Source organism: Wolbachia endosymbiont (group A) of Pipizella viduata, assembly GCF_964028555.1.
GTDB lineage: Bacteria > Pseudomonadota > Alphaproteobacteria > Rickettsiales > Anaplasmataceae > Wolbachia.
Window position 1 is genome coordinate 692,057 of sequence record NZ_OZ034787.1, and the last position, 57,671, is coordinate 749,727.

General features: G+C 34.9%; 50 protein-coding genes (2 of these 50 running past the window's edge). 33 read left to right on the forward strand and 17 right to left on the reverse strand.

The features are described from left to right. The 4 genes from atpA to ABWU50_RS03270 all read left to right on the forward strand — a co-directional run. A protein-coding gene (gene atpA / locus ABWU50_RS03255; RefSeq protein ID WP_353276295.1) for a F0F1 ATP synthase subunit alpha crosses the window boundary here: on the forward strand, positions 1-1,316 show its 3' portion. It extends 226 nt beyond the left edge of the window; only the last 1,316 of its 1,542 coding nucleotides appear in the window; its start codon lies beyond the left edge, outside the window; the stop codon is at positions 1,314-1,316. Between the two features lie 9 nt (positions 1,317-1,325). Continuing rightward, entirely contained in the window at positions 1,326-1,820 is a 495-nt protein-coding gene (greA, locus tag ABWU50_RS03260) for a transcription elongation factor GreA (protein WP_007549342.1), read from the forward strand. Between the two features lie 6 nt (positions 1,821-1,826). Further along, positions 1,827-2,471 carry a 3,4-dihydroxy-2-butanone-4-phosphate synthase gene (gene ribB / locus ABWU50_RS03265; protein WP_182182755.1) on the forward strand — a complete coding sequence of 215 codons (645 nt, stop codon included), beginning with the start codon at positions 1,827-1,829 and terminating at the stop codon, positions 2,469-2,471. A gap of 71 nt (positions 2,472-2,542) precedes the next feature. Continuing rightward, positions 2,543-3,823, forward strand: coding sequence for a M48 family metalloprotease (locus ABWU50_RS03270; protein ID WP_353275197.1), 1,281 nt, complete (start codon positions 2,543-2,545; stop codon positions 3,821-3,823). 28 nt (positions 3,824-3,851) lie between these two features. Here the strand turns inward: ABWU50_RS03270 and ABWU50_RS03275 are convergent, their stop codons facing one another. Beyond that, the gene (locus ABWU50_RS03275) at positions 3,852-4,187 is read right to left on the reverse strand and encodes a TrbC/VirB2 family protein (RefSeq protein WP_353275199.1); all 336 of its coding nucleotides are present in this window, start codon (positions 4,185-4,187) and stop codon (positions 3,852-3,854) included. An 89-nt stretch (positions 4,188-4,276) separates the two neighbouring features. Then, entirely contained in the window at positions 4,277-5,011 is a 735-nt protein-coding gene (gene fabG, locus ABWU50_RS03280; RefSeq protein WP_253309071.1) for a 3-oxoacyl-[acyl-carrier-protein] reductase, read from the reverse strand. A gap of 266 nt (positions 5,012-5,277) precedes the next feature. Between fabG and ABWU50_RS03285 the strand changes: the two genes are divergently transcribed. The 6 genes from ABWU50_RS03285 (at position 5,278) to ABWU50_RS03310 (ending at position 14,282) form a co-directional block, all read left to right on the forward strand. Next, positions 5,278-6,798 (forward strand): HlyD family type I secretion periplasmic adaptor subunit, encoded by a 1,521-nt coding sequence (locus ABWU50_RS03285; RefSeq protein ID WP_353275201.1) that lies wholly within the window; start codon positions 5,278-5,280, stop codon positions 6,796-6,798. A gap of 542 nt (positions 6,799-7,340) precedes the next feature. After that, a complete protein-coding gene (gene coxB, locus ABWU50_RS03290; protein WP_182182743.1) occupies positions 7,341-8,105 on the forward strand; it encodes a cytochrome c oxidase subunit II in 765 nt (254 codons plus the stop codon). A 15-nt stretch (positions 8,106-8,120) separates the two neighbouring features. After that, positions 8,121-9,671: a cytochrome c oxidase subunit I gene (gene ctaD, locus ABWU50_RS03295; protein ID WP_353275202.1), complete on the forward strand. Its 1,551-nt coding sequence runs from the start codon at positions 8,121-8,123 to the stop codon at positions 9,669-9,671. 1 nt (position 9,672) lies between these two features. Beyond that, entirely contained in the window at positions 9,673-10,560 is an 888-nt protein-coding gene (locus ABWU50_RS03300) for a heme o synthase (RefSeq protein ID WP_353275204.1), read from the forward strand. Positions 10,561-10,735: 175 nt separating this feature from the next. Beyond that, entirely contained in the window at positions 10,736-11,173 is a 438-nt protein-coding gene (gene rnhA, locus ABWU50_RS03305) for a ribonuclease HI (protein WP_253309066.1), read from the forward strand. Beyond that, complete coding sequence (locus ABWU50_RS03310; RefSeq protein ID WP_353275206.1) at positions 11,166-14,282, forward strand: AsmA-like C-terminal domain-containing protein; 3,117 nt, start codon at positions 11,166-11,168, stop codon at positions 14,280-14,282. The genes rnhA and ABWU50_RS03310 overlap by 8 nt, the downstream gene beginning before the upstream one ends. A 172-nt stretch (positions 14,283-14,454) precedes the next feature. On the opposite strand, the gene ABWU50_RS03315 is transcribed toward ABWU50_RS03310, so the two are convergent. From ABWU50_RS03315 to ABWU50_RS03340, 6 genes are all read right to left on the reverse strand, one after another. Then, entirely contained in the window at positions 14,455-16,266 is a 1,812-nt protein-coding gene (locus tag ABWU50_RS03315; RefSeq protein WP_353275208.1) for a hypothetical protein, read from the reverse strand. Between the two features lie 587 nt (positions 16,267-16,853). After that, positions 16,854-17,657 carry a hypothetical protein gene (locus tag ABWU50_RS03320; RefSeq protein ID WP_353275209.1) on the reverse strand — a complete coding sequence of 268 codons (804 nt, stop codon included), beginning with the start codon at positions 17,655-17,657 and terminating at the stop codon, positions 16,854-16,856. A gap of 215 nt (positions 17,658-17,872) precedes the next feature. Continuing rightward, the gene (locus tag ABWU50_RS03325; protein WP_353275210.1) at positions 17,873-18,004 is read right to left on the reverse strand and encodes an ankyrin repeat domain-containing protein; all 132 of its coding nucleotides are present in this window, start codon (positions 18,002-18,004) and stop codon (positions 17,873-17,875) included. 3 nt (positions 18,005-18,007) lie between these two features. Beyond that, a complete protein-coding gene (locus tag ABWU50_RS03330) occupies positions 18,008-18,277 on the reverse strand; it encodes a hypothetical protein (RefSeq protein WP_353275212.1) in 270 nt (89 codons plus the stop codon). Positions 18,278-18,422: 145 nt separating this feature from the next. After that, positions 18,423-19,181, reverse strand: coding sequence for a twin-arginine translocase subunit TatC (tatC, locus tag ABWU50_RS03335; RefSeq protein WP_353275213.1), 759 nt, complete (start codon positions 19,179-19,181; stop codon positions 18,423-18,425). After that, positions 19,178-20,275, reverse strand: coding sequence for a type I glyceraldehyde-3-phosphate dehydrogenase (locus ABWU50_RS03340; protein ID WP_353275215.1), 1,098 nt, complete (start codon positions 20,273-20,275; stop codon positions 19,178-19,180). Before ABWU50_RS03340 ends, tatC begins: the two co-directional genes overlap by 4 nt. Positions 20,276-20,934: 659 nt before the next feature. On the opposite strand from ABWU50_RS03340, the gene ABWU50_RS03345 reads away from it, so the two are divergent. Beyond that, complete coding sequence (locus ABWU50_RS03345) at positions 20,935-21,885, forward strand: hypothetical protein (RefSeq protein WP_353275217.1); 951 nt, start codon at positions 20,935-20,937, stop codon at positions 21,883-21,885. On the opposite strand, the gene ABWU50_RS03350 is transcribed toward ABWU50_RS03345, so the two are convergent. Beyond that, on the reverse strand, positions 21,869-23,041 hold the full coding sequence (locus ABWU50_RS03350; RefSeq protein WP_353275219.1) for a CCA tRNA nucleotidyltransferase: 1,173 nt from the start codon (positions 23,039-23,041) through the stop codon (positions 21,869-21,871). The two genes, ABWU50_RS03345 and ABWU50_RS03350, sit on opposite strands and share 17 nt — an antisense overlap. A gap of 85 nt (positions 23,042-23,126) precedes the next feature. After that, positions 23,127-24,224, reverse strand: coding sequence for a hypothetical protein (locus ABWU50_RS03355; RefSeq protein WP_353275220.1), 1,098 nt, complete (start codon positions 24,222-24,224; stop codon positions 23,127-23,129). A gap of 118 nt (positions 24,225-24,342) precedes the next feature. On the opposite strand from ABWU50_RS03355, the gene ychF reads away from it, so the two are divergent. The 7 genes from ychF to ABWU50_RS03385 all read left to right on the forward strand — a co-directional run bounded on the left by ychF (position 24,343) and on the right by ABWU50_RS03385 (position 35,049). Continuing rightward, positions 24,343-25,437 carry a redox-regulated ATPase YchF gene (ychF, locus tag ABWU50_RS03360; RefSeq protein ID WP_353275221.1) on the forward strand — a complete coding sequence of 365 codons (1,095 nt, stop codon included), beginning with the start codon at positions 24,343-24,345 and terminating at the stop codon, positions 25,435-25,437. After that, positions 25,430-25,624: a hypothetical protein gene (locus tag ABWU50_RS06850; RefSeq protein WP_410529686.1), complete on the forward strand. Its 195-nt coding sequence runs from the start codon at positions 25,430-25,432 to the stop codon at positions 25,622-25,624. Before ychF ends, ABWU50_RS06850 begins: the two co-directional genes overlap by 8 nt. A gap of 488 nt (positions 25,625-26,112) precedes the next feature. Continuing rightward, entirely contained in the window at positions 26,113-27,297 is a 1,185-nt protein-coding gene (locus ABWU50_RS03365) for an ankyrin repeat domain-containing protein (RefSeq protein WP_353275222.1), read from the forward strand. Beyond that, positions 27,290-29,095: a pentapeptide repeat-containing protein gene (locus tag ABWU50_RS03370; RefSeq protein ID WP_353276348.1), complete on the forward strand. Its 1,806-nt coding sequence runs from the start codon at positions 27,290-27,292 to the stop codon at positions 29,093-29,095. Before ABWU50_RS03365 ends, ABWU50_RS03370 begins: the two co-directional genes overlap by 8 nt. Continuing rightward, a complete protein-coding gene (gmk, locus tag ABWU50_RS03375) occupies positions 29,079-29,687 on the forward strand; it encodes a guanylate kinase (RefSeq protein ID WP_253308926.1) in 609 nt (202 codons plus the stop codon). Before ABWU50_RS03370 ends, gmk begins: the two co-directional genes overlap by 17 nt. A gap of 444 nt (positions 29,688-30,131) precedes the next feature. Beyond that, on the forward strand, positions 30,132-32,495 hold the full coding sequence (locus tag ABWU50_RS03380; protein WP_353275224.1) for an ankyrin repeat domain-containing protein: 2,364 nt from the start codon (positions 30,132-30,134) through the stop codon (positions 32,493-32,495). 313 nt (positions 32,496-32,808) lie between these two features. Then, positions 32,809-35,049, forward strand: coding sequence for an ankyrin repeat domain-containing protein (locus ABWU50_RS03385; protein ID WP_353275225.1), 2,241 nt, complete (start codon positions 32,809-32,811; stop codon positions 35,047-35,049). Here ABWU50_RS03385 and sdhA read toward each other — a convergent pair whose 3' ends face one another. Beyond that, entirely contained in the window at positions 35,050-36,855 is a 1,806-nt protein-coding gene (gene sdhA, locus ABWU50_RS03390) for a succinate dehydrogenase flavoprotein subunit (protein WP_353275226.1), read from the reverse strand. A gap of 180 nt (positions 36,856-37,035) precedes the next feature. Between sdhA and ABWU50_RS03395 the strand changes: the two genes are divergently transcribed. The 6 genes from ABWU50_RS03395 (at position 37,036) to ABWU50_RS03420 (ending at position 42,644) form a co-directional block, all read left to right on the forward strand. Continuing rightward, positions 37,036-37,164 carry a hypothetical protein gene (locus ABWU50_RS03395; RefSeq protein ID WP_353275228.1) on the forward strand — a complete coding sequence of 43 codons (129 nt, stop codon included), beginning with the start codon at positions 37,036-37,038 and terminating at the stop codon, positions 37,162-37,164. 351 nt (positions 37,165-37,515) lie between these two features. After that, a complete protein-coding gene (locus tag ABWU50_RS03400; RefSeq protein ID WP_353275230.1) occupies positions 37,516-38,442 on the forward strand; it encodes a ribose-phosphate diphosphokinase in 927 nt (308 codons plus the stop codon). Next, positions 38,432-38,785 (forward strand): Asp-tRNA(Asn)/Glu-tRNA(Gln) amidotransferase subunit GatC, encoded by a 354-nt coding sequence (gatC, locus tag ABWU50_RS03405; RefSeq protein WP_353275232.1) that lies wholly within the window; start codon positions 38,432-38,434, stop codon positions 38,783-38,785. Before ABWU50_RS03400 ends, gatC begins: the two co-directional genes overlap by 11 nt. Positions 38,786-39,162: 377 nt before the next feature. Continuing rightward, positions 39,163-39,693: a DUF2924 domain-containing protein gene (locus ABWU50_RS03410; RefSeq protein ID WP_353275234.1), complete on the forward strand. Its 531-nt coding sequence runs from the start codon at positions 39,163-39,165 to the stop codon at positions 39,691-39,693. 105 nt (positions 39,694-39,798) lie between these two features. Further along, positions 39,799-41,361: a glutamine-hydrolyzing GMP synthase gene (gene guaA, locus ABWU50_RS03415; protein WP_253309400.1), complete on the forward strand. Its 1,563-nt coding sequence runs from the start codon at positions 39,799-39,801 to the stop codon at positions 41,359-41,361. Positions 41,362-41,669: 308 nt separating this feature from the next. Then, positions 41,670-42,644 carry an ankyrin repeat domain-containing protein gene (locus tag ABWU50_RS03420; RefSeq protein ID WP_353275237.1) on the forward strand — a complete coding sequence of 325 codons (975 nt, stop codon included), beginning with the start codon at positions 41,670-41,672 and terminating at the stop codon, positions 42,642-42,644. Here ABWU50_RS03420 and secA read toward each other — a convergent pair. After that, the gene (gene secA, locus ABWU50_RS03425) at positions 42,628-45,288 is read right to left on the reverse strand and encodes a preprotein translocase subunit SecA (RefSeq protein ID WP_353275238.1); all 2,661 of its coding nucleotides are present in this window, start codon (positions 45,286-45,288) and stop codon (positions 42,628-42,630) included. The two genes, ABWU50_RS03420 and secA, sit on opposite strands and share 17 nt — an antisense overlap. Positions 45,289-45,507: 219 nt before the next feature. Between secA and ABWU50_RS03430 the strand changes: the two genes are divergently transcribed. The 3 genes from ABWU50_RS03430 to ABWU50_RS03440 are packed head-to-tail and all read left to right on the forward strand — an operon-like array spanning position 45,508 to position 48,828. Next, complete coding sequence (locus ABWU50_RS03430) at positions 45,508-45,921, forward strand: hypothetical protein (RefSeq protein WP_353275239.1); 414 nt, start codon at positions 45,508-45,510, stop codon at positions 45,919-45,921. Next, positions 45,870-48,218 (forward strand): tetratricopeptide repeat protein, encoded by a 2,349-nt coding sequence (locus ABWU50_RS03435; protein WP_353275240.1) that lies wholly within the window; start codon positions 45,870-45,872, stop codon positions 48,216-48,218. Before ABWU50_RS03430 ends, ABWU50_RS03435 begins: the two co-directional genes overlap by 52 nt. Beyond that, positions 48,175-48,828, forward strand: a complete 654-nt coding sequence (locus ABWU50_RS03440; protein ID WP_353275242.1) for a tetratricopeptide repeat protein — start codon at positions 48,175-48,177, stop codon at positions 48,826-48,828. Before ABWU50_RS03435 ends, ABWU50_RS03440 begins: the two co-directional genes overlap by 44 nt. Before the next feature lie 40 nt (positions 48,829-48,868). Here ABWU50_RS03440 and odhB read toward each other — a convergent pair whose 3' ends face one another. Beyond that, positions 48,869-50,041, reverse strand: a complete 1,173-nt coding sequence (gene odhB, locus ABWU50_RS03445; RefSeq protein ID WP_264329147.1) for a 2-oxoglutarate dehydrogenase complex dihydrolipoyllysine-residue succinyltransferase — start codon at positions 50,039-50,041, stop codon at positions 48,869-48,871. Between the two features lie 262 nt (positions 50,042-50,303). Here odhB and ABWU50_RS03450 point away from each other — a divergent pair, with 262 nt between their 5' ends. Beyond that, positions 50,304-51,011 (forward strand): pyridoxine 5'-phosphate synthase, encoded by a 708-nt coding sequence (locus ABWU50_RS03450; RefSeq protein WP_353275244.1) that lies wholly within the window; start codon positions 50,304-50,306, stop codon positions 51,009-51,011. Here the strand turns inward: ABWU50_RS03450 and ABWU50_RS03455 are convergent. The 3 genes from ABWU50_RS03455 to rplM all read right to left on the reverse strand — a co-directional run bounded on the left by ABWU50_RS03455 (position 51,004) and on the right by rplM (position 52,385). Further along, positions 51,004-51,315: an HU family DNA-binding protein gene (locus ABWU50_RS03455; protein WP_264688310.1), complete on the reverse strand. Its 312-nt coding sequence runs from the start codon at positions 51,313-51,315 to the stop codon at positions 51,004-51,006. The two genes, ABWU50_RS03450 and ABWU50_RS03455, sit on opposite strands and share 8 nt — an antisense overlap. 145 nt (positions 51,316-51,460) lie before the next feature. Next, on the reverse strand, positions 51,461-51,916 hold the full coding sequence (rpsI, locus tag ABWU50_RS03460) for a 30S ribosomal protein S9 (protein ID WP_353275245.1): 456 nt from the start codon (positions 51,914-51,916) through the stop codon (positions 51,461-51,463). 10 nt (positions 51,917-51,926) lie between these two features. Continuing rightward, positions 51,927-52,385 carry a 50S ribosomal protein L13 gene (gene rplM / locus ABWU50_RS03465; protein ID WP_253309391.1) on the reverse strand — a complete coding sequence of 153 codons (459 nt, stop codon included), beginning with the start codon at positions 52,383-52,385 and terminating at the stop codon, positions 51,927-51,929. Between the two features lie 132 nt (positions 52,386-52,517). Here rplM and ABWU50_RS03470 point away from each other — a divergent pair, with 132 nt between their 5' ends. From ABWU50_RS03470 to ABWU50_RS03485, 4 genes are all read left to right on the forward strand, one after another. Beyond that, positions 52,518-53,753: a TolC family protein gene (locus ABWU50_RS03470; protein ID WP_353275247.1), complete on the forward strand. Its 1,236-nt coding sequence runs from the start codon at positions 52,518-52,520 to the stop codon at positions 53,751-53,753. Positions 53,754-53,772: 19 nt separating this feature from the next. Beyond that, on the forward strand, positions 53,773-54,348 hold the full coding sequence (locus tag ABWU50_RS03475) for a PopZ family protein (protein ID WP_353275248.1): 576 nt from the start codon (positions 53,773-53,775) through the stop codon (positions 54,346-54,348). A gap of 76 nt (positions 54,349-54,424) precedes the next feature. Further along, complete coding sequence (locus ABWU50_RS03480) at positions 54,425-55,003, forward strand: RlmE family RNA methyltransferase (protein WP_264736312.1); 579 nt, start codon at positions 54,425-54,427, stop codon at positions 55,001-55,003. A gap of 856 nt (positions 55,004-55,859) precedes the next feature. Further along, positions 55,860-57,170 carry an ankyrin repeat domain-containing protein gene (locus tag ABWU50_RS03485; RefSeq protein WP_353275251.1) on the forward strand — a complete coding sequence of 437 codons (1,311 nt, stop codon included), beginning with the start codon at positions 55,860-55,862 and terminating at the stop codon, positions 57,168-57,170. A 74-nt stretch (positions 57,171-57,244) separates the two neighbouring features. On the opposite strand, the gene ABWU50_RS03490 is transcribed toward ABWU50_RS03485, so the two are convergent. Continuing rightward, positions 57,245-57,403, reverse strand: a complete 159-nt coding sequence (locus ABWU50_RS03490) for a hypothetical protein (protein ID WP_353275252.1) — start codon at positions 57,401-57,403, stop codon at positions 57,245-57,247. Positions 57,404-57,609: 206 nt separating this feature from the next. Here ABWU50_RS03490 and ABWU50_RS03495 point away from each other — a divergent pair, with 206 nt between their 5' ends. After that, on the forward strand, positions 57,610-57,671 hold the 5' portion of the coding sequence (locus ABWU50_RS03495; RefSeq protein WP_341814954.1) for a hypothetical protein. The gene runs 250 nt beyond the window's last position; only the first 62 of its 312 coding nucleotides appear in the window; the start codon lies at positions 57,610-57,612; its stop codon lies off the right edge, out of view.

The window sequence follows — 57,671 nt, forward strand, 5'->3', positions numbered from 1 at the left end:
TTGTGCTTGGTAATGACCGTGATGTGAAAGAAGGGGACGTTGTAAAATGTAGTGGTGATGTTGTGCAGGTGCCTATAGGGCATGAATTGTTAGGGAGAGTTGTAAATGCGTTGGGCCATCCTATAGACGACGGTGGGGAAATTAGAGCCAAAAACAGAATGGATATAGAATCTAAAGCGCCAGGCATTATTGATCGTAAGTCTGTGCATGAGCCACTCCAAACAGGAATTAAAATTATAGATTTGCTAATTCCAATAGGTAGAGGGCAGCGTGAATTAATTATTGGCGATAGACAAATTGGTAAAACTACTATTGCGCTTGATACTATTATCAATCAGAAGAAGATTAACGATGAGGTAAACGAAAATCAAAAAATTTACTGTGTTTATGTTGCTATTGGACAAAAAATTTCAACAGTAGCAAAAGTGGTAAATAAGCTGAAAGAAAGCGGAGCATTAGAGTATACAACTGTAGTTGTGGCTAGTGCATCTGACTGCGCGCCTATGCAATTTTTAGCACCTTATGCTGGTTGCACTATAGGGGAATTTTTCCGTGACAATGGAATGCATTGTTTGATTATATATGATGATTTATCTAAGCATGCTGTGGCATATAGGCAGATGTCTTTATTGCTCAGACGTCCTCCTGGTCGTGAAGCTTACCCTGGAGATATATTCTATGTACATTCTCGCTTGCTTGAAAGAGCTGCTAAAATGTCTGATAAAAAAGGGCAGGGGTCTTTAACTGCTTTGCCGATTGTCGAAACTCAAGCTGGTGATGTATCTGCATATGTGCCAACAAATGTTATTTCAATTACCGATGGGCAGATCTTTCTTGAGTCTGAATTATTTTATAAAGGATTTCGACCTGCAGTAAATATAGGTTTGTCAGTTTCACGGGTTGGTTCTGCTGCACAACTAAAGTCTATGAAGAAAGTTGCTAGTTCTATAAAGCTAAGCTTAGCTCAGTATAGAGAATTAGAAGATTTTGCAAAATTTGGTTCTGATCTTGATGCTAGTGTTCAATTATCCTTGAATAAGGGTAAATATCTTGTCGAGTTATTAAAGCAAAAACAACATTTACCTATGTCAATAGAAGAGCAAGTAGTGCTGATGTATATTTTTTCTAACCTATATAATCAGTTAAGTAAAATACAAATAAGTTACATTAATAAATTTGAACATGATCTTATTAATTATTTTCATACTGTACACACTGGGGTTTTAAAAAAGTTGTCAAATGACATGAGTGATGATATAAAAGGTGATATTTTTAACATTGTGAGTAATTTCGTTACTCAATTTAATTGCGTTTAGGTGGTGATCATGGCTTCATCCATTATTAATAAATTTCCTATGACGAGGGAAGGTTTTGAGAATATGCAAGCCGAACTTGAAAAATTAAAGGAAGAAAAACCTTCTGTGATACAGGCTATTTCTGATGCTCGTGATCAAGGTGATTTGTCTGAAAATGCAGAGTATCATGCAGCACGGGAAAGGTTAGGTTTTATTGAAGGCCGTATAATGGAGATAGAAAGTAAGCTCTCACATGCGGAAGTAATAGAAGTAAAAAATTTGTCTGGTGATTCAGTAATGTTTGGTGCAACTGTGACATTAAGCATGTTAAGTGATAATAACGGTGAAGTGGAATATGTTTATAAGGTTGTAGGCGAATATGAAGCTGATGTTTCAAAGCAGTTAATATCTACTAGTTCACCACTCGGGAGTGCCTTAATCGGCAAAAAAGTCGGTGAGTATGTGGAAGTGACAGTGCCAAATGGAGAGAAATTGTATAAAATAGTTAAGATTGAATTTAAGTAAATTATTATGGTACAGGCCACTTATGCTTCAATGAGTCTACCCGGTATTTCTTCTGTGGAAGATGTATTAGAGGATGCTCGTTCCGGTAAATTATTCATTTTAGTTGATGATGAAAGTAGAGAGAATGAAGGTGATTTGGTTGTCTTAGCTGAAAAAGTAAAACCAGAACATATGGCTTTTATGGTTAGGTACGGTACAGGGGTTGTGTGCTTAGCAATGACTAAATTTCACATGAAGAGGTTGGGCCTTAATTTCATGGAAAAGAAAAATATTGGTGAAAATCATACCGCATTTACTACATCAATTGATGCACGTTATGGCATTACAACCGGTGTTTCAGCAGAGGATAGAACGAAAACTATACATGCTGCTATCAACAAGGATGGCACTCAGGATGACATCATAACTCCAGGTCATGTTTTTCCTGTAATTGCACATAAAGGTGGGGTGGCACAACGTGCTGGTCATACTGAAGCGAGTGTTGAAATGGCGAAGTTAGTAGGGTTTGATCATTCAGCAGTTATTTGTGAATTAGTGAATGATGATGGCTCTATGATGCGCTTACCTCAGTTACTTAAATTTGCTGAACAACATAAAATTAAGTTAACTACCATCGACAAACTTATCAGTTACGTTAAAAAATTAAACTAGCGTTTATAAATTTGTATAATTTAAGTGTTAAAATATAGAATTCCTATAAATTATACAAGCACAGAATTTCCATGTTTAGAATTGCTAAGTTTTTGACCTTACTGTTCTTTTTTGCATATTATAATAATGCTTACTCTATTAACATTATTAGAGATAGTGAAGTGGAAGCAATAGTGAAAGAGCTAGCGCAACCTTTATTTTTCGCTGCAAACATTGATAGTGACCGAATGAAAGTTTTTATAATTAATGATAATTCGATTAATGCTTTTGTAATTAACAACAACAGTATCTTCATTCATTTAGGACTTTTACAATACTCGGCTAAACCTTATGTCCTGCTTGGTATATTAGCACATGAGATTGCTCACATATCTGCTGGTCATATATTGCAAATGAGTAGTGCTATGGGTTATTTTCAATCGATAGCAATGATTAGTTATATGGTAGGATTAGTTTCTAGTATTATCATTAACCCTCAGGTTGCTGGTGCAATTTTGCTTAGTGGTGTAGCACTCAGTTCAGGGCTATTTTTTAACTATTCTCAAGAGCAAGAAAGTGTAGCAGATAGCTATGCTTTAAGGTACCTTGATGAATCTGGCTATGATAATTCAGGTATGAAAGAGATTTTTGATTATTTTAAAAGTATTGAGCATGAGAACACCGAGGAATATTTCCGCACTCACCCACTTAGTGAGAAACGCATATTTGCTGTACAAAATTATAAGGTCAAAAACAACGTAAAACCAATTTTTGCGGATAAGTTACTAAAGTTTGAGCGTGTGGTTGCAAAGCTAGACTCTTTCTTTGCTCCTATTCATGTGTTATCTAATAAATATGAAAATAATTCTGAGTATGTAAATGCTATAGTTTGCTATAGGCAAGGAAAGATAGAAGAGGCTATTGCTAAAGTTAATTCATTGATTCAAGAGTCACGCAATGACCCATACCTATATGAATTAAAAGCAGAAATGTTATACAAGGCCGGAAATTTAAGTGAAGCAATAAAAATGTATGAGGAATCGCTTAGGTATTTATCTGAGAAAAACAGTTATTTAGTGAAACTTGCATTATCTCATACTTTATTATTACACGGTGATGCAAAAAAGGCGATTTTTTACCTGGAGCAGATTTTGAATGTAGAACCAAATAACGCTTTTGTCTGGAAATATTTAAGCATTGCATATAAATGTGAAGCTGATACGGCAATGCATTATTTTGCCTTGACAAAAAAGGCTTGTATTGAAGGTGATTTAAAGCAATTTACAAAATATGCTGAGCTAGCTGTTAAAACTCTACCAAAAGATAGTCCTTATTTGTTGCAAGTTGAAGATATGAAGCGATTTAATGGATAACAAAAAAGCATTTCTGCACTTTTATGGGTTATTTCCCACACTTTTCCAACATAGCTTTTGCTTCATTACTTACGTTGGGCATAATTTTCGTTATGATAGTTTTAGCGCCAAAAAATACACCACAGAACATGCCTAGAGCAAAGAGGGCTGGCCACGGCATCCTGCCAAATATTGCAAGCAAAGCTGCACCAATTATTACTACCGTCATAAGTGGACCGCCTATTTCCCAAACGTAACCAATAATATTGCATATTACTTTAGTTGTGTCATCCATATCAGGATCAGTGGTAGCTGCATAACTTGAGAAAGAGAAAAGTAATACTACACAAAAAACACTAAAAAATCTTTTTATTATAGAGCTCATTTTCTTGCCTTTAAATAACAAATTAACGCAAACCTACATATATTTTTATTCTAAAGTAAAAATTATAATTTGTCTATATATAAGTGTTGCTACATAAATAACCCACCATTAATGTTAAGCACATGCCCTGTTATATATTTTGCTTCATCACTTGCTAAAAATAATACCCCTGCTGCTATTTCTTCCCCTGTTCCCATTCTTTTCATTGGAATATTATCTAATATTTTTCCCTTTTGTCCTTCATTTAAAACTTCAGTCATTTTAGTATCTATAAACCCAGGAGCAATACAATTTACTGTTATATTACGACTTGCAACTTCTTTTGCTATAGATTTGCTCATAGCTATTATTCCAGCTTTAGACGCTGCATAATTTGCTTGCCCGGCGTTTCCTGTCAGCCCTATTATTGAGGAAATATTTATAATTCTTCCCCAATTATTCTTAATTAGTCTCTTACATGCTTCTCTACTCAGCTTAAATGTAGAGCTCAAGTTAATATCAATTACTTTTTGCCATGCTTCATCTGTCATTCTCAATAATAAACTGTCTCGCGTAATGCCCGCATTGCATATAAGCCCGTCAAAGCCTTCCATCAACTCACTTGCTCTATTTACTAGTTGATTTACTTCCTCAGCATTTGATAAGTCACAAGGGAGTATGTGCATATTTTTTTCATATTGTTTAGCAACTTCTTCGAGCACTTCTTTTTTTGTGCCAGAAATACATAAAGTTGCTCCGGCTTTGTGCATAATTTTTACAATTGCTTGCCCTATTCCGCCTGATGCGCCAGTGATCAGGAACTTTCTACTTTCCAATCTAAACATAATAACTTTATATTATCTTAATTCCTAACAGAATATCGACTGGTTGGCAATAGATTTCTTACATAATATAAGTAACTCAGATATTCACAAAATAAAGGAAAAGTTATAATAAAGTTAAACGTCAAAAAATTTTAAAAACATAGTTGATGCAGGAATTGTTACTAAATAGTTTATTCTGGTGCTCTGCAGTCTAAATGGAATGCCTAAATTATAGATTCTTTGTTTTTGTGTGTTATCTTGAGTTAACACAAATTCACAGTAGTATTATGATAAGTAAGTTAAAAAAGCTTAGCGCTGGATTTTCTTTGACAGGCCTGATTGGCCATAGTGATAATATAAATATGCAAGGAGCAAAAAATAAAAAGAAGAAGTACCCAAAATTTTTGGATAAGACGTTTGCATTGATTGATGCAGTGATAAATTTTATTTTAAAACGCGAAAGTAATAACGTAAATGAAGTTCTGAGAGTAACATGGGGACCACTATTTTTTGGTCTGGTAGTAATACTCATCTTTTTTGGGATAGGTGGTATTTGGTCGGCTATAGCTCCAATTGACGGTGCGGTGCATGCAAGTGGAGAAGTTATTGTGTCTTCAAATAGGAAAATAGTTCAACACTTGGGCGGAGGAATAATAAGCAAAATTTTAGTCAAAGAGAGCCAAGCAGTTAAAAAAGATGAGCCTCTAGTTTTGTTGAGTGATGTTAACGAGAAGGCGAATTTAAGTATTATCAAAGAGAAGCTCTTATCATTTTTAGCAACAGAAGCAAGGCTTATTGCAATCAGAGGAGATTTAGACACGCTCGAGTTTCCTGATGAGGTTAAAAAATTATCTCACGATGAACTTGTAAATAAAGCGATAAAGAATCAAGTAAAGTTGTTCAACTCTCAGAGAAAGAGCATATTGGGAAAAACAGACATACTGCAACAACGTATAAAGCAGTTAAATGATGAATTAGCTGGGCTAAACTTTCAACTAAATGCAGCTCATAAGCAATATGACTTGATAACTGAGGAGTTGGAAACAAAAAGACAATTACTTGATAGTGGCCATATAAGCAAACCACACATTTTAGCTTTAGAAAAACAGTTTGCTGAAATTGAAGGCAGAGTTGGACATTACCGTTCTGCAATATCTCAAGTGCAGCAAAAAATTGGAGAGAATGAATTAGAAATTATAAACGTGAGAAATGATTCTCAAGAAAGAGCAAACGCTGAACTTAAGGAAGTTAGTACGTCTATTGCAGACTTGAAAGAGAGGCTGATGGTTGCTGAAGATTCATTAGCACGTACAATAATTAAATCCCCTCAAGATGGGATAGTCACAGATATAAGATACCATACTGAAGGTGGTGTTATACAATCTGGAGTTCCAATCATGAGCGTAGTGCCATCGGATGATGACCTAATAATAGATGCTAAAATTCAGACCAGAAACATAGAAGAGGTACTGTCAGCACAAAAGAAAGATAGCAACATAGTCTCTATTGATGGGCTAGAAGGGCTAAAGGTTAAAGTCCGGCTGAGTGCTTACAGTGCACGTCGTTTAAGTTTAATTAGTGGTATAGTAAGCCATATTTCTCCTGATGCTCTTGATGATCCAAGACTAGGGCGTTATTATTCAGTGCGCGTAGTGATACCAAAGTCAGAGCTTGCTCAATTTAAAAATGTATACCTATACCCTGGTATGCCAGCAGAAGTGTACATAGTTACTCAATCCCGTACTCTTTTATCATTCTTGTTTACACCTATAATTGCAACAGTCGATAGGTCTTTTACAGAAAGGTAGCTCTATTTGGCTTCTCTAAAGATTTCGTTTACAGAATCTAGTAACTCAGCTATGCAGAATGAAAAAAGTTTGTATGGTATACAAATATAGTGTGTTTTTTATAATTATTTTCTATAATGCGTAAATCTTTGGTCCAAGCTGTAAATGCTACCATAGGCATTAAAAGTTAATTAACAAACTGCAATGTATAATAAAATAAAGGAACTTGTAAGATTTTGATCTTGCAAATTATAAACTTGTCATAAAGTTTAATAGTGTCTGTTACTGCTTTTAGGTGTGAGGCTAGAGGGTTATTAGCAGTAACAGACACTATTAAACTTATTATAGAATTTACTTAAAGTAAATACTTAATTTAAAATATTATAATATTTTTCCTTACAATAGATTTATGTAAATGCTTTTTTCCTCAAATTAGTATTGTACTATTATACTTATTGAATGCTAAAAAACTATTAACCATCACTAATCTCTATTTGCATAGTAAGTTTATATATACTATTATACAGTATATCATTTAGTTTTATAGCAAACAAACAAAAGATATGGTGAAGTTATTTGCACTATTGATAATATTTTACTCAAATATATCTGTTGCCTCTGCTCCTACTTCCTGGCAATTTGGATTTCCTGCTCCTGCAACTGAAGTAATGGAGGCTGTAGTTAGGTCACATTCGTTTGTAATGGTTGTGATGGTTGCAATAATGCTTTTTGTGTGGGCGCTGCTTGCTTATGTAGTATTTCGCTTTCGTAAAAGCAAAGTGGCAAACGTAAGCCAAACTAACCACAATGTCCTTTTAGAAATTGTTTGGTTTGTTATACCAACGATTATTGTTGGTATATTAGCCTTTGAAAACGCTAAATTACTGAAGCTACAGGAAGAAATACCGAAAGCTGATATAACACTGAAAGTTATTGGCCATCAATGGTATTGGAGTTACCAATATCCAGAATATCAAGGTGTGTCATTTGATAGTTATATTAAGGGAAAAGAAGACTTTATCGAAGGAGATTTAAAGCTATTCTCTGTTGATAACAACATCGTTTTACCCATTAATACTAACGTTCGTTTACAAGTTACAGCAGGAGATGTGATACACAGCTGGGGAGTACCGGCTTTCGGTGTAAAAATTGATGCGATACCAGGTAGGCTGAATGAGGCGTGGTTTAATATCAAAAAGTCTGGTGTTTATTACGGGCAGTGCTATGAATTGTGTGGTCAAGGCCATGGATTTATGCCAATTGTTGTTGAAGCAGTAAGCAAAGAAGATTTTAATAAGTGGATTGAAAATAGAAAATTAGTGAGTTAAATTTGGAGTATAGATATGAGTGACGTACCAAAGGGCATAAAGCGTTGGTTGTTTTCCACTAATCATAAAGACATAGGGACACTGTACATTATTTTTTCCATATTAGCTGGAATTATTGGTGGATTATTATCGGTGATTATTCGCACTCAGCTAATGCACATTAATATACTTAACAATAATTATCAATTATATAACGTAATGGTTACAGGGCATGCGTTGATAATGGTGTTTTTTATGATAATGCCAGCCCTCATGGGAGGATTTGGTAACTGGTTTGTACCTCTCATGATTGGCGCACCAGATATGGCATTTCCTCGTATGAATAATTTAAGTTTTTGGTTATTAGTGTCATCTTTTATTTTGCTCATTCTCTCAGTGTTTATTGGTGAAGGTCCAGGTACAGGTTGGACTTTATATCCACCTTTATCACAGGTAATGTCCCATCCAAGTGCAGGAGTTGACATTGCTATACTTGCACTTCATGTTGCTGGTATGTCGTCAATTGTTGGGGCGATCAACTTTATAGTTACTATATTTAACATGCGCACAAAAGGAATGTCATTAACTAAGATGCCACTGTTTGTTTGGTCTGTCTTGCTAACAGCATTTATGTTGATTGTTGCCTTACCAGTGCTTGCCGGTGCTATAACTATGCTTCTTACTGATCGCAATGTTGGTACTTCCTTTTTTGATCCTGCCGGTGGCGGAGATCCTGTGTTATTTCAACATCTATTTTGGTTTTTTGGTCATCCAGAAGTTTACGTAATTATTTTTCCTGTATTTGGCATCATAAGTCAGGTTGTATCAACTTTTTCTCACAGACTTGTATTTGGTTACATAGGGATGGTTTATGCTATGATAGGTATAGCAGTATTTGGCTTTATGGTGTGGGCTCATCATATGTTCACTGTTGGGCTTAGTACTGACGCTGCTGCATTTTTTAGCACTACCACAATTTTTATCGGTGTTATAACTGGTGTAAAAGTCTTTAGCTGGATTGCAACTATGTGGGGTGGAGCAATTGAGTTTAAGACCCCTATGCTATTTGCACTAGGTTTTATTTTTATGTTTGTTGGCGGTGGCATAACGGGAATAATTCTTTCTCATGGTGGAATAGATAAGCTTCTGCATGATACCTACTATGTTGTTGCTCACTTCCATTATATCATGTCACTTGCTGCATTATTTGGAGCTTTTGCTGGCTTTTATTATTGGATTGGTAAAATGTCGGGTAAACAATATAATGAGCGCTTAGGTCAAATCCACTTTTGGCTTACTTTTATTAGTACCAATATCACTTTTTTACCTCAACATTTCTTAGGATTAGCTGGCATGCCAAGGCGTATACCTGATTATCCTGATGCGTTTATCCCTTGGAATTATATATCCTCAATTGGCTCATATATGTCCTTTGTTTCAGTTATGTTTTTTGTGTTTATAGTTATACATCTCTTTAAATGGGGCAAAAAAGCTGGAGATAATCCTTGGGAAGGTGACACCTTGGAATGGACAGTATCTTCACCACCGCCTTTTCATACTTTCGAAAAGCCACCAGTGGTAAAATAGAATGTACACAAGTGTTTTGCTAAATGTTGAATCAACAATACTGGATTTTTGGCGTTTGCTGAAGCCAAGGATAATGTATCTTGTGGTATTTACTGCAGTTGCTGGTATGGTTACTGCACCAGGTAGTATGCACCCTTTTCTAGCACTAATATCTCTTATATGTGTTGCTCTTGGCTCAGGATCTGCAGGTGCTATAAATATGTGGTATGACAGAGACATAGATCTGCTCATGGAAAGGACAAAAAACCGCCCTATACCCTCAGGAAGAATTCTTGCAGAAAGTGCGCTTGAATTTGGTATAACTCTTGGAATATTGTCAGTATTTATCATGGCAATAGCAGTAAACTATATTTCTGCTGCTTTGCTTGCAGTTAGCATATTATTTTACGTTTTCGTATATACAATTTGGCTAAAAAGGCGTACTCCACAGAATATCGTTATCGGTGGTGCAGCAGGTGCTTTTCCTCCAATGATTGGCTGGGCAGCTGTGACTAATTCTGTCAGTTGGGAAAGTTTCATTTTATTTTTAGTAATTTTTATGTGGACTCCACCACACTTTTGGGCCCTATCTTTAAATAAGTCTGAAGACTATGCAAGAGCATCGATTCCTATGTTCAATATTGTTTATGGTCCGGAAAAAACAAGAAAATATATATTAATTTATAGTGTGTTGCTGGTATTAACCAGCTTGCTTCCAGCTCTATTTTTGAAAAAGGCTTTACTTTATCTAAGCATGGCAATTTTTGCAGGTTGCATCTTTATTTGGTACGCTATATCAATTCTCAGATTCAGGAACCACAACTCACAGAAACAAATGTTTTCTTATTCAATTCCTTATCTATTTTCCCTATTCGCCAGTATTATTTTTTGTTCTATTGATTTATTTTAGTTATGAAAGAACGGCAGAAGCATAAAAACTATTTTTTACTTTTCCTTTTGGTAATGCTCGTTGGCACACTTTTTTTTGTTTCTATAATAAAATTTAAAGGTGCAGCTTAAACTACCTTTAGAAATTGTGCTTTCATAAAAGCAACTATATACTTTGTTAACCGATATAAACACAGATGAGTAAGAAAGAAGTGACAATATACACGGATGGGGCGTGTTCTGGTAATCCTGGAGCGGGAGGATGGGCAGCTATCATATTATTTCAAGATTATAGAAAAGACATTTATGGTAGAGAAGAAAATACCACAAACAATAAAATGGAGTTAACAGCGGTGATCAATGGGCTAAAAGTATTGAAATTTTCTTGTAATATTAATTTATATACGGATAGTCTTTATATTAAGCATGGCATAACAGAGTGGATAAATAAGTGGAAAATGAATGGCTGGAAAACAAGTAATAAAAAATCAGTAAAAAATATGGAATTGTGGAAAGAGCTAGACAACGTTGCTTCACAACACGAAATTGATTGGAAGTGGGTTAAAGCACACAGTGGCAATAAATATAATGAGGAGGCTGATATTTTAGCAAGAAAAGCAATAATCGATGCTTAAAAAAATTACTATATTATTTTCCGTAGCTTTATTGTTCATATTGTGCTTCTTTATTTTTTTTAAGCCTTTAGAAATCAATATTAATTATATTAATTTTTATGTTAGACATAAAATATCAAAAATATTTGTTGGCTCAAGCGTTAATATGGAGAATACCTCAGTTGTTTGGCAGAAAGATGGCAAAGATCCGTATTTAGTCATTACAGATTTGGCAATAGCAAACCCTAATTTTACTATAAAAGTTCCTGAGCTTTTTGTACATTTTAAGTTAAGTTCCTTATTTAAAGCTAGCACAAATCTCTCTCAGGTTTCAGCTGATAATGTGCATGTATGTATCAAGAGAGAAGAAACTAATGTTAATCCGCAAAACTCATTAGACCTTTTGGATAATAATTATTTAAATAGTAACCGCCTTCCTTCGGTATCATTCCAGCGCGTGACGCTGGAATCTAGAAAAAAAGAAACAAGTAGTCAAGCTACTTGGATGACAAGGACGAGTGCTGGAATGACAAGGAAGAATTTTAAGATGACAGAAAGCAGTGCAAAAAATCTATTAAAAACAATAAGGGAATTTTTTTTTGACTTAAATGCGGATTCAAAAATTGAATTTACTAACATCGCTATTGATAAAAGCACAGAAGATGAATTTTTTATTGATAAATTATATATAGGGAAGGGGGAAGATTTTAATGTTTTAGATATTCATGTGAATACAAAAGATGGAAAGGGATTTTTGGATGATTTATCAATTACAATAAAAAATCGCAACAATTTGCTAAATGTATACGGGACATTTTATAATCTAAAATTGGGACTATTGAGCGGGTTTTCTACATTAGTTAAAAGCTACAATTTGGACAAAAATATAGGATTCAAAGGAAGCTTCTCAGTGAAAATTGATAAAAAGGATGAAATTGTAGATGGAAATATATACGTATTGAATACAGAAAATTATTTGAACAAAAATTTGGCCTTAACTAATGTAAATATAAATTTAACATATAGTGACGGAATTATTAGTGTAAAAAACTTCCATTTTAAGTTAAATGACACGTATCTCTCTTTAATAGGCAAGATGAACTTTAGTACAAGTCATGCTTTGCTTAGAATTAATATTAGCAAGTTTGCTGCAAAGGATTTATGTACTTATGTACCAGATGGTGTAGTGAATAGTAAATTTAGAAGCTGGTATTGTGATAATATTAATGGGGATGTTTTAAATACCATTGTAAGTTTCAATGGCAAAATTAACAATTTGGTTGATGACGATCTGTCAGACATTGTAATTGTTGCTGATATAGAAAATGGTAGCGTAAAATTTGATGAAGATTTTGAGCAAGTAAAGGAATTAAAGGGTGATTTGATCATCAAGAATAACGATCTCAAAATTACTGCAAATAGCGCTAAGTTTCAGAATTTCACTATTAATGGTGGTGATATTGAAATGAAATCTCTCAATAAGGAAAATTCAGTTCTAACCATTAATGGCCAAGCTGTAAGTGATGCGTATGGTTTATATGAGCCTATAAGATTTAAGCTGGATGATGTGGTGAAGGTTGAAAGGGATAAAGTAAGTGGAATGGCAAAATCTGTATTTAATTTTCGCATTTTTAATCTAAATGCTGATGACAAAAAAGTAGACTTCTCAGCAAATTTTCATTCTGAAATTGACAATTTGGCCGTCTATAATGCAAGTCTTGGTAAATATGACATTAAGCTTAGTTTTGGCAGTGACTTTATAGATTTAAATGGTAGTGGTATGGTGAATAACACACAGCTATTATTTGACCTGAAAAGTAGCAATAGGAATGAAAGTTTTGCCTGGAATTTGACCGGAGATTTACCCGCTCAAATACTTGATTTTGATGAAAATATAGGTGGCTATGTCAATACAAATATAGAATTGGTAATAAATCAAGATAAGACGGGACATGTTAATGGTAATATGGATTTATCAGAGCTTGAATCACGTTCAAGTTATTTTGGGTGGAAAAATCGTTTTGAAGATCACAATAAAGTTTTGTTCTCTGTAAAATTAAAAGGTGCCGATGAATTGTTAATAGACAAATTAGATGTTATAGGAAATGACCTAGATATAAAATTCAGCGGAAGAGTAGGAAATGGAAATTTATATTTAAATTCTAGTAGTTTTAAATTGCCTGATAATGATTTTAGTATAGAAATTGAATCAGGTAAGGAAAAAAATGCCATAACTATTTATGGTGAGAAAATCAATTTGAGTGATATTTTAGGCTTGCTTGGCAAAAACAGTAATGGATTAAACAAAGATATAGAAATTAGTATGAATGTTGACAATGTAATTATGAAAGAAGGCGTCGTTATCAAAAATGCTAAGCTGAATGTAACCTGTACTAAAGGTAATTGCAATGGAAGTCAATTTACAGGACAGTTTCTAGAAGATAGCAGCAACATACTAGCGGAATACAGTGGAATAGGGCTCGAAATATATGCGGATAATGCAGGTATACTTTCGCGTTCCTTAGGCATTAGTAAATCAGTCAAAAATGGTAAACTTTCTCTTTATCTATCTCCTCAAAGAGAAAATGAAGAACATTATGGCATGTTATCTATTAGTAATTTTTATATCAAAGATGCTCCACTACTCACTACTTTATTATCGATGTCTTCGCTTCCTGGTATTGTAAATGCTATAAAGGATGAAGGTGTATACTTTTATAAATGTAATGTACCTTTCTCATACAAAGATGGCTCTGTCGAAATTGAAGAATCTTGGCTTGAAGGGGCGGAATTAGGCATTAGCACTAGCGGTAAGCTCGACATTAGAAATTATAAATTCCAAGTTGAAGGACAGGTAATACCAGCATATTCAATTAATAAATCTTTGTTAAAAATTCCTATAATTGGGAAACTTCTTACTGGCGGGAAAAGTAGGGGAATCGTTTCAATAGACTATAAAGCAAGTGGTGATGACAAAAACAATAACGTATCTGTTGATCTTATCTCTTCGCTAACTCCAAACCTATTAAAGAGGTTATTGGGAGTGTTTGATCGCATTATGACAAAAACTAACGAAGCTGTCATCGGTGGCTTAAAAGGTGGTGTAAAAAAGAAATTTGGTTCGACATGACCAAAAGGGAAGTTGTTTAACAAAATTATGGACAAAAATGCAAGAATTTCAGAATGATCTACCTGGTTTTTTATCTAGTTGTTTAAGTAATACCACTCCCTTTAGCCTCTCTATATTTGCTGAGGCTATAAACAATTAGAAAGGGTAGGGAAGTGGCTATAAAATAGTTTCACTACATGAACTCATCAGGTGAGCGATAATCGTCTAATAAGTGGTGATTGTTTGTAAAATTTCCTGCAATATTGTCGTCAACATTAAGTTCAAGCAAAGAAAGATTGTTATCAGATTGTTCTTCCTCTTTAGACCCAAATAACCATGAAAAGAATGATGAGATAGAATCAATAACGGATTTAATTGCTGGAAAAATATTGGATAAGAAATTACTGGGTTGCTGAGTGTCTTGCTGGTTACTTTTTTCCTCTTCTACATCTACATTACTTTGCTCTACTTCATTTGATTTTTCCACCTCTTGTTCAGGTTTACTTCTGCTTATATCCTCTTTGGGTTCTTTTCCTGATTCTGGTTCAGGCTCTTTTCCTGGTTTTGGATCTGTGTCATCCACATCTTCTTCAGACTTACTTCTGCTTATAAGTGTCTTATCTAACCATTCGGACATATTCTTGTCTGGATTATGAAAATACATTCGACTTATCTCCTTATTTTCATCAATAGAAATTACTACAGTTGCATTCTGACTTAATGGCCCCTCATTTAATCCATCACATTCACTAATGAGCGATTCATGAGAGTTCTTAATGTCTTTGATAAATTGAAGTTTTTCTTTTTCTGAAAAGTACTCGCATTTTACGTTATAAGTGGTGCCTTTGTATTTAAAACTAAACATCGATCCATGGTCTTTATATTCATCTACTAGTTCATGAATATTCTTGACATTTTGTATAGCTTTAAATTTTTCTTCTTCTGAAAGGTTCTTGTGATATTTATAAAGTGTACCTTTATATTTAAATTGAAACATCCATCCATGGTCTTCATATTCATCTAGTCCAGAATTCTTGACACGTTGTATAATTTGAAATTTTTCTTCTTCTGAAAGATCCTTGCGGTATATACTACAAGTTGTATCTTTATATTTAAATTTAAACATCGATCCACGATCTTCATATTCATCTAGTCCAGAATTCTTGACACGTTGTATAATTTGAAATTTTTCTTCTTCTGAAAGATCCTTGCGGTATATACTACAAGTTGTGCCTTTGTATTTAAAACTAAACATCCATCCATGGTCTTTATATTCATCTACACCCATCTGCTTGCAAATAGCTTTATAATTTTTTTCTTCTACCTCAAGTCCAATTGCATTTGCCATCAGCTGACCATTTACAAAGTCCAATTCTCTTACTTTTGCTTCGGAAAGCTTAAATTGAAACACATGACCGAATTCATGAGCTAAAACGTTTTCCGTATAAACATCTTTATAGAGTAATACGCTTTCTCCATTTGTCATCCCACCAGAAGTATTGAGCGAAGATTGACTCCGTGAAAACCCAGGAACCAAAGTGCCATAGCTCCTATAATCATCTCCATTATTAAAAATATAGGTATGCACAGTAACTTGAATATTATTAGCAATACAAAACTTTGCTTTATATGCTTCATAAGCATTTTTAATATCGAGCTTCATTTGCTCCTGCTCTTGTTGCGATACATTGTCATAATGTATTACACAATTCAACTTTCCGTGTTCAAAATTAAATTGATTAGGCAGCACATCTTGTAATCTTACGTATTTTGTATTCTCACCAAAGTTTTTTGATTGTGCAGTTTTATATAGATTATTATAGTATGTAATAGAGTTTCCGTTAGGCAACTTAGGTATCTGTGTGATCGTTCTTCCATGGTTATCGTAGAAAGAAATGTCAGAATTACCAATCCTAAAATCCGTTATAGATTGCCCGCAAGTACCATCGTTTGCACAATCGTGATTATCTTTCTTATAAAACCATGCGTTAGTGTATTTTCCCATTTTGATACCTCACTACCAAACCTTACTATATTATTATCTTGGTAAAAATCATAATAATTCGTTAACTTGTATTTTAAATCTGTATATCAAATGTACTTTTCTCATAAAGTGCCAATTGTGAGGCTAATGAACTTTGTTTGTTTAAAATTTTGCTGAAATAGCTCTTTTTATACTATGTTTTATATAGCTAAACTGACTTAGATTTACCGACAATTTGAAAAACGACAAAGTCGTCATTCCGCTATTAGTTAGCGGAATCTATGCCGAGATACCGCGAATGAATCGCGGTATGACGGTTCGCGGCGGGATGACGATAAGCTCGTCATCCCGCTACTTGTTAGCGGCTGAGAGATACCGCGGCGGTATGACGTAGGAAAACCTTTCTTAGGTTAGCTATAGTTCGCTATATTATGTGATTTTATTTTTAGCGTTGCTTCTTATATTATGTGATTTTATTTTCCATAATGTATATTATGTAATTTTCAATGCTAATAAAACTACTTCCTAACCTTTTAAACAGCAACTTGTCGAACCTCCAGATTAGTACTTAAGAGAAAGTGTTAAAGTATCTCTTTAAGTATTATATATTAGTATCTAGAGTGAGCAGCACTCGCTTGCTCTTTGTTTAAGTTTAGTTCATCTAGTTTATTACTAGGTTTTGATATTGCATATGTAATACCACCAGCAACAAGTCCAACTGCCAGCGCAGCAGCTACAGCTATACCAGCTATAGCCAATATTGATAATTGAGCACCGGCAACACCACATCCAATACCGACTACCAATGCAGCTATAACACCACAAATGATATCAATTTCTAAAGACTTACGTGCTTCTTTATCAGGATCTCCTTTTACAGCAGCTTGAAAATTTCCATCATCCTTCAAAGTGTTTGTTACTGCAGTTCTTAAATCTTGATTGCCTACTACAGCTTCTTGTAACCCTTCATTACCTGCAACCTCAGTTACTAGTGTATCTTTCTTTGCACCAGTAAGTAACTGAGCAGCTACATCCTCATCTGATGGACTTTCTCCATCTTTATCAGGCTCTCCAAGTTTACAATCATCTTCATCCATAGTTTGGATTGCTGCTTTTCTCAAGTTTTTTATATCTTCATTACTTAAATATTCAGCGATTTTTAAATTGAATGGACCCTCTTTCCGCATAAAACCATCAAAATGTCTAGTAACTATCTCGCCTGCATTTAAAGCATCCAGTCTCTGATTTCCTATTTTGAATTGACGTTCTAGATCGTTAGCATATATAGGAAATTTACTTTTATAGTCATCTTCCAATGCTTTTGCCTTTCGTACGTGAGATGCTAATTCATCATTCTTGCCTGTCAAAATATCATAGAATGTAACATTATTACCAATCTTTTCTTTTTTCATTTTTTCTACTTCATCTAGACACCTATCCCAATATTCCGACTCTTCTTTTAAACAAGAACTGAGTTCTTCATCAGAAAAAAAGCTTTCATGATTGTATTGTATAAAAATTTTTGGCTTCTCTGCTCGGGAACCTTTTAACTTAATTTCATGTGCTATTAGAGGCTTTGTTACCTCTTTACGAACCCTGTCATGGCCATCTACCCGACGAACTGAACCTAGGTCCCACGTAAAGCAGTTTCGACCTGTACGTTGATATCAGCTCCTTTATCTAATAGAGTTCGTAATATTTTTGGATTCCTGTTTACAGCAGCCATATCCAGCAAGCTTTCTTTTGAAGAACAGTACATATGTTATATAATAAATTTATAATTTATATTAAAGTTATCCATTTTCCACAATTTATATACAATAGATGTATCTCGTAATTTTTCCTTTATTTTATCGATTACATTATGCTCACTTAAGCTATTGTCAATTTCTATCGCATTAAATATTCTTTCCCAATCATCAGTATTCACAACTTCTACCGCATTAAATCTTCTATCCAACAAGCTTCTTTCCATATCATCAACAAATCTTCTTACCCGATCATTAGAAGCTCTACTATCTCCAGTGTTCATAATTTCTCTAAAGTAATATAATTTAATCATTGCATATTTTATGTAAAAAATCAAATACAAAAAGTCTTATTAGTAATGATCACACACGCTTAAGCAAGAAAAAGGTGCTCGTGCTCGAAAAAGAACGTTACAAATACATATTTATTCAAACCTTTGCCTTCTTCTCAATATACCTACATATCAAAATGGACAATTCATATAGAATCAGCATTGGTATTGCAAGCCCTACTTGGCTTAATACATCAGGTGGAGTTAAGATTGCAGCAATAATAAAAATTACCACTATTGCGATTCTACGTTTATTTGACAAACTTTGTGTAGTGAGTAACCCTACTCTCACCATCAATGTGAGTATTACTGGAATTTGAAATGCAGTGCCAAATGCAAACATAAATTGGAGAACGAGGTCTAAATATTCGCTAACTGATGGCATAAACTCTATCGGTATATCGAAGGATTTACCACTGTGTTCGAAGTTGATAAAAAACTTCCAGGCTAAAGGAAATATATAGTAATAGACTACAGTAGCTCCCGTTACAAATAAAACCGGGGTTGCAATTAAGTATTGCAACAACACTGCCCTTTCACTTTTATATAACCCAGGTGCTAAGAACATATAGAATTGCCATGCAAACACAGGAAAAGAAAACAAAAGTGCGCTCATTATTGCGACTCTAAGATACACAAAAAATGCCTCTGTTAAGTCTGTGTAAATTAAAGAAAAACCTTCGCTATCTTTTGTTGCTTCTATTAAAGGTGCAAGTAAAAAACGGTATATATTTTCCTTAAAGTAGTAACAAAAACCAAAAGTAACGCAAAAAAATAGAAAGCAAAAGATAACTCTTTTTCTGAGTTCCGCAAAGTGCTCACAAAATGAAGCATATTTGTTTGGGTTTCCATTCATACTTTACTATGGCTCAATAATGCTATGTCTAACATTCTCAGCGAAAAAGCCCACTCATTGTCATACCACGCTGCAACTCTACAGATGTCGCCTGTGACATATGTACCAGTTGAATCCACAATTGCGCTATAAGGGTTATGCACAAAGTCTATTGAAACTAAAGGTTCCGTGCATATAGAAAGTACATTTGACATTGGAGAACCCTCTGTCATCCTAGTACCCTCTGATGTCATCCCAGTGCTTGACACTGGGATCCAGAAATTAGATTCCAGCGTCACGCGCTGGAATGACGTAGAGGAGAGAGCTGCATCCTTAAACATTTCATTTATTTCTTTAACGGTCGCTTTCTTATCAGTCGTAAATTTAAAATCAACCATAGAAACATTGCTAACTGGAACTCTGACGGCAGTGCCATCTAGCTTTCCCTTTAATTCAGGAATTACAGAACCGATTGTTTTTGCTGCCCCGGTTGTAGTTGGCACCATAGATAATCCGCAAGCCCTTGCTCTGCATAAGTCTCTATGATTGCCATCAAGAACATTTTGATCATTCGTATAGGCGTGTATAGTAGTCATAAAGCCACTTTTTATACCTAGATTAGAGTGTAGGACTTTCACAATCGGAGCAAGGCAATTTGTAGTGCAAGAACCTGCTGATATTACTTTATGCTCTTTTTTGAGCATATCATTATTCACACCATAAACTATAGTTACATCAGCATCTGGAACTGGAGCAGAGACAATCACTTTCTCTGCATTGTGCCTTATTGCTTCTTCACGCTTGTTAAATGCACCAGTACATTCAAGTATTACATCAACATTCCAAGGAATATTTTCAGGGCTCCGTTCTCTATATAAAGAAAATTTTCTGCCATTTATAGATAGCCAATTTTGAGACTCATTAAAGTCAATATCACCACTGAATTTGCCATGAACAGAATCATATTTAATCAAATGTGCATGCTGCTTTGCACTGAGCGATCCATTCACAGCTACAACTTCTATTTGTTTGCTATATTCTTCTATTTCGAAAATAGCACGCAATACGCCTCTGCCTATTCTACCCAGACCATTAATTCCTACACGAATCGTCATCTCTTCATTCAAAAAATTTAATTATAGAGGATATCACTTGATATTTCATTCTATTCTTTTGCTTTTCTATCGATATGAACATTATAGCAAGGAGACAGGGCTAAAAAATTGCTTTACAAACTCCGCCAGCCCCCTTATTGTAGTATTAAGGGTATTTCTGACTCAAAACTTGTTTTTGACCTGCAGGCTCAATGACAAAATTCAGTAAAAAACTTAGGGTATTTTTTGGCGGATTACATAAAATTATAGCGGCTGCATGTCTTTTAAATTTTTTCTACATTCAGCCAAATCGCGCTTATTTTAAGCGTTAGCACATTATTACAGCGCCACTTACAGTAATATAGAGTCAAAACTCGCACCACGGGGCTTCTTTTGCCTTTTTTTTCGTTTAGTAAATTTCTTAATGTTTGTAGCTAAAAGAGCCCAAGAGAGGTGTCATCCCGCTGCTTGTTAGCGGGATCTATGTTAAGAGATACCGCGAATGAATCGCGGTATGACGTAGGACTGCTGTCATCCCAGTGCCCCTATGATGTCATTCCAGTCTGGAATCTAGCCTTTATTATTTGGTTGAAATTAAGTCTTCTGGATCCCAGTGTCAGCTACTTTCATAACATCATCTGAAAGCTGATATTAAGAAACTACAGGGAGAAAAAGAAAACATGGAAGAACAATTAAAAATAATGCAACAACAACTGTTAAATAATCAAGAACAACAAAAGTTGGAAGAAAAGTTAAAGAATGTTGATAAAAGGTTAGAAGATATTGATGAAGAAACTCAAAAATCACAAGGACAAACAAAAACTAAAGCGTCAGATACAGTGAGTTTGGTAAGCGCAGTATCTACTGGAAAATCAACTACTAGCTCTAGTAGATCAACCCTTTCAAAATTGCGGAACTTGCCCAATAAGCTTTTTAGGGATAAGAATCTTGATGACTTTTTATCTGATAAAAATAAAGAGTTGAAAGAAAATTTTCCTGAATTTAAAGAAAAGCACTTTTGCCATAACGTGCTTGATGAAACCATAAAATCTCTATCAAATAAAAATAGTGGAAAATTTGAAAGTAAAGAATTACTTAAATTATTAGAAAGTAATTTAAAACAATCCGCAAGGGAGATCATAGAAGCCAAGGTTAAAGAAGTTGTCAACAAACATTGTAACATTGGAGAAAATGTAGGTAAAGAACCACGAGATGGCACGTTAAAAGCCAAGTTGTTAACTTCTGTTAAGCAATGCATGAAAAAATTAAATTTTAACGAAAAAGATGCAGTTGCAACTAGAGATTCTATCTTGCACAGCTTTAATAGCAAAAATAATAATAATAACGACTCAGGAAAATTACTTAAAGAAATTGTTGTGAAAGAGCTAGTAGAAGCTAGAATGAGATTTTTTTCAGATAAGATTCAAGAGTTACAACTGACACCAAGTATAAGAGATAAATTTTTATCTCCAGATCAGAAAATGTGTAATCAAACTCAAGGAGGAGTAAACGAATACCAATTAACAGAAAAAGCTAAAAAAGAATACACACCTAATTCCTCGATGAGTCACACTAATATTGCAAGCATACATTCATTGAACAGTCGGAAAGCAGTTAGAGTAGGCTCTTAGCGTAAAGCACCAGCTCCTCTTTTGTTAAAGTGTAGGAGCTGTCTTCCCAATGTTGTTTTAGCAACTCCAAGCTCCTACCTAAACTTTTTCCTGGCTGGTGACCTATATTTATCAAGTCATCACCAGATAAGGGAAATTTTGGAATATTGAATGTATTAGCAAATGAAATGTATTCATCAACATTTTCTCCAGACTCAACACCACAAATTTTTACTAAATCACAATATAGTTCCCTACCAAATAAAGATATGTACTTCTTCTGCTCTTTTTCTGAAAGTTCTGTTTTGATATCGTTGGATAGTAAAAATAGCAGCTTTTTCTTTTGCTTGTTTGAAAGACGTAAAAATTTGCTTACATATTCTCCAAGACTTAGCCTGTCATTTTTGGTGGTCCTAAGGAGTAACGCTAATTTTACTAGTGCATCAGTGCCGAAAAGAAGTGACGAAGACAGAATTTCGCATTTTACTTCTTTTGGGATAATCTTTTGCAAAACATCAGATTCTTGCATGCTCTTAAGTGTTGGAAAAGGATCATTGCACTCCAGCAATTTAAGTATTTCATCTCTTATTCTCTCTCCAGAGAGGTTTTGGATCATATGCGAATGCTTTTTGCATACGCTTAGTATTTCATCACTCAAATCTCCGACACATATTTTTGCATGAAAACGAAATGCTCTTAAAATACGTAGATAGTCTTCTTCAATTCTATCTTCAGCGTTGCCTATAAAGTTTAACCTTCGCGCCTTTAAGTCCTCTATACCACCAAAGTAATCATATATATGGCCATGCTTATCTGCATATAGAGCGTTAAATGTAAAGTCACGCCTTGAAGCATCAGCTTGCCAATTATTAGTAAATTCTACTTTCGCATGCCTGCCATCACATTTCACATCATGCCTTAGTGTTGTGATCTCAAAAGATCTTTGATTTAGAACCGCAGTTATAGTCCCATGTTTTAAGCCAGTTGGAATAGTTTTTATATTACGGAGTTTTAGCGCTTTCATCACCTGATCAGGAAGCAAATTAGTAGCGAGATCAATATCATGGACATCACGCTGCAAAATTGAGTCTCTCACACACCCGCCGACAAGCCTAGCCTCACCACCAAATTTCTCTATGGCATCGATGATTAAACTAGTTTCATGGTCAACTTGCATTTAGGTTAGTACGTACTGCAAGTGCATATTATATGAAATGCTTGCAAAAGCCCTATATAAAAATATACAGGGCTATGAAAATTTGCTATGCAAGTATTTCCTGCTGTTGATGAGGTGTTACTCTTGGTTCTTCCATGCTACACGATGGACTCAAAAACTTCTGCTTCTCAGAGCGCTCTATGCGCTGCTTTATATCACTAACGCACTGCTCTACAACATCACAAATTTTTCCATTAGCATTTTCTACCAATAACTCATCAAATCTCTTTTCAACCTCTGCTCTCTCAGAGATATCCTTTGAAACGTTACAATATTCTAAGATCTCATCTAGCTGAAGTTTTTTTGCTAATAGAAAGTCTTCTTGCTCTTGCTGCTGTCTTATTAATTCTTGAGTTACAATTTCAGCTCTAGAGTAATGATTCCCTCCAAGATATATTGTTTCTCGCTCTTTACTACCCCATAACTCGTCATTTAATTTATAACTCTCACGACTAAATACCTGATTTAACTGATCATCATTATTTATCATTTGTGGATCTGGCTCAAACTTTTTTTGCTCCTCGCTATTATTATCTTTGTAGTAGACATTAATTTCAATGTTAGCTAAAGAAGCTAACATACTAATTTCTCCAATGAAAGGAAAATAACTTTTACTTTCTATTGCTTCTAGATAGGCTTGATAGAGTTCAGGTTTGTCAAGAAATGAGCGTGTAATAAATTCACTGTTATATTGGACATTATACTCATTTTCACCAAGAGCCTCTGCATATTCTCTTAAATCACGCATAGCTTGATCATGCGATATATTAAATTTGCTAACAGCTTTACTTACTAACCTCTTCACATTACCTTCAGCATTTTTAATTTTCCTATTTGTTTGCTCAACCAACTCCTTTATTCTATCAGACTTACCAGTTAAATCCCCTGGCTTGTTTAAAAACATATTAAAAACATTTTCTAGCTGAGCTCTTAAAGGAGCTGGCATACTTACATCATCTAAAGATGTAAATTGACTTAAAAATTTGTGCCATTCCATTCTCATATCTTGCGCTCTTTCAGCTTTATATGGACCAGAGCTATTATCACCAAACACAGCATGAAAAAAACAATTGCCATCGCCCGCAGTATTATACTTAACTACTTGGCTATTAGTTGGTAATTTCCGTTCCCTAGATTGAAGCATAATTTTTACCTTAATTTAAGCTATATATTACTATACCAACAAAACTGTCAATAAGTAACTAATTAAGTATAGCAGAAATTCTTAAATTGTGCAATAATCATGGCTTTAAATAGCAAATATGAGCTTTAACTGTGGTATAGTTGGGTTACCAAACATAGGAAAATCAACTTTATTTAATGCACTTACAGAGTCAAGTGCAGCCGAAGCTGCAAATTATCCTTTCTGCACAATCGAGCCAAATATAGGCAAGATTTCGATAAAAGATCAGCGTTTGAAACAAATCGCAGCAATTGCCGGTTCAGAGAAGATAATTTATAATCAATTAGAAGTTGTGGATATTGCAGGTCTTGTAAAGGGCGCAAGCAAAGGTGAAGGACTCGGCAATAAATTTTTAAGCCATATCAGAGAAGTTGATGCCATCGTGCATCTGCTCAGGTGCTTTACGGATGACGATATCAGCCATGTACAGAGTAAAATAGATCCAATATCAGATGCTGAAGTGGTGGAAATGGAATTAATCCTAGCTGATATTGACAGCATAGAAAAAAGGCTTCTTCAATTGGAAAAGAAAGCAAAACAAGGTGATAAAGAGCTAAAGAGACAACTTGAATTAATGCAAGAGGTATTAGCTACTTTAAAACTCGGTAAACCTGCAAGAAGTTTGGAAAACATGGACGAAGCCGAAATGAAGTCACTTCAATTGCTGACAACAAAGCCCGTTATGTACGTTTGCAATGTTGAAGATACAAATGTTATAACTGGCAATGAATTATCTCAAAAGGTAGAGAGAATGGCGGAGGAAAATAAAAGCAAATTTTATTGCATTTCAGCAAAACTTGAAGCAGATATTGCAAATCTTGATAGTGAAGAGGAAAAACAGAGTTTCTTGTCAGAATTTGGCTTACAAGAATCAGGCCTTGATGGAGTAGCGCGTATTATGTATGAAGTGCTGAGTATGATAACTTTCTTTACTGTGGGCCCCAAAGAAGCACGGGCATGGCCAGTAAAAGTAGGATCAACAGCTGATAAGGCAGCAGGTGTAATCCACACTGATTTTGAGAAAGGCTTCATAAAAGCAGAAACTATAAGCTTTGCAGACTACATAAAGTATGGAAGTGAATCAGCTTGCAAAGACGCAGGAAAAATTCGCTTTGAAGGCAGAGATTATATCGTACAAGATGGCGATATAATACACTTTAGGTTTAATGTGTAGTTTATTATGCAGCCACTTATTTAAAGTTAAGTTTTCTGGATCCCAGTGTCTGGGCACTGGGATGACAAGAAAGGGAGCACTGGAATTTTTGTTTCAATATTTGTACATTAGCCATGCATCTGAACAGATACCTCCCCTAAACGGATACACTGTAGAAAGAGAGTTTCTTCTCCCCAGTAAAGACTAGATTCCAGACTGGAATGACAGCAGTCCTACGTCATACCGCGATTCATTCGCGGTATCTCTTAGCATAGATCCCGCTAACAAGTAGCGGGATGACGGTTGTCAGGGTGTCATGCAAGTAGCTGACACTGGTTCCTTTATGACGGCAGTGCTCGACACTGGAATCCAGCTTTTAATACAACCCCTCACCAAAAATATTGTGTTTTAACATAAGGTTAGCTACTTTTATACTCACCAACTTAATCTCTAATCAAAATTCCTGGATCCAAGTAGTCAGGGCACTGGGATGACATCCTCCCTAGCGGAGATTGCTCTCAAATCACAATGTTCGTACAGTAAGCACTGACCACTTTGCTTCAATATTTGCGATGCCCCTGAACAGATACAAAAAATCTATTGTTTTTTTATAAATTAAATCCTAAGGCATTTTTTACTGTAGATTAATCATTTGATTATAGTATCATCTTAATTAAGCTTATGCTTGGAATATTTATGAAGAGTATTTTATACTTTGTATTATTAGTTGTTGTATTTGGATCACTGAGCCTATTTGCTGTAGAGCAATTTGAAGAAAAGAAAATTGAATCAGTTCATAAAAACGAAAATGTAGGTGTAAGGAAGCAAGATAGCACAAATCAAAAAGATGAGTTGAAAAGCAACGTCGATGCTAAACAAACACAAGAGGCTGAGAGCAAAAGAGTAACCGATAAAGAGAAACTGCAACACAACGAGAATAAAGCTTCTGTGGTTGAAAAAACTATAAGTGAAGGTGAAAGGATTGATAAAGGTTTGCCAGATGACCTGCCAAAAGAAAGCACAGATAAATTCGTCCAAAATTCACCAAACACAATCAATAAAGAAGTGGGCAAAAATTTTGCTCTACCTTTAAGTGTTGATTTAAATGAAAATGTAGCCGATTCGCAAAAAAATCTACAAGTTGATCAGAAGATCGATACAAAAAATAATGAACTTTCAAAAAGTGATGCGAGTCAATTATTAGAAGAAAAAAAAGAAGAAGTAGGAAGTCAGTCTGAAGAAAAAAAAGTAAAAAGAATAAGTAATAATTCTAAGGACCGCAATAGAGTAAAACCTATAACTAAAAAAGATGAAGAAGAGCAAAGTGAAAAGAAAAATTTACAAAAATGGACAAAGCTAAACAGAGAACCAATAAAAGAATGGGGTCATAAAGATATACAAAGCAAGTCAATATATAAACGACAATATGATAGCCTTAATGAGCATCTTCCTACAACTGTATTTATTGATGATTACAGTAAGCAATTTTTTTACTGTATTAAGAAAAATAACTTACCTTGCTTAAGAGGAATAATGAGTAAGCTAGAAAAAATTGGATTAACAACTCAAGAGATACTAAGGTTTAGAAATAAATTGGGTGATACTCCTCTCATTTATTCAGTTAAACAAGGTGAGGTAGACATAGTGCGCTTTCTCTTATTACAAGGCGCTGATCTTAGAGTAGTTAATAATAATTTTCAATCCCCAATTGATATAGCAATCGAAAAAAAGCAGATCAATATAATAAATGCGATTGCCGAAATGATGCCACACCTTTTGGAGGATAGAAAAATAGACAATAAAGAAAGCTCAGCAATTTACGATTGGGCTGTGAAAACAAAAGAAAACAATGAGTCGCATTGCGATAAGCAAGATGATTAGATTTTTGATATTAATTTTAGTTGGTCATTTATGTTATGGAAACGAAACAAATGATGAAAAAAATCAGATTAGTGATTTTTTAAACGCTCTACATGATGCAAAATACGTATCTTACAGTAAAAAAGACTTTGCTGAATTTTTGGTGCAGTGCCACAAAGAGGGCGTGCCAGAAGATTTTAAGAAAGGTTTTGGCTCTAACTTAAATGGAGCTAATTTTAGCCAATTGTACCTAAGTGGATCTGTTTTTGATGGAGTAAGTCTGATTGGTGCTGATTTTTCTAACACCGATTTATCCGACGTGTCTTTCATTGATGTTGATTTACGTGGTGCTAATTTCTCCAATGCTAATTTACGTGGCATTAAAATAAAAGGTACAAATTTGAGTTTTACAAAATTTGTTTCTGCAAACTTAACAGATATCGTATTTGATCAGTCTCATGTTAGTTATGCTGATTTTATCAGTTCCGATCTCAAAAAAGTAAGTATGCACAACGTAATTGGTTTGCATACTAATTTCTCGAATGTGCAAATGAATCTCTCCAACTTATCAAACTCGAATGTTAGCTACGTAAATTTTAATGATAGTGAAATAAACGATACTGTTATGCAGAAAAATAACCTTGATAATGCAAGTTTCTTTGGAGTGGATGCATATAAATTAAAGATACAATTTTCTTCATTAAAAAATGCTAACATATATGGTGCAGAGTTAAAAGAATCAGACTTTACAGGTAGCAATCTTTCCGATGCCTGCCTTAATTCTTCTATCATAATTAACAGTAACTTTGACGAAGCTAATTTAAGCAACACACAAATTTCCTATGTGAATGACGATAATTCAAGTTTTGTTCAATCTATACTAAATGGTTCCAAGATAAAACATGTATATGTTTCTGGAGCAAGTCTTCAGGATGCTGATTTATCCAATATTGATTTTAGTTTTAGTGAACTGCATCAAGTTAATGTCTCTAATGCTGACATTCGTCACGGAAAGTTTCATAATACTAAAGTTGCGAATTCTGACATGAATGGCTCATTTTTTGACCATTCACTATTCACCTCTGCGAAGATAGAAGATTCAGACCTTTCTACAACTTCAATGTATAAGATAAAAATCCAAGACTCTCAAGTTTATAACAGTACACTTTTTCACCATAATATTGATTCCAGTGAAATAGAAAATTCAACATTCTTTAATTTATTAGCTGATAATTCGAGCTGGTCCAATTTAAAAGTAACTAATTCAAATTTTATTGAAAGCGATTTCAGATCTTCTTTGCTTCACGCTAATGCCTTTAGGAAAACTAGCTTTTTTCTTAGCAATTTGAGCAATTCAACAATTAGTGATATGTCTTTTCACTCTTCAAGCATATATAAAAGTTCAGTTGCTGATGCTCATTTAACAGATTGCAAGTTTGATAATTCAATTTTGATTGACAATCAAGGGCAGAAAAAACTTGCAGGGTTAGAAAATGCTATAACTTCAATTGGAGATTTGCAAGAGAAAATATCACAGGGTGAAAAATTTAATGTAAATTATTCTTACTTTGAATTTAAGAATATGAATTTAGAAAATGCTAATTTTTCTAATTCAACATTGAGTAGAGCAAAGTTTGTAAACGTTAATTTGAATAAGGCAAATCTTGAAAAAACCGATTTGCGCTATACTGTCTTTGATAACTCTTCTCTCATTGGCGCCAACTTATCAAATTCTAATTTAGAAGGTTCTAGCTTTTTAAACTCTGATCCAAAAAGCGCCATATTAAAAAATGCAAAGAAAAATGACCATAAAAAGTGAGGGCATATTATTGGTTCTATCCTCTCCTTCTGGAGCTGGAAAAACTACTATATCAGAAAAATTACTTGAGCGATCAACTAATTTAGTTAGGTCTGTTTCTACGACTACGCGCAAGCCTCGCTCTGGCGAAATAAATGGAAAAGACTATTTTTTCGTTACCGAAGAAAAATTTCACGAGTTATGCGAAGCTGGTCAGATGCTTGAATACGCCAAAGTTTTTGAGAATTTTTATGGTATACCAAGAGATTTTATAGAGCAAAACTTAAGCAGTGGAATAAGCGTTTTACTAAGCATAGACTGGCAAGGGGCATTTCACTTATTCAAGCTCATGAGAAAAAAAGTTGTAAGTGTTTTTATACTTCCCCCTTCAATGGAAGAGCTGAGGTTACGCCTGCAAAAGCGTAATAGCAACAGTGCGGATGAAATAGAGCGCAGATTAGCCGAAGCTCAAAAAGAGATAAGCAAACGTGATAAATATGATTATGTAATAATCAATGATGATATTGATAAAAGTGTAGAAGAGATAAGCTCCATACTAAATAAAGAAAGACTTAAAAAACTAAAAGAAAAACCAAGTCTGGAAGATTTATAAAAGCATCGATCTGCAGCTATAGTTTCTTATCCTATAGCTATACCGCCGCGAACCGTCATACCGCGATTCATTCGCGGTATCTCAGCATAGATTCCGCTAACACGTAGCGGACCGTCATACCGCCGCGGCGCTAACGAGTAGCGGAATGACGGTTTTTCAAATTGTCGTAAGTCAGTTTAGCTATATTTTAGCCAGTAGCACGTTTTGCAGTTACTCACTTTAGCTATATTTATTATTTTTTAAGATTAAATGGTTAAAATAGTAGACAACTGTTCAAGTGAGGATTTGACTATGATAACAGATTTTCTAATAGAAACTAGTTTTCTGCCTTTCCACCTATATTTTGATCACATATACAACGTTTAGCTCAATTTAAAAGTCAAACTTCTTGGTTGTTAGTTTAGTGCTGACAACTTAAATAGCTTTTAATATTGGGGTTTTAGTATGGGTATAGATCTAAGCGCACTAGCTACTAATGCAGATAAATTAGACGAATGCATAGATAAAAATAAAAAGCGAGAGCAGGATAGAAAAGACGAGCAATTGTATGGCACTATAGAGAGAAAGGTAAAAAAAGAAAAACACAAGCGTGAAAAACCAAGAGGTCAAGATGGAACCCTCAAGAAGTGCAAAAGGTTATTTGAGGAAGGTGCTAGCTCTGAAGTATTAACTAAATTAGAAGAATCACTTAGAGAACAAGAAAAATATTATAGGTATTATGTCCAATGCTTCCTTCCAGTGCTAGATGAAGTAATAGAACGATCGAAAAAAACACCAAATGAAACAAAAGAGCGAGTAAAGCAAGCAATTTCAGAAATTACTTATAATAGCAAATATTGTTTTACCCACAACCAAAATGATCGTAGGGACAGTGAAACAGAGAGTGGCTACGGTAGCGATGTTGAAGATGATCATGAAGTAGAAATAAGCAACGGAATAACGAATAATAATGTTCAATTACTAAAAGCGATCAAAAATGGAAATAACAGGAAATTTAGAAAATATCTAAAAGATTGTACGGATATTAGCAGCATAAAAGATGAAAAAGGAAGTAATATTTTACACCTTATTGCATCGCTCGAAAAGAAACAGAAATGCAAGTTTCTGGGTATCCTAATAAAAACGGTCACCAAGGAAGATTTAGCACAACTCATTAATAGTGAAAATCAGGACGCTCTTCAGGTGGCACTAATTAACAAGATAACAAAAGAAAAACATGAGTCTCATACGATCCAAAATAATGATAACACACTTAAGTTTCTTACAAAATTGTTAGAGCATGGAGCCAGCTCTGATAATTTAGGATTATCTACAAAAGAATTACAAGGCTTAAAAGAAGAGCAAAAGACATACTATCGTAATTTCTTAGAAAAATTAGCAGAGCAAGGAAAGAAATCTAAATTAAAGCCAGAAATAAAAATCAATACAGAAGCAAAAATTAAAGAAATTATACCACGTACCATAAATACTCCAGATAGTAATGATAATTATCAATTACATTTAGCAATTAAAAATAATGATAAAGAACTTTTTAAAGAACTATTGCAAAAAGGGGCAGATATTAGCCTTAAAGACACAGATGATAATAATGCTTTACACTTGATTGTTAAACCTGAAACAAAACAAAAACTTGAACTTCTCCATATATTGCTAGAAGCAAGCCAAAAAGAACAATTTATAAAAGCTGTAAATGATAAAAAAGAAGGGCAAACACCGCTCCATCTGGTACTCCAGCGCATACAAGAGAAGAGTGAGAACCGATCACTTAAGAAATTTGAGAAAACTAAGAGATATAAAACCCTAGAGCTATTACTACAAAACGGTGCAGATATTACTGTGCAAGATAAAGATGGAAAAAATGCTCTTCACTATATTGCTTCATTCAAAGGAAGACAAAAAGTTGCATGTTTGGAATTGATTTTAGGTTTAGTAAAAGAAAGAAAAATATCTGAAGATCAATTAAGAGAGGCTGTGAATGCACCTAATGGAGAAGAGAACACACCCCTAGAATTGGCATTAAAGAAAAAAGCAGAAAAAAGAAGTATCAAATACCTATCGCAAGGAACAATTTTTGATACAGCAACTGCTTATGACAATACAACAAAATTTTGTACAATGCTGCTAGAAATAGGCGCTGATCCCTGTTCTCTGGAGCTGAAAGATCCAGAATTCCATACTAAAAAGTACTATTTAACTTTACGAGATCTAAAAGATTATTCAGGGACTCCACAGAAAGCACAGGAGAAAGCTAAAGAACTAAAAGAGAAGCTTGAGGAAAAATACCACTGTGGAACTGCTTCAAAAAAATGCAAGTCTGGCATTGAAAAAGCAGGTTCTTTTATAGAAAAAGCAGCATCTGCTGTAGCAGGATTCATAGATCCAGCAAAAAGAACCCGCGAACTGTTAGCAATCACGATAACAATTACTGTTATTGCAATGGTAACATTTGCTTTCTTTCAGGGTCAAATGGCAATTGGAGCAGCCATTCCTATCATAGCTACTGCTGGAGTTATATGTCTTACTTTAACTTTAGGATTTAGTGGTATTAAGAAACTTTTTGAAAAATCAACCAACAAAGCACAGGACACATTTAACGACAAAAATCGCTCTAATTCAACAACAGAGCAGAATCAAGCTTCGAAGAACCCTATTGACAATGATCAACAGAATTTAGGAAATGATTCTGAAGACCTAGCAGCAAAAAGACAACAAAATCAATCAGAATATACAGAAAACCCAGCTACTAAAATGAGCGATTTATCAATACTACGTCAATTCATGAATAAGCTAGTAGGGAACGTTCTATAGCTAGCTACAATTTGATATGCCGTCATTCCGCTACTCGTTAGCGCCGCGGTATAGCACATTTTGCACCTGTTCACTTTAGCTATATACCAATATTTATCCTTTCTTAAAACTAAACATTTAAAATAGTAGACAATCGTTGAAGTGAGGTTTAACTATGATACTAGCAGAAACGCTCTTCTGCCTGTATTTCAATTACATATACAACATTTTAAAATTTAAATCTAGCTTTTTAGTTGTTAGTTCTCAATCTCAAATTGTTGACACTTACAACTACAAAGATACACAAATAGTTAGTTTTTAGTGAGGCTTTGGTATGACAAAAGAAAATTCTACATCTAGTGAGTTAGTACACAACAATGAATTATTGAGCATTATAACGAAAAAAGTAACAAAAGGAAAGCACAAACACCTACACCCAGAAGTTGGGAAAGACAAGACTCTCAATAAATGCAAGGGATTGTTCAAGGAAGGGGCTAGTCCTAAGATATTAATCGAAGTGTTAACCAAATTAGGAGAATCACCTGAAGAACAAGAAAAATATTATAAGTATTATACTCAACACTTCCTTCCAGCATTGAAAAAAGAAATCAAACAGTCAAAAAAACTAGACCCAACAAAAAAAGAGGAAATAGAACAGGTAATTTCAGAAGCTATTAACAAGAGCAGCAAAAAAGATCATCCTGATAACGTTGATCAAAATGAAATTGGTCGTAGAGGGAGTATGGAGAGTGAAACCGAAAGCGGCAACAGTAGCGATGCTGAAGATGATCATAACGCTAGTAAGAAGCATTCAATCAGTAGTGCTAACACAATAAGTGAAGGGCAAGGAGTAGAGAAAGACAACGGGATGACGATTGACAATGGAGACAGTGGAATCGAAAGCGGCAACAGTAGCGAAGCTGAAGATGATCCTGCTGATGAGAAAGACCACATTTCGGGTATACCAATTTCCTACACAGCAAATGAAAACCAAGAAGTGGAGAAAACCAACGGGATAACGAACAGCAATGTTCAATATACTGATGAGGAACAGCCAATATTCAAAGCAATTAAAAATGGAAATCGCAAGAAATTTGAAGAATATCTGAAAGGTTGTAAGGATATTAGCAGTGCAAAAGATGAAAAGGAAAATAATATTTTACACCTAATAGTTACACAATTAGAGAAAAAACAAAAGTTTGATTTTTTAAATACAGTACTAGATGTGAGTAAGAAGGAAGGAAAAGAGCAACTTAAAGCACAACTTGAAAAAGCTGTAAACGATAAAAATGGCAACGGTCAAACACCACTGCAAGCATTGTTACTTAGTAAAGTAACAAAAGAAAAACAGACTACACCTTTAAAAAAACTTACACCACACTACGACAATACAATAGTATCTGCTATACAATTGCTCAAATTAGGAGCAAATATTGATGATTTGCAGTTGTCTGAAGAAAAATTACAATACTTAAAAGAAGAGCAAAAGACATACTACCGTAATTTCTTAGAAAAATTAGCAGAGCAAGGAAAGAAATCTAAATTAAAGCCAGAAATAAAAACCAATACAGAAACAAAAATCAAAGAAATTATACCATATACTATAAATACTCCAGATAGTAACAACAATTATCTATTACATTCAGTAATTAAAAATAATGATAAAAAACTTTTTAAAGAACTATTGGAAAAAGGGGTGGATATTAGCCTTAAAGACACAGATGGTAACAATGCTTTACATCATGTTGCTTTACTTAAAGGAGAGCAAAAAGTTGCATATTTGGAGTTAATTTTGAATTTAGTAGAAAAAGGAGTGATATCTCAAGATAAATTGAGAGAAGCTATGAATGCTACCAACCAGAAAGAAAACACGCCTCTACAAGTGGCGCTAATAAAAAAAGTGGAAAAAGGCAAACACCTTTCACAGATAAAAGTTGTTGTTCCAAAAAAAATTGGTGATGGCAATACAACAAAATTTTGTGCAATGTTGTTAAAAAACGGTGCTGATCCTAGTTCTTTGTGGTTGCAAAATCCAGAATTCCATACTGAAAACTACAAATTAACTATACGAAATTTAAAAAACTGTCAGGAGACTACATATACAGCACTAGAGGAAGTTGGAAAAATAAAAAAGGGACTCGAGGAAAAATACCACTGTAAAACTGCTTCAAAAAAATGTCAGTCTGGCATTGAAAAAGCAGGTTCTTTTATAGAAAAAACAGCATCTACTACAGGAAAAGCAGTATCTGCTGCTGGAAAGTACATAGATCCAGCAAAGAGAACCCGTCAAACATTAATATCCATAACAACGGTTATTTTCATTTCAGCTGTAGCATATGGTGTCTCTCAGGGTTACATTGGGGCCTTTGCAGCTTTATTCCTCGCAGCTATTGCTATAGCTACATGTCTTGCTCTCACTTTAGGGTTTAGTGGTGTTAAGAAATGTTTTGAAAAACTAACTAATAAAACAAAGAACTCTACTGACAATGACCGACAGACAAAGCGTGCAAGAAATCCAAAAAGTGAAATGAAAGATACATCAACAAAATCTCCCGCAGATGGGTTAACAATATAACTAGTATACCCTCTTTTCCGGAGCGATGAAGTCAATTTCATCGCTCAGAGTTTTTTCAGCCACTTTTTTATAATCAATTTTTACGTTAATTTGACCTTTCTTTTCTTCAAGCCACGCTATGGTGTGTTTCATCCAGTTTTTATCATCACGCTCAGGAAAATCTTCACGAGCATGAGCACCTCTACTCTCCTCTCGATTGGCTGCGCATTCCATGGTAATAACCGCTTGTGGGATCATGTTAGCAAGCTCCAGTGCTTCAACTAAATCACTGTTCCATATCATACTGCGATCCTCAAGTGAAACATCAGGCATCATTTTTGCTACCTTTTTTATAGCTTTTTTACCTTCTTCTAAAACTTCAGCAACACGGAACACTGATGCGTACTTTTGCATAGTGTTCTGCATTTCGCTGCGTATTTTTGCTACTTTGAGCTTCCCAGAAGCAAATCGCATTTTATTAAACCTATCTATTATCCAATCTGTACAATCTGAGCTCAATTTTTTATGTGGTATACCGGATTTTAGTTTCTCTTTTGCTCTGAGCGCTGCAGCTCTACCAAAAACCACAAGATCAAGAAGTGAGTTAGAACCAAGTCGATTTGCACCGTGCACAGAGACACATGCAGCTTCTCCAATTGCAAATAGTCCATCTACCACTTCTTCCTTACCTTGCTTCAGCGTGATCACTTCTCCATGATAATTGGTTGGAATGCCGCCCATGTTGTAGTGAACAGTTGGAATAACAGGTATTGGATCTTTAGTGACATCAACTCCAGCAAAAGTTCTTGCGGTTTCGCTGATGCCCGGCAATCTGAGTTTTATTACTTCCGGATCAAGATGCGCTATAGTTAAATACATGTGATCTTTTTTCGGTCCAACTCCCCTTCCCTCTCTAATTTCAATTGTTATTGCACGACTTACCACATCACGGGAAGCTAAATCTTTTGCTTTTGGTGCGTAACGTTCCATAAACTTTTCGCCCTGAGAATTAACGAGGTACCCCCCTTCTCCACGGCACCCTTCTGTCATCAAGCACCCTGAGCCATATATTCCTGTTGGATGAAATTGTACAAATTCCATATCTTCAAGTGGTAACCCAGCTCTCACCACCATGCCATTACCATCACCTGTGCAGGTATGCGCACTTGTTGCAGAGAAATAAACACGTCCATATCCACCTGTTGCTAGCACCACTTTATGCGCACGAAATTTATGTAATGTACCGTCGCATAGCGACCAAGCAAGAACTCCACAGCATGCTCCGGTTTCGCTATCCATAATTAAATCAATCACAAAGTATTCAACAAAAAATTCAGCGTTGAATTTAAGACACTGCTGATATAGAGTGTGAAGGATTGCGTGCCCAGTTTTGTCTGCTGCCGCACAAGTGCGCTGCGCTGATTTTCCTTTACCAAAGTGAGTTGTCATTCCACCAAAGGAACGCTGGTATATTTTACCATTTTCTGTACGAGAAAAAGGTACGCCAAAATTTTCAAGTTCAATAACAGCTTTAGCAGCGTTTTTACACATATATTCTATTGCATCTTGATCACCAAGCCAGTCTGAACCTTTTATTGTGTCATATGCATGCCAGCGCCAATCGTCTTCACCAATATTACCTAAAGCTGCACTAATTCCGCCTTGTGCTGCAACTGTATGACTTCGTGTAGGGAAAATTTTAGAAATGCAGGCAACTGAAAAATTAGTTGCAGCCATCCCAAGCGTTGCTCTGAGCCCTGCTCCACCTGCACCCACTACTACCACATCATACTCATGTTCTATGATCTTATACGCTGACTTATCCATATTTGCTTATTTTATCATCACAGGCTTATGATATCACAGAAGTAGAAAAAATCTATACAAGTTTTCTATAGCTAATACCAATTCTCATTATTAGTGAACCACTTTTTCATCCAATAATTTTGATCTTAATGCCATTTAAACCTCGCTATTTTACTTACTTCAGGTGGAACATACAATAAAATGGTTGAGTCTTTATCTGGCTTGCATCCATCGGTAGTTATTACACTAAATAAACAGGAAGTTGGTGGAATGATAAAAGAAACGATTACTCAAAAATCTTCTGAAATGGCCAGGGAAAACTTAAGATAGCTACACGCTTAGCTCTTGAGAAAAAGTGTCAGGGGTTTAGCAGTGGACTAGATAATGATAAAAAGGAGGAAATATTAGGAGAATGTATGAGTAATTTATCCTATGTTGAACTGGAGAATCAAAACGAAGTGGTAAGGTAAATTATATTTCATTAAAGTCATTTATCTTGAAACATAAGCAGGATTTTGTATAGTTGTTTCAATTTGGGTCTGTATATTGAAACAATGCGTGAAAATGACAGGTCATTGTACAAGAGGTACCTAATTTGCCAACAAGAATGCTAGATAAAGAAACTTATATTTCAATTATTTCATAATTTCTGTATAATCTTACAAGCTCAATTGGTATATTATGAAGATAATAATAGGTAATGCTAGTAAAGAATTAGGGGAATCAGTAGTTAACCGGCTAGATGTTCAACCATCCTCTGCTTGGATATCAAAGTTTACCGATGGCGAGGTAAATGTAGAAGTAGCAAATGATCTATATAATCAAGAAGTATACATAGTACAATCTCTTTCTCCCCCTGTGAATGATAACCTTATGGAGCTTCTGCTTATAATTGATGCAGTAAATAGATTAGGAGCCAAAAGGATAGTAGTAATTATTCCTTATTATGGATATAGCAGACAAGATAGAATTATCAAGAACAATAATATGCAATCTGCTTTAAATGCCAAATTAGTTGCAAATCTTATTCAAACTGCAGGTGCAAGTAGTGTTGCAGTGATTGATTTGCACTCAAGTCAAATTGAAGGATTCTTTGATGTACCGATAACTAATTTGAACTGCTTTGAAGCATTTGTTGACTGTATACACATGGAAAATTTGGCAATTGTTGCACCTGATGTTGGAGCAATTGGCAGAGCACGTGCTTTTGCAAAGACTTTAGAGGAAAAGTACAAGATAGGGTTAAGTGATAAGATTATTGTAGTAGATAAATATAGGGAGAAAGCAGGTACATCTCAAGTAATGAACATAATAGGAGAAGTTGCGAATAAAAATTGTGTCATTGTTGATGATATAGTTGACTCTGGTGGAACATTGTGTAATGCAGCCCTTGCTTTAAAAAATTGCGGAGCAAAGTCCGTAATTTCATGCATCACACATGGCGTGCTTTCAGGAAGTGCAGTTGAAAAAATTTCTTCCTCTTCTTTAGATAAATTAGTGATTACGGATACTATACTTCACAAACTTGAAAAAACTGGTAAAATAGAAGTTGTTTCGGTCGTATATATTTTAACTCACTTCATCCAAGGAGGTAAAGATGCCAGCTAAGTCAACAGAAGACGTTATTACTTCACTAATAGAATTTGCAAATAAGAGAAAAATAACAATTACCAAGGAAGAAATGCTTAAAATTGCACAGCTTGTAAGGATTAAGTTATCAAATGACGAGATTGATCACTACTCCAAAGAACTGACAATGCTGGATTGGATATATGATACTTTATTGCAAGTTAATACTGAAGGTGTTTCTCCTATGCGTTATGGCAGTATAGACAAGGACATTCATGTACGCGATGATGTTATAAATTCTCAAAACATTAAAGAAGAGATATTGTCCAATACAAAACCTGAGCATGGGTATTTCGTAGTGCCAAAGGTTATAAACGATTAGGGTAAAATAAGGCTCATATCAATTCTATAATAGATCTACTTTCAAAGTATCCGTTCAGCAGAGTGGCAAAACAGGTATAGCTAACCCAAGAAGGTTTCCCTACGTCATACCGCCGCGGCGCTAACAAGTAGCGGAATAACGAATTTGTTGTTTTTCAAATTGTAGGTAAACCTAAGTCACTTTAGCTATAGTTTACTTGCCCCATGATTTTCTTTATTATCAGATATTGCTTTAAATAATATGGAGGGGTAAGTTGTCAGCAATTGCCATTATTGATTTTGGTTCACGTACGATATCGGTAGTTAACATTAGCTACCTGAGGGTCAGAGTCGCCTTTCTTAAAGATATTTTAAGTATACTAGATGTATTATTGATACGTGATAATAAAACTGGGGGTTTTTACGGAAACATCTGAATTAACTTTACTCGACTTACAGGATTTGCTTGAAAGTTTGAAAAGGCATGTGCGTAGTGAAGTAGAAAAATATGTAGATAAAAGGGTAGAAGAAGTCAAAGATGAGGCAGTAACATATATAATAAATAAAGTATTAAACAATATGGTGGGTAATGAGCCACTAAATGAGCTCAAAATAGATAAACCTAAAGAAATTGTGCAAGTTGATGATGATGGCTTAACGCAAAATCAAAAAGTTATTAAAGCTCTTTTTATAGGTAGAACACTTGTTGGAGAATATAAAAAGAAAATGTATGAAGTTACAGTCAGTAATGAGGGAAAGTTTATTTACAATGGGGAAGAATATAGTGCTCCTTCTACGGCTGGCACAAGAATTATCGGTAAAAGTTGCAACGGTTGGGATTTTTTTAAAGTATGCCTTGACCCCAAAGAAAAACTGAGGACTCTGAGTCACCACCGTGCAAAGTTTCTGTCAACTCAAAATAAATCATAGCTAACGTTTAAGTCATACATCAAAGCTTTTAAGAGGTCTTAGTTTACTTACTTCTTTATTTTCTTTATTATCAGATATCACTTTTAAATAATATGGAGGAGCAAATTGTCAGCAATTGCCATTATTGATTTTGGTTCACAATTTACACAGCTTATCGCAAGACAAGTCAGGGAAATGGGTGTGTATTGCGAAATATTTCCAAGCAACATCAGTTTTGAAACAATATCAAAATTCAATGGGTTTATTCTCTCTGGAGGACCACAATCTGTAAATGATGATTGTTCTGAAACAAGTAGAGTAGTACATGAAATTATAAAACTTAATAAGGCAACAAACGTTCCTATACTTGGAATATGCTATGGACAGCAACTCATTTGTCATTATTTTGGAGCAAAAGTAAAAGAGAGTTTCAAACAGGAGTTTGGCAGAACTAAAATCAAGATACTAAAAGAATCCCCCATTATAAAGGATACCTGGGATGTTAATTCTGAAGTGGATGTATTAATGAACCATGCGGACAGTGTTGATACTATACCACAGGGATTTACTGTTATCGCATCAGGTGTGATAAATCAAACAATTGCAATAATTGTCAACGAACAGCGGAAGATTTACTGTACTCAGTTCCATCCTGAAGTGAGGCCCACAACAAATGGCAGTAAATTGCTCTCTAACTTCTTGGATATTGCAAATTGCGAGAGAGACTGGACAATGAAATCGTTTATTGAAAAGCAGAAGGAAAAAATCAAAAATGTAGTAGGAGAGAAAAAAGTAATCGCTGCAGTAAGTGGTGGGGTTGATTCAAGTGTTGCAGCGGCTCTCACACATAAAGCTATAGGAAAACAATTGAACTGTATTTTTATCGATACTGGGTTGTTACGCAAGAACCAGACCATTGCTATGTTGAAAGAAATTCCGATAAACTACGTTGATAAATCAAATTTATTTTTGAGTAGGTTAAAGGGAATAACTGATCCAGAAAAAAAGCGAAAAATTATCGGTAACGCTTTCATTGAAGTGTTTGAAGAAGAAGCAAAAAAAATAGGTGATGTGGATTTTTTGATGCAAGGTACCATCTACTCTGATGTAGTTGAGTCAGGGCATGCCTCAGACAACACTAGTACAATTAAGTCTCACCATAATGTTGGTGGGTTGCCAGAAAAGATGAACCTGAAGCTAGTAGAGCCTTTACGCTATCTCTTTAAAGATGAGGTAAGGCTACTTGGAAAAGAAATTGGGCTTTCAGACGAGATAATATTTCAACATCCATTTCCTGGACCCGGACTTGCAGTGAGGATTATAAGTGAAGTTGATGAAGAAAAGGTGCGAATATTGCAAGAAGTAGATGAAATATATATTAATACGATGAAAAATTACGATCTATACGATAAGATATGGCAAGCTTTTGCTGTATTATTACCAATAAAAACTGTAGGCGTCATGGGAGATGGTCGTACATACGGATATGTTTGTGCTTTAAGGGCTGTAACATCGTCCGATGGTATGACGGCTGATGCATTTCCATTTGAAGATAAGGATCAGCATTCGCTAGTGTTTTGGGACTTTTTACAGAATGTTGGCAGTATAATTGTTAATAACGTTTCCGGAGTAAATAGAGTTGTCTATGACTTAACTTCTAAACCACCAGCAACCATTGAGTGGGAGTAAATCAAAAAGTCTAGTCATACCGCAGCGGGATCTAGAGATACCGCGGCGGTATGACGTAGGATTGCTGTCATCCCGCTTTGTTAGCGGTTGAGATACCGTGAATAAATCACGGTATGACGTTAAGTAACTCGTCATCCCGCTACGTGTTAGCAGGATCTAGAGATACTGCGGCGGAATGTCGAATTTGTTGTTTTTTAAATTGTAGGTAAACCTAAAGCTATAGAAAAAAAGAAGAACCAGTTTCTTAGTTCTTCATTGACATAATCCACTTCATATGCCATAATAAAACTATGAAGTTTAAACGAAAAATGATGTGGTTACAAGAAATATTACAAGAGATCAATAATAATCAAGATATAAATAAAGAAAATATAATTGATGAAATAAGAGACAAATTGGAAAAAAGATGTCCTCCCAAAAATAATCAAGACGATATTTATAGTTTTGATCAATATTTTCAATGGAAAAAGAATAATTTCAATGTAAATCACATATTCAAAGAATACGAATCTACAGGTTTTGTGTGTAAAGATAGGTATAGTTTATTGCACCTAGCGGTTAAAAATGGTTATGAAACGCTAGCAAGATTCTTAATAGAAATAGGGGCTAATATTGATGTGAAAGACATATTCAACAGGACTCCTTTACACTTTGCTGTCGGTGAACAAAATTTAAAAATGGTAAAGCTCTTGCTAGCAAGCAATGCAAATGTTAATGTGCGAAGTGAACTTGAAATGACACCTTTGCATTATGCTGCTTGGTTCGGCAATGTAGAGATAGTAGAGCTTCTACTGAAAAAAGAAGCGAATGTTAATGTACAAAATCAATTTTATAGAAGAACTCCTTTGCATTATGCCGTTATGAGGGAAAGCAATACAGAAATAGTGAAACCTCTACTCGAAAGAAAAGCAAGTGTTAATTTGCTAGATAGAGAAGGAAAAACTCCCTTGGATTACGCTATTCATTACAATTATAAACATCCAAAGCTAATAAAGCTACTACTAGACTATGGTGCAGATCCATCATGTATTAAGCATAAAGCAATAAAAATTAGCGCTGCTGTGGGTGCTATTACTACTGTTGTAATTCCATTGATGCTTGCATATGCTACTGAATTATCTGTACTAGCAATAGTTGGAATTACTGCAGCATCTGTGTTAATAGCTGGTAGTATTGTTTATGGAGTTATATGCTCTGCCTATGGAGTTACAATTGGCAGTAAATTAAGTGAGGTTAGCTGCAGTAATGCGCAGCAGACTACAGCTCCTAATTCACCACAGTAACCGCGCCGTGGCAGTGCTTGTATTTCTTTCCGGAGTTGCAAGGACATTTGTTGTTTCTTGAGACTTTGGAAAGTCTGCTATTTCTAGCAGAATGTAACCTATTGCCTATCTCTTGGTTGTCTGCCAACTTAAAGTGTGCTAAGCGATGAATGGTGAGTTCCTTCCATTTTTCAAGCATTGACTCAAACATCAAGAAAGCTTCGCGTTTAAATTCATTCAGTGGATCTTTCTGCCCCATGGCACGTAAGCTTATGCTTTGTCTTAAGCTTTCTAAAGTTGAAAGGTGCTCCCTCCATAAATGATCAAGTGTCATTATCATTACTTGCTTCACGATCGTATTCCACAAATCTGTAGTGTGCTGACTGTTGAAATATTTTTCTTTCTCAGTAAAAAATTCTTGTATCTTATCATTTATATAATCCAAAGCTTCTTGTTTGTTTAAAAACTTTGCTAAATCTTCTTTATCAAGCGTTATTCCATACCTTGTATGGAATTCTTTGACTATATCTTCAATATAATCCTCATAATAGCCACTTTGGATTATACCTTCTACTATGCTCTCATTTACTTCGCTATATACTTCAAGTAAATCATTAATTTCGTTGCCTAAGATATTGTTTCTCTGCTTAAAAATAACTTTACGTTGGTTGTTGATTACGTCATCAAACTTAAGCAAAGACTTCCGCACATCATAGTTTCTAGCTTCAACTTTCTTCTGCGCCTTCTCAAGTGCCTTATTGATCCATGGATGATGAATAGCTTCGTTATTCTTTAACCCTACTTTTTGTAAAAAGCTTCTCATTCTATCAGAACCAAATATTCTCATTAGGTCATCTTCAAGCGATAAAAAGAACTTAGAAAGTCCAGGATCCCCCTGACGACCAGAACGGCCACGCAGCTGATCATCTATTCTCCTGCTTTCATGTCTTTCGGTTCCAACCACGCATAAACCACCAGCTTTTATAGCAATTTCCTTATCTTTTTTTACTCTTTCGACTATTTCTTGGTATTTTTTTTCTCTTTCATCAGCATTTTTTATCTTCTTTAGCTCTACCTTTGCAATCATTTCAGCGTTTCCACCGAGTTGAATATCAGTTCCACGTCCTGCCATGTTAGTTGCTATAGTGATACTACCTGGCACTCCAGCTTGTGCTATTATGTACGCCTCTTGTTCATGATAACGAGCATTCAATACTGAATGCTTAAGAGAATGGCTTTGCAAAAGCGCAGAAAGCTTCTCAGAGTTTTCGATGCTTACCGTGCCAACAAGGACCGGTTGAAGGCGTTTGTGGCATTCTTCTATAAACTTCAACACAGCATTAAATTTTTCTTTTCCTGTGCCATAAATTTCATCATCAATATCAACTCTTTTTACAGGTACATTGGTTGGAATTTTTACTACATTTAGTCTGTATATATCACGAAACTCTTCTGCCTCTGTTGCTGCTGTTCCAGTCATTCCGGAAAGTTTATTGTACATACGAAAGTAATTCTGAAATGTGACCGATGCTAAAGTTTGGTTTTCATGCTGAATTTCAAGATTCTCCTTCGCTTCAAGTGCCTGATGAAGACCATCGGAATATCTCCTGCCCTCCATCATACGCCCAGTAAATTCATCAATAATCACTACCTTTCCATCTTTCACTATATAATCTTTATCAGCAGTAAACAGCTTATGTGCACGTAATGCTTGGTCTATATAATGAGTCATTATCATGCTGTTAGTATCATAGAGCGAGGAATTTTCAGGAATGAGATTGTATGACCTGAGTAGTTCTTCCACTCGTGAAATACCATCTTCAGTAAGGAACACTGCCCTACCCTTTTCGTCCACCTCATAATCAGAGTCAACTAATTTGGTTACTATTTTATTGATATGCTTATATATCTGATTGTTTTCCTCAATCTGGCCAGAAATAATGAGCGGAGTGCGAGCTTCATCAATGAGTATTGAGTCTACTTCATCAACTATTCCGTAGTGAAAGCCTCTCTGAACCATGTCTTCTTGAGAAAATTTCATATTGTCTCGCAGGTAATCAAAGGCAAGCTCGTTATTTGTGGAATACACGATATCTGCACTGTAAGCCTCTTTTCTCTCTTCATCTGTCAAATTATTCGTAATAAATGCAACAGAAACCCCGAGAGAATTATATAACTTGCTCATCCACTCTGTGTCTCGTTTCGCAAGGTAGTCGTTAACAGTTACGACGTGCACGCCTTTCCCTTCTAAAGAATTAAGGTATGCAGCTAAAGTTGCAACGAGTGTCTTTCCCTCTCCTGTTTTCATTTCTGATATCATGCCGTTATGGAGTACCATTCCACCGATCAGTTGAACATCGAAGTGTCTCATGTTAAGAAACCTTCGAGAGGCTTCACGCACAACTGCAAATGCAGGTACGAGAAGATCATTTAACGTTTTTCCATTTTTCAATTCTCGTTTGAATTCTTCAGTTTTACCAGCAAGCTCCTCATCAGATAAGCTCTGCATTTCTGTTTCTAATGTATTTATTTGCTGAACAATTTTCCTAAAGGATTTTATTATCTTCTTGTTTGTTGACCCAAATATCTTTCTTATAAAAAAGAATGACAACGTAAAAATGAAAAATATAAGAATGGCTGTCAAAATTAGCGGAGAATCTAGCATAAACTTAAGTAACGTCTTATTTAATATGAGATTATATTACTAAATGCAGCCTACAGCAATGACATATTAGATTTGGGGAGTCTTTATACTTAAGATAGAAAACAAAATCAACCCTGTTCGGCACTGTTATCGAAATATTAAAGAATCTGTTGCATTATCTTAGGCACTTGGTGACTTTAATTTTTTATAGAAAGAAGTTATTCGTAGGTTTAGTAGGGTATGAATGTAGAAAATAAGCAGTCTGAAGAACTTGGTAATCCTAAATTTAAGAAGAGAGATGGCACATCAACAGGTGATCAAGGTCGTAAGTATGAAGTAAAATTATTAATGCTGTATCTACTTCATGGGTTAAGTAGTAAAATTGACTTTTGGTTAGCATCAAACATAGAAGGCTTTGGAGCCTTTGATGATATTTTTTTTGAGTATATTGACTTTTGGTTAGCATCAAACATAGAAGTTTTGGAGCCTTTGATGATATTTTTTTTGAGTATAAAGATCAGAAGAACAAATCGAGAATTATCTTGGTTCAAGCTAAACACCGTAACGACCCTAGTTCATCAGCGAATATTACTTTTGAAGATTTGTTTATTGATGGAAACAATAGAAAGCGACAGAAAGAGGATTTCGGGTTAAACAAATATTTTGTTGAATCTTATCCTGAGATTAAGCAAAACCCTGAGTGTAAGAACAGTGATATTACACTTGTCATTCATACCAATGTTAATGTGAACTTAAAAAAAGGTACAGAAAAGCAAGGCAAAGTAGAAACATTAGAGAAGTATCTGGAAGAGTCAAAGTTAACAGATGATAACATTTTAAGTATTTATGAAGGTCACAAAGGAACGTGCTACAAAATAAAAAATCATATTGAACTGAAAAAATACTTCAGTTGCGGCAGTGAAGATGAAATAGAAGATTTTTTACTTAGAATAAGGTTTGTAATTAATCAACCTAATCATTCAAAATTGGATGATATTATTAAGAAAGAAATATGGAATATATACAAAATATCAGGCAAGAAAAACATTGACATGGTTTTTGACTTTGCACGCGGGAAGGTAGAAAAATGGTGGGAACAACAGGGTAGCGAAGTTTCTTATCTAACAAGAAAAGACAATTATTTTAAGGAAGCCATAGAACATCTTTATAGTCTCAAACTTAAAGAAGATCTACCTGAATTTTGGCAGGTTCCTCTTCGAAATTATAACTTTGTCGGCAGAGAAGCGCTGCTAGATAAAATAGAAGAATGCCTGAAAGCTAATGATACAGCAACACTAGTTGCTTGTCATGGACTAGGTGGAATAGGTAAAACACAATTAGCATTAGAATTTATTTGGAGTAAGCTCCAAAAATATAGATGGATAATTTGGCTTGATACACGAGATAGAAATACTTTAATTAACGAGTACATCAAGTTAGGACGTGGACTAAACGTTATTCATGGTTACGGAGAAAACGTTCGTGAAGAAGATCACGCCAAGCATGTTAAGTATTGGCTAGAACACCCTAAACGTGCTGGGTGGCTACTGATATGCGATAACGCTCCTAACTACAAAGATATAGCAGATTTACTTCCTATAAAAGGAGGAAAGATATTATTAACTTCTCGTTATACATTTGGCTGGCCACAACCACAGAACACTATTTCTATTGATGTTTTTGAACCTGGAGAATCAAGGAGCTACATTCGTAAGATACTAGAAGTGGAAGGAACAAAGCTAGATATAATTCAAGTGGATACATTAGCAAAGACATTAGGACATTTACCTTTAGCTTTAGCCCAAGCAAGTGCTTATATAAAGAAAACAGTTATAAGTATTTCAGACTATTTGAAATTATATAATGATAGAAAACGAGCTTTATTGTCCGATAAAACATTGCTTGAAACATTTCCAGCTGGTGCTAATAGAGAGACTGCAGCAATAGTGTATGTTACATGGGACATTACAGTAGAAGCAATAAAAAAAGAATCCTTATTGGCAGCTAACTGGCTTACTGCTTGTGCTTACCTAGATGGTAGTCCTATCCCTAAATCTTTACTAGAAATCTTTGCTGATAATCAAGAAAATAATCCTTCCTTAGAAACTTTCCATGAAGCGTTGGGAATATTAATAAGTTATTCTATGTTAACTGTCAAAAAAGATCATAGCATGTTAGTGCACAACTTGATTCAGGAGGTGACAAGGCTAAAGTCAGAGGAAAGTGGAAAAACTAAAGAAGACATAAAAATTGTTTTTCAACTATTAGAAGAGGGTTTTCCTTACCGCAGTGATAAACTAGAAGATTATGCTAAGAAACGACAATTATTACCACATTTAGAAGCATTTTTATCACACATGGATAATTTGCTAGAAAAAAATTCTTCAGAAAAGCAAACAATAGAAAAGGATTATCTTTTAGATTTGTTAATGTGGATTAATGATGGATACTCTGATTTAGGTAACCCTAAAAGACAAGAGGAGTTGATCAAACGGATTTTACCTATTCTTCAGAAGCATTTTAGCCCTGATTATGAAATTGCTACACTGCTGGTAAGTCTTGGTATTGCTTATAATGCTTTAGACAATCCTCGGAACGCAAAAGAGTTGTTTGAATGGGCTTTACCTATTTTTGAGAAACATTATGGCTCTGATCATCCTAAAGTTGCTGTCATACTGACAAACCTTGGCCACGCTTATGAGAATTTAGATAGTCCCCGGAGAGCAAAAAAGTTGTTTGAGCGAGCTTTAGCAATTCAAGAGAAACATTATGGACTTGATCATTTCGAAGTTGCTAAACTACGGGCAAACCTCGGTCTTGTTTGTTATGCTTTGGGTGATTTTCAGAAAGCAAAGGAGCTGTCTGAACGGGCTTTACCTATTTTTGAGAAACATTGTTGCTATACTGTTGTCAAACTTAGGTGTCATTTATGGGGGTCTAGGTTATCATAGGAAAAGAAAGAGGTTATTTGAATGGGCTTTAGCAATCAAAAGGAAACATTACAGGTCTGACCATTTCGAAGTTGCTAAACTACTGGTAAATCTTGGTATTGCTCATAATGCTTTAGATAATCCTCAAAAAGCAAAAGAGTTGTTCGAACGGGCTTTATCTATTTTTGAAAAACATTATGGTTATGACCATCCTGAAGTTGCTAAACTACTGGTAATCCTTGGCATTACTTATGGCATTTTAGGTAAACATAAGAAAAATCAAGAGTTGCTTAAACGGGCTTTACCTGTTCTTAAGAAACATTATGGCCCTGATCATCCAGAAATTGCTATTATACTAATAAGCCTCGGCATCTCTCATGGGGACTTAGGTGACCACGAGAAACAAAAGGAGCTGTTTGAACAGGCCTTGCCTATTGTTGAGAAACATTACGGCCCTGATCATCCTGAAGTTGCTAAACTACTGATAAACCTAAGCGATGCCCATGGTGCTCTAGGTAACCACAAGAAACAAAAGGAGTTGTTTGAACGGGCTTCATCCATCTTTAAGAAAAATTACGGCCCTGATCACCCGGAAGTTGTGAAACTACTGGCAGAGCTAGATGATATTTAGGTTTTTAGCAATACTAGATTAACAATCACTTATTTTATAATCACACTTCCAAAACTAATCTATTTGGATCTTCTATATAATTTTTTATTTTAACGAGGAAAGTAACTGCTCCTTTGCCATCCACTATTCTGTGGTCGTAAGAGAGGGCAATGTACATCATAGGTCTGATCTCTATCGAATTGCCCACAGCAACTGGCCTATTTTGTATTGAATGCATTCCAAGTATTCCAGATTGCGGAGGGTTTATTATCGGAGTGGAAAGGAGTGAACCGTATACTCCGCCGTTTGAGATAGTAAATGTTGCACCTTCCATTTCTGATACTTGTAATTTGCCTTCTCGTGCTTTTTTGCCAAGAGCAACTAAAGTCAACTCAATTTCTGCAAATGACATCTGATCAGCATTTCGAATAACTGGTACAACAAGACCTTTATCGGTGCCAACAGCAACACCTATGTCATAGTAATGTTTATATATGATCTCATCGCCTGAGATCTCAGCGTTAATTTCAGGGATCTCTTTCAGTGCTTGCACCGCTGCCTTTATAAAAAACGACATAAAACCAAGTTTTATTCCATATTTTTTTTCAAAAGTGTCCTTATATTTTGCTCTTAGATCCATGACATTTTTCATGTCAATTTCATTGAACGTGGTCAGTATTGCAGCAGTATTTTGCGATGCCTTCAAACGAGCAGCAATTACTTGTCTTATTTTGCTCATTTTTACTCGTTCCTCTCTTTGCTCTCCACTCACTACACTTTTTGGCAATTCGTATTGTTTTATTGCAGGCTGTTCTGCTTTGTTCATGTGGCCTATCACATCTGCCTTTGTTACTCTGCCTCCCATGCCAGTTCCTTTGACACTTTCTGCATTAATTGCATTTTCTTCCATAATTTTGCGAGCTGATGGAGCATCTTTTTTAGCAGAACTTTCGCTTTTATCTTCTTTTCTCGCTTCCTCTTTTACTTCCCCCACGGAAAACTTCGCTAACAATTGATCAGGACTTATTACATCATCTTCCTTTACGAGAAATTCAGTTATTTGCCCTGAAGCTTCTGCAGTTAATTCGAGTGCTGTTTTGTCAGTCTCAATTTCAAAGATCAAGTCATCTACTTTTACTGCTTCTCCAATATTTTTCTTTATTTTTACTATACCTTCCGTAACTGACTCACCACCAAGAGTTTTTGGCGCTCTGATTTCTATAATTTTGCTCATAAAACAACTTCCGTATAAAACTTTCTATAGATTTATACATGAAAAGAGACATGTAATAAACTAATAAATTCATTGAGGCTTTTATCATTTAGAAGTGACAAACGGATAATATACTCCCAAATGTCATTCCAGCGCGTGATGCTAGGCCATCTTGACACATTTCGCCAACCCCGTCTCTCGGCTATGGTATTGCTAATCAAACAATGACTATGCAAAAGACCTAATAACATGTATAATCCATAAATAATTTTTGAGGTAGATTGTGAAACTAGGTGTTAATATTGATCACGTTGCAACCCTCCGCAACGCACGCGGAACTTCCTACCCAGATCTATTGAAAGCAGCAGAAATAGCCATTGACGCTGGAGCAGACTTTATTACTGTACACTTACGAGAAGATAGAAGGCATATTAGAGATGAAGATGTATTTAACCTAAAAAAAAGCATTAGCACTGAGCTAAATCTTGAAATTGCAGCCACGGAAGAAATGCTTAAAATAGCAAAAAAGGTAAAACCCTATTCGATTAGTATAGTACCAGAAAAAAGAGAAGAATTAACAACCGAAGGTGGCCTGGATATCATTAATATGCACAGCAAACTTTCTAGTATAATAGAGGAAATGCATAGCTCTAGCATAAAAGTCTCACTGTTTATCGATCCAAATATTAATCAACTAAAATATCTTGAGAAGCTAGAGATAAAACCTGACATAATAGAAATTCACACAGGGGATTACTGTGATAATCCATCAGAGAAAAAGTTACAGTTAATTACTAATGCTGCAGAGTACGTCAATAAATTAGGAATAGAATGCCACGCAGGACATGGCATAACTTATAAACACGCTAAGAAGATGACAAGAATACCTCACATCTCAGCTTTTAACATAGGCCACTATTTAATTAGCGAAGCTGTATTTTATGGCTTACACAGCGTAGTAAAAACAATGAAAATGATAATGTCTAACTAACTGCTGCTTTTTCCTTCTCATTTAAAATACTCAAAAGAGTTTGGCTTGCTTTAAATTTTACCCTTGTCTTTTCAGGAACAGTCATGATCTCACCATTTTGGGGGTTACGACATTGTTTCTCCTGACTTATAGCAGTAGAAAATGTTCCTATTCCATGCAAACGTATTTCACCTTTCCCATGCAGCTCATCCTTTATTATTTTAATAAACGCATCATGAATCTTGCTCAAATCAGATTTTGTTATATCTATATTCTGACCAGAACAATCTTCCTTTAATTGTTTTATTATATCTTCTTTACTCATAAATTACCTTAATATTGAAAAATCACACAAATAGCATATTATGTTGACACCGATAGTCAACTAAATTCATCACAAAAATAGAGGATATTATACACTTTTGCAAATATTTGTATAATACTTACAAAAAAACACCACTATGAAATAACTATCTCTTAGAAAATTGACACTTTTTCCGAGCTTTATGTTGACCATATTTCTTACGTTCAACAACACGCGAATCTCTAGTTAAGAACTCACCATTACGTAATATAGAATGCAAATCTTGGCTTACACTACTTAAAGCTCTGCTTATTCCATGAGCTAGAGCACCTGCTTGACCAGATAGCCCTCCACCTTTTACAGTTGCGAATACATCATATTTGTCTAACGTAGAAGTTGCTACAAATGGCATTTTCACTATTTGGCACACTGACTCTCTTTTAAAATAAGAAATTAGATCGCCTTTTTTGTTAACACTAAATTTTCCACTTCCCAGCTTTATCCATACTCTTGCTGCAGATTCTTTTCTTCGGCCTGTAGCATATAAACGACCAAGCGAATCAACTGCTGATTTAATTGTCTTTTCTGACCAATCATTATTATTTATTGTAGAACTCTTCATTTTTACTCCATTACTTTTTATTTTTACGATTCAAAGAGGCAAAATCTATCTTTTCAGGTTGCTGCCCTTGATGCTTATGCTCTGAACCAGAATAAACATACAAATTTTCAAAGCGTCTACGCGCCATAGGGCCATCATCAAGCATCCTTTTCACTGCCATTTTTATTACACGCTCAGGAAATTTGCCATTTAAAATATTATCTGGAGTAGTTTTCTTCAAACCACCAGAATAACCTGTATGCTTATAGTAAATTTTATCTTTAAGCTTCTTCCCGGTAAAATGCACCTTTTCTGCGTTGATAATAATTACATTATCGCCACAATCCATATGAGGTGTATACTCAGGTTTATGCTTTCCACGCAATAGTGTCGCTACAAATGCTGCAAGCCTTCCTACCACTAATCCTTCTGCATCTATGACAAACCATTTTTTGTCGATTTGTTTCTCTTTTAAGAAAAAAGTTTTCATTGTAATTTAACTAAACAATAGTAAGCTACTATATACTTAATTTCTCAATAGTGTCAACAATATTAGTTATTGATTATTAAAGTAATTTATGTTAGTAATTGAGCTGCGCAACCAATATGCACAGGAAGTAGAATGTTTCGATTGATTATCACACTTGCGATCATTTTTAGTACTATAAGTTGCTATGCAACCGATGTGGGAGAAGTTATAAGCAAAGCGATCAAAAATAGCTCAAAAATAAAGTCTCAATTTTACCAATATAAAAGCGCAGAAAAACAGCTTAAGTCTTCTGGGTTAGCTGGATTTTTACCTGACATTAGTTTGCAGTACAATTTTGATAGTAATTTTAATCTTTATAATCAACCTAATTTACCTGGAAAACGTCTGATATTAAGCCAAAGGATAATAGATGGAGGTGGCACCTTTGCCACATTCAGTCGATCAAGTCATCTTCTCAAAGCAGAAAAAATGCGATTTCAGCAATTAAAACAAGAGGTTGCACTTAATGCTGTGAAAGCATATGTTGGTGTTTTACAAAAGACAGAAATATTAAAGCTCAGAGAACATAAAGAACGCGTTTCTTTGGAACATTTGTCAGCTATGAAAAAACGCTTTTCCCTTGGAGAAGTTACTAAAGCTGAAGTTTTGCTAGCAAAAGCAAAATTTTCGTCTTCTATATCCGAAAGAGTTGATGCTGAAGGTAAATTAAAATTGGCAAATATTGCTTATTATCATTTGATTGGCGAAGATGCTGATGACCTTTCTGAAGCTAATGATAAACTACCTTCTGTCCCAGAGCTAAATGAATGTTTACAATTAGCAAAAACCAATAATTTATCTCTAAAAGCAGCAGTTTATCAAAAAAGAGCAGCCGGAATGGAAGTGATCGCTGAAAGCTCCAAGTGGCTTCCTTCTTTAAATCTAAGGGCAAGCAAAAATTTTGGGAAGGATGGTGTAAAATTAGACAAGCTATTAGAAAATGTTCATATAGTTTTTACTCTTGATGTTCCAATCTTTAAAAAAGGAGCGAATGCTTTTGGTGTCAGTAAAGCTAAAATGGATGCAAAAAAATCTACCTACGATTATTATGAAACGGTAAAAAATATAGAACAAGCAGTTGTAAATGCTTGGAATAATGTGCTAACAGCAAAAGCCATTATTAAAGCAAGTCAAGAAGCGGAAAAAGCAGCAGCTTTAGCATTGGAAGGAGTTGAGCAAGAGGTAAACTTAAGTTTAAAGAGTACATCTGACCTTTTGGACACTGAAGATGCATTATTTAAAGCACGTTCAGACTTAGTTGAAGCAAAAAGCAATTATGTAACTAGTGTTTATAATTTGCTTTTTATAATAAATAGTATAAATCTCTAAATTTAATGGTATTAGCACTATGCATGATGAACAAGGCAATCAATCTGTAAAAGATATTCTAGAAGATATAAAAAAAGCTATATCGGGTAAAGACGCAAGTAACGATAAAGCAGAAATAAAGGATGAAAATGATGATGTGCTATGCCTTGAAGAAGAGTATCCAGAAGACATGGAAGAAGATGGCAAAAAAGAAAATGGTAAAGAAGAGAACATTGATAATGATGACCAAAGTGAGGAAATGGCTTGCAACAACAACCAATTTAATGGCCATAGCTACAATTCAGAAGAAAAAAAAGACATTGATTTGTACGATAATATCCAAATGAGTAATAACAAAGCGAGTAATAGCGGCTTACAAGCGCAAAATAATGATCATCTAGTTTTAAAAGAGAATATGGAAGAGATCAAAGCGCTGCTTGGAAAAATGCAAAACGAATTGCAGCATAAACAACAAAAAAGAGCGAATCTTACTGTTGAAGAATTAGTTACATCTCTTTTAAAACCTCAGCTCTCAGAATGGCTGAATAAATATCTACATGCACTGGTAAAAGAAGTAGTTGAAAAAGAGCTCAAAGATATAATCAATAATAAGTAGGGTATTAGCAATAAAAACTAGAGTAAAGACGGCTAGAGGCAGAAAACTATCTTCAACAAGGTGGCTACATCGTCATTTGAATGATCAGTATGTGCGAAAAACTAGCAAGGATGGTTATAGGTCACGCTCAGCATATAAGCTGGTAGAAATGGATAATAAATTTAAATTATTCCAAGAAGGGCAAAAAATTATTGATCTTGGTGCTTCTCCTGGTGGATGGTCACAAGTCGCGTCTCAGAAAGGTGCAAATGTAGTTGCTCTTGACATGAAACCAATGAACGCAATTAATGGAGTAGAGTTTATACAATGTGATATTATCAATGGGCTTGAAATTTTAAGAGAAAAATTCAAGGATCAAAAATTTGATGTAATTTTATCTGACATGGCGCCCGAATCTTGTGGTTTAAAATCGTTGGATCATATCAGAATTATGCTTTTATGTGAGGCAGCGCTCAATTTTGCAAAGCATTTCTTGAGCCATGGTGGCACGTTTGTAGTAAAAATTTTCCAAGGAGAATCTGATAAAGATTTTTGTAACGAGCTAAAAAAAATGTTTAAAACAGTAAAATATTTTAAACCAAAGTCAAGTAGATCTGAATCTACAGAAATGTATTTGGTAAGTTTAGGCTTTATTGGCAGCAGACCTCCTATATAATATTAACCCAGGTAGCCCGCAGAAGTGAAAAAACTTCCTTGACAAACTCCGCCAGCCCCCTTATCATGAAACTGAAGCTATTTATTTATCTTCTCTGTATAGATTAAATGACAAAAAAACTCACGTATCTGGCGTCTCATGTTTAATTTTTTGCACTATGTGCACTCTATGTCTTTATCAAATTTCTAGGTTTTTACTTATACAAGCTGAAATACGCTTATAAAGCATTTAAAACATTAAAAAACGCCAACTTAAAAAATGGATAGTGAATAATTAGCTACCCTAGGGTTTCTTTTGCCTTTTTTTCTGTTTAGTAAATTTCTTAATGTTTATAATTTAGATTAGTTGCGGCTTAAAAGCAACTGAATCGCGGTTATTAAACGTTTAGAATAAAAAAACGCCATACTTGAAAGTATAATATAAGTAATTAGCCAACCATGGGGCTTCTTTTGCCTTTTTTTCTACTTGGTAAATTTCTTAATGTTTGTAGCTAAACGACAATCGTCATCCCGCTGTTTGTTAGCGGGATCTATTCTAAGGAGATACCGCGGCGGTATGACGGGTTAAGTAGGGTGTCATTCCAGTGCTCCTTTTTTTGTCATCCCAGTGCGTGACACTGGGATCTAGCCTTTATTATTTGGTTGTCTTCTGGATTCCAGTGTCAGCTACTTTCATGACATCATCATAAAGTAAAATGAGATCCCAGTGTCACGCACTGGGATGACAGGGGAGTTGAATGACAACGAATTGGAAGAAAATGTTTATGACTAATTTTTAGATCAAATATAGGATTTAGGTAAATTTAACTTCTTTATGGAACTATGCAGCAATAATAAATAAATTGAGAGGAAAGGTTGTGGCAATAGAAAAGGAAAAGTTTTTTGAAATAATACGCAATGTGAGTGAGAGTAAAGGTTTGAATAAGGATAATTTGCTTGAAAGGATAAGAAATGAGTTACGCAACAAAGATTATGCAGAATACGACAAGTTTAACCGTGGTTTTAGTAAGGAGCATCAATTCAGTATAAAAATTTCAGACAAAATAGAAAATTGGACATTATTGCATCTTGCTGTGGCATGTGACGATTTATTGACAGTAACACTTCTACTAGAAAAGAAAGTAAGTGTTAAAACTCGAGTCAAAAATGGATCTAATGATGGACCAACTGCTTTTGACATTGCTACTTTGAATGGTAATCAAGAGATAATACAGCTTTTACGAAAAGCAAATCCTCAATTAGAAAAGAATAAAGACAAAACTTCAGAAGGTTTAGTTGTGAACGGGAATAATGCAGCTGCTGAGCCAGCAAATGTTATAAGTCCTTACTTGAAACGACACGATGCTACACGTAATGATAAACAGACTTCTGTTACGGGTGAAAGTAGTGACAGTACAGTAGATGAGCAATACCCACGTGTTAGTGTTAAGAATATGGTAAAAAATTTTGAGTCGCCGCAAAAAATAAATGCCACATGTAGTAATGAACAGACCTCTACCTCTTTAAATGAAAGTAGTAGTAGTGACGACAGTGGAATATGTACTGAATCAGAAGGTGAAGAAGACATTGATGCAAAAAATGAAGAATCAAAAAGTCATGTAACTGAATATCAGAGTAAATTGGAAGCATTGGAGAAACAAAACCAAAAAGAGAATCTATCACTAAAACAAAAAATGCAAGTTCTAGAAAGTGAAAACGCAACGCTTAAGGATAAATTAGACAAAACAGAAAGTCAGTATTCTAAAGCAGAAGCGTTGTTAGAAAAAACGCAAAAGGAACTAGAAGAATCAAAAAGTTGCGAGACTAAGTTGAAAGAATCCAATGAAGAGAATCTATCACTAAAACAAAAAATAAAAAGTTTGGAGAATGAAAACACACCACTTAAGAGTGAACTGGGCAAAACTAAAACAAATGAAGTGTCACTAGAAAAAGTAGGAAAAAGACAAATGTGTTTCTTAAAAGTTGCTTCCGTGAATCTTGTAACTATATTAGCAGTAGGTGCTATCTTTAGTATAGCTTTCCAATTACCAGTTCTATTAACAATTGCAACTTTTGTAGTATCTGCTTTGATAGCTAGTGGCGTTACATATGCAATATCAACAAAACCTGACACTGAATTAAAAGAAGTGGATATAGGTTCAGCACAACGTGGTGTTTGTAAAACTTAGCACCTACATCTGTACGAACATTGCAGTTTGCAGATGCAAGTAGCTGACACTGGAATCCCAAAAAAAGGATGATGTCATCCCTGTGCTCCTTTTTTTGTCATCCCAGTGCCCAGACACTGGGATCTAGTTCTTATTGTACATTTACTTGGTGTAGAGTTAAGTTTTCTGGATCCAAGTTTCTGGGCACTGGGATGACACCCTTTTGGATGGAAATCAGTGTCAGCTACTTTCATGACACCATTCTTTTTCCTGTCATCCCAGTGTTAAGCACTGGGATGACAGGAAAAGGAGGCTACTCAGATGACGGGAAGGGGGTACTTGGATGACACCTATAGCCCTAGCGCGTAAAAGTATTTGCAAGTTACACAGTAGTGTGAATTTTTACTTCGGTAGTTTTTCATTGTTATTATAATCATAATAGTAGTTGAGTTTAATTGATATGAAAACTTTTACGAAAAATTTTAAAAATAACGAAAAAAAGCTAGAGGAGTTTAATAAGGA

What these genes read in the sequence shown, in the direction of transcription:
- greA (WP_007549342.1), top strand. Translation starts at nt 1,326, where the DNA reads ATGGCTTCATCCATTATTAATAAATTTCCTATGACGAGGGAAGGTTTT.
- ribB (WP_182182755.1), top strand. Translation starts at nt 1,827, where the DNA reads ATGGTACAGGCCACTTATGCTTCAATGAGTCTACCCGGTATTTCTTCT.
- ABWU50_RS03270 (WP_353275197.1), top strand. Translation starts at nt 2,543, where the DNA reads ATGTTTAGAATTGCTAAGTTTTTGACCTTACTGTTCTTTTTTGCATAT.
- ABWU50_RS03275 (WP_353275199.1), bottom strand. Translation starts at nt 4,187, where the DNA reads ATGAGCTCTATAATAAAAAGATTTTTTAGTGTTTTTTGTGTAGTATTA.
- fabG (WP_253309071.1), bottom strand. Translation starts at nt 5,011, where the DNA reads ATGTTTAGATTGGAAAGTAGAAAGTTCCTGATCACTGGCGCATCAGGC.
- ABWU50_RS03285 (WP_353275201.1), top strand. Translation starts at nt 5,278, where the DNA reads ATGATAAGTAAGTTAAAAAAGCTTAGCGCTGGATTTTCTTTGACAGGC.
- coxB (WP_182182743.1), top strand. Translation starts at nt 7,341, where the DNA reads ATGGTGAAGTTATTTGCACTATTGATAATATTTTACTCAAATATATCT.
- ctaD (WP_353275202.1), top strand. Translation starts at nt 8,121, where the DNA reads ATGAGTGACGTACCAAAGGGCATAAAGCGTTGGTTGTTTTCCACTAAT.
- ABWU50_RS03300 (WP_353275204.1), top strand. Translation starts at nt 9,673, where the DNA reads ATGTACACAAGTGTTTTGCTAAATGTTGAATCAACAATACTGGATTTT.
- rnhA (WP_253309066.1), top strand. Translation starts at nt 10,736, where the DNA reads ATGAGTAAGAAAGAAGTGACAATATACACGGATGGGGCGTGTTCTGGT.
- ABWU50_RS03310 (WP_353275206.1), top strand. Translation starts at nt 11,166, where the DNA reads ATGCTTAAAAAAATTACTATATTATTTTCCGTAGCTTTATTGTTCATA.
- ABWU50_RS03315 (WP_353275208.1), bottom strand. Translation starts at nt 16,266, where the DNA reads ATGGGAAAATACACTAACGCATGGTTTTATAAGAAAGATAATCACGAT.
- ABWU50_RS03320 (WP_353275209.1), bottom strand. Translation starts at nt 17,657, where the DNA reads ATGAAAAAAGAAAAGATTGGTAATAATGTTACATTCTATGATATTTTG.
- ABWU50_RS03325 (WP_353275210.1), bottom strand. Translation starts at nt 18,004, where the DNA reads ATGTACTGTTCTTCAAAAGAAAGCTTGCTGGATATGGCTGCTGTAAAC.
- ABWU50_RS03330 (WP_353275212.1), bottom strand. Translation starts at nt 18,277, where the DNA reads ATGAACACTGGAGATAGTAGAGCTTCTAATGATCGGGTAAGAAGATTT.
- tatC (WP_353275213.1), bottom strand. Translation starts at nt 19,181, where the DNA reads ATGAATGGAAACCCAAACAAATATGCTTCATTTTGTGAGCACTTTGCG.
- ABWU50_RS03340 (WP_353275215.1), bottom strand. Translation starts at nt 20,275, where the DNA reads ATGACGATTCGTGTAGGAATTAATGGTCTGGGTAGAATAGGCAGAGGC.
- ABWU50_RS03345 (WP_353275217.1), top strand. Translation starts at nt 20,935, where the DNA reads ATGGAAGAACAATTAAAAATAATGCAACAACAACTGTTAAATAATCAA.
- ABWU50_RS03350 (WP_353275219.1), bottom strand. Translation starts at nt 23,041, where the DNA reads ATGCAAGTTGACCATGAAACTAGTTTAATCATCGATGCCATAGAGAAA.
- ABWU50_RS03355 (WP_353275220.1), bottom strand. Translation starts at nt 24,224, where the DNA reads ATGCTTCAATCTAGGGAACGGAAATTACCAACTAATAGCCAAGTAGTT.
- ychF (WP_353275221.1), top strand. Translation starts at nt 24,343, where the DNA reads ATGAGCTTTAACTGTGGTATAGTTGGGTTACCAAACATAGGAAAATCA.
- ABWU50_RS06850 (WP_410529686.1), top strand. Translation starts at nt 25,430, where the DNA reads ATGTGTAGTTTATTATGCAGCCACTTATTTAAAGTTAAGTTTTCTGGA.
- ABWU50_RS03365 (WP_353275222.1), top strand. Translation starts at nt 26,113, where the DNA reads ATGAAGAGTATTTTATACTTTGTATTATTAGTTGTTGTATTTGGATCA.
- ABWU50_RS03370 (WP_353276348.1), top strand. Translation starts at nt 27,290, where the DNA reads ATGATTAGATTTTTGATATTAATTTTAGTTGGTCATTTATGTTATGGA.
- gmk (WP_253308926.1), top strand. Translation starts at nt 29,079, where the DNA reads ATGACCATAAAAAGTGAGGGCATATTATTGGTTCTATCCTCTCCTTCT.
- ABWU50_RS03380 (WP_353275224.1), top strand. Translation starts at nt 30,132, where the DNA reads ATGGGTATAGATCTAAGCGCACTAGCTACTAATGCAGATAAATTAGAC.
- ABWU50_RS03385 (WP_353275225.1), top strand. Translation starts at nt 32,809, where the DNA reads ATGACAAAAGAAAATTCTACATCTAGTGAGTTAGTACACAACAATGAA.
- sdhA (WP_353275226.1), bottom strand. Translation starts at nt 36,855, where the DNA reads ATGGATAAGTCAGCGTATAAGATCATAGAACATGAGTATGATGTGGTA.
- ABWU50_RS03395 (WP_353275228.1), top strand. Translation starts at nt 37,036, where the DNA reads ATGGTTGAGTCTTTATCTGGCTTGCATCCATCGGTAGTTATTACACTA.
- ABWU50_RS03400 (WP_353275230.1), top strand. Translation starts at nt 37,516, where the DNA reads ATGAAGATAATAATAGGTAATGCTAGTAAAGAATTAGGGGAATCAGTA.
- gatC (WP_353275232.1), top strand. Translation starts at nt 38,432, where the DNA reads ATGCCAGCTAAGTCAACAGAAGACGTTATTACTTCACTAATAGAATTT.
- ABWU50_RS03420 (WP_353275237.1), top strand. Translation starts at nt 41,670, where the DNA reads ATGATGTGGTTACAAGAAATATTACAAGAGATCAATAATAATCAAGAT.
- secA (WP_353275238.1), bottom strand. Translation starts at nt 45,288, where the DNA reads ATGCTAGATTCTCCGCTAATTTTGACAGCCATTCTTATATTTTTCATT.
- ABWU50_RS03430 (WP_353275239.1), top strand. Translation starts at nt 45,508, where the DNA reads ATGAATGTAGAAAATAAGCAGTCTGAAGAACTTGGTAATCCTAAATTT.
- odhB (WP_264329147.1), bottom strand. Translation starts at nt 50,041, where the DNA reads ATGAGCAAAATTATAGAAATCAGAGCGCCAAAAACTCTTGGTGGTGAG.
- ABWU50_RS03455 (WP_264688310.1), bottom strand. Translation starts at nt 51,315, where the DNA reads ATGAGTAAAGAAGATATAATAAAACAATTAAAGGAAGATTGTTCTGGT.
- rpsI (WP_353275245.1), bottom strand. Translation starts at nt 51,916, where the DNA reads ATGAAGAGTTCTACAATAAATAATAATGATTGGTCAGAAAAGACAATT.
- rplM (WP_253309391.1), bottom strand. Translation starts at nt 52,385, where the DNA reads ATGAAAACTTTTTTCTTAAAAGAGAAACAAATCGACAAAAAATGGTTT.
- ABWU50_RS03470 (WP_353275247.1), top strand. Translation starts at nt 52,518, where the DNA reads ATGTTTCGATTGATTATCACACTTGCGATCATTTTTAGTACTATAAGT.
- ABWU50_RS03475 (WP_353275248.1), top strand. Translation starts at nt 53,773, where the DNA reads ATGCATGATGAACAAGGCAATCAATCTGTAAAAGATATTCTAGAAGAT.
- ABWU50_RS03490 (WP_353275252.1), bottom strand. Translation starts at nt 57,403, where the DNA reads ATGAAAGTAGCTGACACTGATTTCCATCCAAAAGGGTGTCATCCCAGT.